This is a genomic window from Hymenobacter ginkgonis (genome assembly GCF_009755225.1).
Classification (GTDB): Bacteria; Bacteroidota; Bacteroidia; order Cytophagales; family Hymenobacteraceae; genus Hymenobacter; species Hymenobacter ginkgonis.
In genome coordinates this window covers 1-57,671 of sequence record NZ_WQKZ01000010.1, presented here as the reverse complement: position 1 = coordinate 57,671, position 57,671 = coordinate 1, and the positions used below count along the sequence as shown (strand labels likewise).

44 protein-coding genes, 1 tRNA gene and 1 pseudogene (1 of these 46 running past the window's edge) are annotated in these 57,671 nt (G+C 61.6%); 15 read left to right on the top strand and 31 right to left on the bottom strand.

Features of this window, described 5'->3' with window-relative positions; genetic code table 11:
• From sov to GO988_RS22780, 3 genes are all read left to right on the top strand, one after another.
• Positions 1–6,314, top strand: the 3' portion of a protein-coding gene (gene sov, locus GO988_RS22790; RefSeq protein ID WP_232341678.1) for a T9SS outer membrane translocon Sov/SprA. 1,351 nt of this gene lie to the left of the window's left edge; only the last 6,314 of its 7,665 coding nucleotides appear in the window; the start codon falls outside the window, past its left edge; it ends in the stop codon at positions 6,312–6,314.
• A gap of 87 nt (positions 6,315–6,401) precedes the next feature.
• Positions 6,402–6,782, top strand: a complete 381-nt coding sequence (gene gcvH, locus GO988_RS22785) for a glycine cleavage system protein GcvH (protein ID WP_157569939.1) — start codon at positions 6,402–6,404, stop codon at positions 6,780–6,782.
• Between the two features lie 98 nt (positions 6,783–6,880).
• The gene (locus GO988_RS22780; protein ID WP_157569936.1) at positions 6,881–8,596 is read left to right on the top strand and encodes a VanZ family protein; all 1,716 of its coding nucleotides are present in this window, start codon (positions 6,881–6,883) and stop codon (positions 8,594–8,596) included.
• A 236-nt stretch (positions 8,597–8,832) separates the two neighbouring features.
• Here GO988_RS22780 and GO988_RS22775 read toward each other — a convergent pair whose 3' ends face one another.
• Positions 8,833–9,375, bottom strand: coding sequence for a hypothetical protein (locus GO988_RS22775; protein WP_157569934.1), 543 nt, complete (start codon positions 9,373–9,375; stop codon positions 8,833–8,835).
• 321 nt (positions 9,376–9,696) lie between these two features.
• Complete coding sequence (locus tag GO988_RS22770) at positions 9,697–10,602, bottom strand: YicC/YloC family endoribonuclease (RefSeq protein ID WP_157569931.1); 906 nt, start codon at positions 10,600–10,602, stop codon at positions 9,697–9,699.
• A gap of 483 nt (positions 10,603–11,085) precedes the next feature.
• On the opposite strand from GO988_RS22770, the gene GO988_RS22765 reads away from it, so the two are divergent.
• The 6 genes from GO988_RS22765 (at position 11,086) to GO988_RS22740 (ending at position 19,005) form a co-directional block, all read left to right on the top strand.
• Complete coding sequence (locus GO988_RS22765; RefSeq protein WP_157569929.1) at positions 11,086–14,490, top strand: TonB-dependent receptor; 3,405 nt, start codon at positions 11,086–11,088, stop codon at positions 14,488–14,490.
• Between the two features lie 113 nt (positions 14,491–14,603).
• Entirely contained in the window at positions 14,604–15,812 is a 1,209-nt protein-coding gene (locus GO988_RS22760; RefSeq protein WP_198173013.1) for a glycosyltransferase, read from the top strand.
• Complete coding sequence (locus GO988_RS22755) at positions 15,809–16,405, top strand: hypothetical protein (RefSeq protein WP_157569925.1); 597 nt, start codon at positions 15,809–15,811, stop codon at positions 16,403–16,405. Before GO988_RS22760 ends, GO988_RS22755 begins: the two co-directional genes overlap by 4 nt.
• Before the next feature lie 108 nt (positions 16,406–16,513).
• Positions 16,514–17,332: an alpha/beta fold hydrolase gene (locus tag GO988_RS22750; RefSeq protein ID WP_157569923.1), complete on the top strand. Its 819-nt coding sequence runs from the start codon at positions 16,514–16,516 to the stop codon at positions 17,330–17,332.
• Positions 17,332–18,264 carry a hypothetical protein gene (locus GO988_RS22745; RefSeq protein ID WP_157569921.1) on the top strand — a complete coding sequence of 311 codons (933 nt, stop codon included), beginning with the start codon at positions 17,332–17,334 and terminating at the stop codon, positions 18,262–18,264. The genes GO988_RS22750 and GO988_RS22745 overlap by 1 nt, the downstream gene beginning before the upstream one ends.
• Positions 18,265–18,300: 36 nt before the next feature.
• A complete protein-coding gene (locus GO988_RS22740) occupies positions 18,301–19,005 on the top strand; it encodes an SAM-dependent methyltransferase (protein ID WP_157569918.1) in 705 nt (234 codons plus the stop codon).
• Positions 19,006–19,021: 16 nt separating this feature from the next.
• Here GO988_RS22740 and GO988_RS22735 read toward each other — a convergent pair whose 3' ends face one another.
• The 11 genes from GO988_RS22735 to GO988_RS22685 all read right to left on the bottom strand — a co-directional run bounded on the left by GO988_RS22735 (position 19,022) and on the right by GO988_RS22685 (position 31,807).
• Positions 19,022–20,362: a sensor histidine kinase gene (locus tag GO988_RS22735; protein WP_157569916.1), complete on the bottom strand. Its 1,341-nt coding sequence runs from the start codon at positions 20,360–20,362 to the stop codon at positions 19,022–19,024.
• Between the two features lie 28 nt (positions 20,363–20,390).
• Positions 20,391–21,767, bottom strand: a complete 1,377-nt coding sequence (locus tag GO988_RS22730; RefSeq protein WP_317164959.1) for a sigma-54-dependent transcriptional regulator — start codon at positions 21,765–21,767, stop codon at positions 20,391–20,393.
• Positions 21,768–22,060: 293 nt separating this feature from the next.
• On the bottom strand, positions 22,061–22,759 hold the full coding sequence (locus GO988_RS22725; RefSeq protein WP_157569914.1) for a head GIN domain-containing protein: 699 nt from the start codon (positions 22,757–22,759) through the stop codon (positions 22,061–22,063).
• Between the two features lie 124 nt (positions 22,760–22,883).
• A complete protein-coding gene (locus GO988_RS22720; RefSeq protein WP_157569912.1) occupies positions 22,884–23,552 on the bottom strand; it encodes a hypothetical protein in 669 nt (222 codons plus the stop codon).
• A gap of 134 nt (positions 23,553–23,686) precedes the next feature.
• The gene (locus GO988_RS22715; protein ID WP_157569910.1) at positions 23,687–24,889 is read right to left on the bottom strand and encodes an ABC transporter permease; all 1,203 of its coding nucleotides are present in this window, start codon (positions 24,887–24,889) and stop codon (positions 23,687–23,689) included.
• Entirely contained in the window at positions 24,886–26,139 is a 1,254-nt protein-coding gene (locus GO988_RS22710) for an ABC transporter permease (RefSeq protein WP_157569909.1), read from the bottom strand. The genes GO988_RS22715 and GO988_RS22710 overlap by 4 nt, the downstream gene beginning before the upstream one ends.
• A gap of 138 nt (positions 26,140–26,277) precedes the next feature.
• The gene (locus GO988_RS22705) at positions 26,278–27,018 is read right to left on the bottom strand and encodes an ABC transporter ATP-binding protein (RefSeq protein WP_157569907.1); all 741 of its coding nucleotides are present in this window, start codon (positions 27,016–27,018) and stop codon (positions 26,278–26,280) included.
• 29 nt (positions 27,019–27,047) lie between these two features.
• Complete coding sequence (locus GO988_RS22700) at positions 27,048–28,409, bottom strand: TolC family protein (RefSeq protein WP_198173012.1); 1,362 nt, start codon at positions 28,407–28,409, stop codon at positions 27,048–27,050.
• Positions 28,410–28,699: 290 nt separating this feature from the next.
• Positions 28,700–29,947 (bottom strand): efflux RND transporter periplasmic adaptor subunit, encoded by a 1,248-nt coding sequence (locus tag GO988_RS22695; RefSeq protein WP_157569903.1) that lies wholly within the window; start codon positions 29,945–29,947, stop codon positions 28,700–28,702.
• Positions 29,948–30,402: 455 nt separating this feature from the next.
• The gene (locus tag GO988_RS22690; RefSeq protein ID WP_317164958.1) at positions 30,403–31,044 is read right to left on the bottom strand and encodes a sugar transferase; all 642 of its coding nucleotides are present in this window, start codon (positions 31,042–31,044) and stop codon (positions 30,403–30,405) included.
• Entirely contained in the window at positions 31,016–31,807 is a 792-nt protein-coding gene (locus tag GO988_RS22685) for a TauD/TfdA family dioxygenase (protein ID WP_157569901.1), read from the bottom strand. Before GO988_RS22685 ends, GO988_RS22690 begins: the two co-directional genes overlap by 29 nt.
• Before the next feature lie 79 nt (positions 31,808–31,886).
• Between GO988_RS22685 and ispE the strand changes: the two genes are divergently transcribed.
• Positions 31,887–32,714 carry a 4-(cytidine 5'-diphospho)-2-C-methyl-D-erythritol kinase gene (gene ispE / locus GO988_RS22680; protein WP_317164957.1) on the top strand — a complete coding sequence of 276 codons (828 nt, stop codon included), beginning with the start codon at positions 31,887–31,889 and terminating at the stop codon, positions 32,712–32,714.
• A 129-nt stretch (positions 32,715–32,843) separates the two neighbouring features.
• Here the strand turns inward: ispE and GO988_RS22675 are convergent, their stop codons facing one another.
• The 5 genes from GO988_RS22675 to GO988_RS22655 all read right to left on the bottom strand — a co-directional run bounded on the left by GO988_RS22675 (position 32,844) and on the right by GO988_RS22655 (position 37,076).
• Positions 32,844–33,560: an OmpA family protein gene (locus GO988_RS22675; protein ID WP_157569899.1), complete on the bottom strand. Its 717-nt coding sequence runs from the start codon at positions 33,558–33,560 to the stop codon at positions 32,844–32,846.
• Between the two features lie 219 nt (positions 33,561–33,779).
• On the bottom strand, positions 33,780–34,058 hold the full coding sequence (locus GO988_RS22670) for a YMGG-like glycine zipper-containing protein (RefSeq protein ID WP_157569897.1): 279 nt from the start codon (positions 34,056–34,058) through the stop codon (positions 33,780–33,782).
• Between the two features lie 149 nt (positions 34,059–34,207).
• Positions 34,208–34,951 (bottom strand): OmpA family protein, encoded by a 744-nt coding sequence (locus tag GO988_RS22665; protein ID WP_232341677.1) that lies wholly within the window; start codon positions 34,949–34,951, stop codon positions 34,208–34,210.
• A gap of 120 nt (positions 34,952–35,071) precedes the next feature.
• Entirely contained in the window at positions 35,072–35,917 is an 846-nt protein-coding gene (accD, locus tag GO988_RS22660) for an acetyl-CoA carboxylase, carboxyltransferase subunit beta (RefSeq protein WP_157569895.1), read from the bottom strand.
• A gap of 112 nt (positions 35,918–36,029) precedes the next feature.
• Positions 36,030–37,076: a class I fructose-bisphosphate aldolase gene (locus GO988_RS22655; RefSeq protein ID WP_157569894.1), complete on the bottom strand. Its 1,047-nt coding sequence runs from the start codon at positions 37,074–37,076 to the stop codon at positions 36,030–36,032.
• A gap of 118 nt (positions 37,077–37,194) precedes the next feature.
• Here GO988_RS22655 and GO988_RS22650 point away from each other — a divergent pair, with 118 nt between their 5' ends.
• Complete coding sequence (locus GO988_RS22650; protein ID WP_317164956.1) at positions 37,195–38,196, top strand: OmpA family protein; 1,002 nt, start codon at positions 37,195–37,197, stop codon at positions 38,194–38,196.
• A gap of 91 nt (positions 38,197–38,287) precedes the next feature.
• On the top strand, positions 38,288–39,715 hold the full coding sequence (locus tag GO988_RS22645) for a hypothetical protein (RefSeq protein ID WP_157569892.1): 1,428 nt from the start codon (positions 38,288–38,290) through the stop codon (positions 39,713–39,715).
• A gap of 102 nt (positions 39,716–39,817) precedes the next feature.
• On the opposite strand, the gene GO988_RS22640 is transcribed toward GO988_RS22645, so the two are convergent.
• From GO988_RS22640 to GO988_RS22620, 5 genes are all read right to left on the bottom strand, one after another.
• On the bottom strand, positions 39,818–42,616 hold the full coding sequence (locus GO988_RS22640; protein WP_157569890.1) for a TonB-dependent receptor: 2,799 nt from the start codon (positions 42,614–42,616) through the stop codon (positions 39,818–39,820).
• A 387-nt stretch (positions 42,617–43,003) separates the two neighbouring features.
• A complete protein-coding gene (locus GO988_RS22635) occupies positions 43,004–43,993 on the bottom strand; it encodes an MBL fold metallo-hydrolase (RefSeq protein ID WP_157569888.1) in 990 nt (329 codons plus the stop codon).
• A 97-nt stretch (positions 43,994–44,090) separates the two neighbouring features.
• Positions 44,091–44,807: a hypothetical protein gene (locus GO988_RS22630; protein WP_157569887.1), complete on the bottom strand. Its 717-nt coding sequence runs from the start codon at positions 44,805–44,807 to the stop codon at positions 44,091–44,093.
• 95 nt (positions 44,808–44,902) lie between these two features.
• Positions 44,903–45,526 (bottom strand): SGNH/GDSL hydrolase family protein, encoded by a 624-nt coding sequence (locus GO988_RS22625; protein WP_232341676.1) that lies wholly within the window; start codon positions 45,524–45,526, stop codon positions 44,903–44,905.
• A 174-nt stretch (positions 45,527–45,700) separates the two neighbouring features.
• Positions 45,701–46,840, bottom strand: a complete 1,140-nt coding sequence (locus tag GO988_RS22620) for a cystathionine gamma-synthase (RefSeq protein ID WP_157569885.1) — start codon at positions 46,838–46,840, stop codon at positions 45,701–45,703.
• Positions 46,841–46,976: 136 nt separating this feature from the next.
• On the opposite strand from GO988_RS22620, the gene GO988_RS22615 reads away from it, so the two are divergent.
• The 3 genes from GO988_RS22615 (at position 46,977) to GO988_RS22605 (ending at position 48,883) form a co-directional block, all read left to right on the top strand.
• Positions 46,977–47,885, top strand: coding sequence for a DUF2167 domain-containing protein (locus GO988_RS22615; RefSeq protein WP_198173011.1), 909 nt, complete (start codon positions 46,977–46,979; stop codon positions 47,883–47,885).
• A gap of 87 nt (positions 47,886–47,972) precedes the next feature.
• Positions 47,973–48,686 carry a TVP38/TMEM64 family protein gene (locus GO988_RS22610; protein WP_157569882.1) on the top strand — a complete coding sequence of 238 codons (714 nt, stop codon included), beginning with the start codon at positions 47,973–47,975 and terminating at the stop codon, positions 48,684–48,686.
• 123 nt (positions 48,687–48,809) lie between these two features.
• A tRNA-Arg gene (locus GO988_RS22605) sits at positions 48,810–48,883 on the top strand.
• Positions 48,884–48,950: 67 nt separating this feature from the next.
• Here the strand turns inward: GO988_RS22605 and GO988_RS22600 are convergent.
• The 8 genes and pseudogenes from GO988_RS22600 to GO988_RS23890 all read right to left on the bottom strand — a co-directional run.
• On the bottom strand, positions 48,951–52,934 hold the full coding sequence (locus GO988_RS22600; protein WP_157569880.1) for a hypothetical protein: 3,984 nt from the start codon (positions 52,932–52,934) through the stop codon (positions 48,951–48,953).
• Position 52,935: 1 nt separating this feature from the next.
• On the bottom strand, positions 52,936–53,469 hold the full coding sequence (locus GO988_RS22595) for a hypothetical protein (protein WP_157569878.1): 534 nt from the start codon (positions 53,467–53,469) through the stop codon (positions 52,936–52,938).
• An 87-nt stretch (positions 53,470–53,556) separates the two neighbouring features.
• Complete coding sequence (locus GO988_RS22590) at positions 53,557–54,135, bottom strand: hypothetical protein (RefSeq protein WP_157569876.1); 579 nt, start codon at positions 54,133–54,135, stop codon at positions 53,557–53,559.
• Between the two features lies 1 nt (position 54,136).
• A complete protein-coding gene (locus GO988_RS23900) occupies positions 54,137–54,601 on the bottom strand; it encodes a lysozyme (RefSeq protein WP_198173010.1) in 465 nt (154 codons plus the stop codon).
• Between the two features lie 4 nt (positions 54,602–54,605).
• Positions 54,606–55,418, bottom strand: coding sequence for a hypothetical protein (locus GO988_RS23895; RefSeq protein WP_198173009.1), 813 nt, complete (start codon positions 55,416–55,418; stop codon positions 54,606–54,608).
• Positions 55,419–55,898 carry a hypothetical protein gene (locus GO988_RS22580; RefSeq protein WP_157569874.1) on the bottom strand — a complete coding sequence of 160 codons (480 nt, stop codon included), beginning with the start codon at positions 55,896–55,898 and terminating at the stop codon, positions 55,419–55,421.
• Position 55,899: 1 nt separating this feature from the next.
• On the bottom strand, positions 55,900–56,844 hold the full coding sequence (locus tag GO988_RS22575; protein WP_157569872.1) for a DUF6712 family protein: 945 nt from the start codon (positions 56,842–56,844) through the stop codon (positions 55,900–55,902).
• 4 nt (positions 56,845–56,848) lie between these two features.
• A pseudogene (locus tag GO988_RS23890) lies at positions 56,849–57,671 on the bottom strand (hypothetical protein); the annotation flags it as partial.

Below are 57,671 nucleotides of genomic sequence, written 5' to 3'. Positions count from 1 at the left end.
GCAGCCGCGACAACCTGCAAGTAGAAGGCTACCTAACCAATAGCCTCGCCCTGAGCCGCACCGTGGACTACGAGCGCATTCGGGCCCGCAAGCTCGACCCGCGCGAGTACACCTTCAACGCGCAGCTCGGCTACGTGAACCTAAACACGGCCCTGCTGCCCGACCAGGTGCTGGCCGTGAGCTACTCCTACATCTACAACGGCAAGACGTACACGGTGGGCGAAACCGTGAACGAGTACGGCAGCAACGCCGACCAGAACCAGGTCATCTTCCTGAAGATGCTGAAGGCTACGAACCCGGGGGTAGGGATAGCTGACCCGGCCGTGAACCCAGCCAACCCCAACCTGCTGACGCGCAACACGCCTACCTGGGATTTGATGATGAAAAACATCTATCCCTTGAACACGTCGCAGGTGAACCGCGACAACTTCAACCTCCAGATTATTTACAAAGACGATATCACGGGGGTGGACCTGATTTCGCTGAAGGAAGGCCAGCGGGTGCAAAATATTCCGCTGATTCAGGTGCTGGGGCTAGACCGGGTGAATGCTAACAACGACCGCAACGCCGACGGCAACTTCGACTTTTTCCCCGGCGTTACCATCGACCCCGAGTTGGGTAAAATTATTTTCCCGAGCGTGCAGCCGTTTGGCTCGTACCTGAAGGCGCAATTCGACACCACGAACACCGCCGAGCTGGCGCTGGCGCAGAAATACGTTTACCAAGCGCTGTATAACCAAACGCAGAGCGACGCCCAGCAGCAGCAAACCAAAGATAAATTTTACCTGCGTGGGCGCTTCCAGGGCGTAACGACCGACGAAATCACGCTGCCCGGCATTGGGGTGGCGCAGGGCTCAGTGAAAGTGTACGCGGGTAGCACGCTGCTGACGGAGGGGGTAGACTACCAGGTGTTTTACGACCAGGCCAAGGTTAAAATTCTGAACGCGGCCTACCTCAACTCGGCCAACGAGCTGCGGGTGGACTTCGAGAAAAACGCTTTGGTGCAGGTGCAGCCCCGCAAGCTATTGGGTACGCGCCTCGACTACGCTCTTAATAAAGATATTACACTGGGCGGTACGGCCATGCACATCCTGGAAAACCAGGCGCCGGGCATCAACCGCGTGGCCATCGGCGACGAGCCCGCCAACAATACAATTTTGGGGGCCGACATCAGCCTGCGCAAAGACAGCCGGGTGCTCACCAAGCTCGTGGACCGCCTGCCGTTCCTGGCCACCAAGGAAGTTTCGACGGTAGCCTTCACCGGTGAAGTGGCCAAACTCATTGCAGGGCAGTCGCAGCTGGGCCGGGGCGAAAACGGCGTAAGCTACCTCGACGACTTTGAGAACGCACGCACGCCCTACACGCTGGGCGGGCTGGCGGCCATTCCGGCCTGGCGGCTGGCGTCCACGCCTGCCCCCATCGCGGGCAGCAACATCGACAACCTCATCAATGGCTACCGCCGTGCCAAGCTAGCCTGGTACACCGTCGACCAGACCTACTACACCGGCGGCCCCAGTGTGCCGGCCGGCATTGCGGCTAGTACGCTGAGCAACAACTACACGCGCGGCATCCCGCGCAACGAGATTTTCCCGAATAAAGACCTGGGCGCCACCGGCAATGGCTACGAGTACACCTTCGACATGGCATATTTCCCCGGCGAGCGGGGGCCGTACAACTACAACCCAGCCGTCGATACCGATGGCCGCCACTTTACGCAAGCTGCCGGCTTACCAGAAAGTAAGTTTGGCGGTATTTCGCGGGCCATCACGTTCGACACGGACTTTGACAATGCCAACGTCGAGTACTTGGAATTTTGGCTGCTCGACCCCTTCCTGCCCGGCACGAATGGCTTAGTTGATGGCCGCCAGGGCACAAATGACACCGACCCGCGCAACGCGCCTACTAACAATACCACGGGCGGCGACCTTTTCATCAACCTCGGCAACGTGAGCGAGGACGTGCTGCGCGACCAAAACCAGCACGAGTTTGAGAATGGCCTACCCGTACCCGGCGGAGCCAACAATACGACGCCCACAGTGTGGGGCAACGTCACGACCGAGCAGTTTCTGACTGATGCGTTTAATGCTACGGCCGGCGCCCGCGCCAGCCAGGATATCGGCCTCGATGGCCTGAATGACGTCGCCGAGCAAGCTAAATTCAACAGTGCCCTCCCCGACCCCTCGGGCGACAACTTCCTGCACCACCTCGACCCGACCTACGACCAGAACAACACCCAGATTCTGGGCCGCTACAAGAACTACGACAACTACGAGGGCAACTCACCCGAAAACTCGCAGCTCAGCTCCACGGCCTACCCCGATAAGGAAGACCTGAACCGCGATAACGTGGTGCAAAACACGGAGCAGTATTACGAATACCCCATTCACCTGGCGCCGGGCCAGCTGCAAGTAGGCCAGAACTACATCATCGACAAGGTAAACGCCATTCCGCCGAATGGCACCGCCGCCGATGCCGTAACGTGGTACCAGTTCCGCATTCCCATTCGCGAGTATCAGCGCATTGAAGGCAATGGCAACCAGGACTTTGGCTTTAAAAACATCCGCTTTATGCGCATGTACATGTCGAACTGGCGGCAGCCGGTGGTGCTGCGCATGGTGCAGCCGCAGTTTGTGGCCAACCAGTGGCGCCGCTACCTCAGCCGCATCGTGGACCCGAACGCGCAGCCGGGGGTAGGGATTGCGACTGATGCCGACGCCTTTAGCATTTCGACGGTGAGCGTGGAGGAAAACGGCATTTCGTCCGCGGCCCTCACCGGTGCCATTCCGTACGTGACGCCGCCCAATATCACCCGCGACGTGGAGTATGGCTCGACGGCCGTTTCGCGGCAGCAAAACGAGCAGAGCTTGCGGCTGAGCGTTACGAACCTACGCGATGGCTACGCTAAAGCGGCTTATAAAAACCTCTCGACCAACCTACTGCGCTACAAGCGTCTGCGCATGTACTTGCACGGCGACTCGCAGGACCCCAACCTGCGCGACGGCGACGTGCGGGCCTTCGTGCGCATCGGCACCGACTATAGCCAGAACTACTACGAGTACTCGCTACCGCTGACTATTACCAAAGCCGGCGCTACTGACCAGAGCCAAATTTGGCCCGAAGTCAACAACATCGACCTGACGCTCCAAGATTTTATCGACGCCAAAGCGGCCCGCAACCTGGACATCACCAACGGCGTGCCGGGCGTCAGCTACGTGCTGCCCTACACGTATAAAAAGCCGCTGCCCAATGGCGGTGTGGTCGTGATTATCGGCAACCCCGACCTCTCGCAGGTGCAGGGCTGCATGATTGGTATCCTGAACCCGGCCACTGCCCCGCTTGATGCCGGCGACAAGTCGGTGAACCTGTGGGCCGATGAGTTCCGGGTATTCGATTTCGACAACCAAGGTGGCTGGGCCGCCAACGCCCGCCTAAACGTGAAGCTGGCCGACCTGGCTAACATCACGGCTACGGGCTCCTTCATCGGGGTAGGCTTTGGGGGCTTGCAGGACAAAGCCCAGCAGCGCTCGACCGCCGACGTACTGCGCGGTGACCTGAACGCCACCGTAGCCGCCGAAAAATTCCTACCCTCCCAGTTGCACCTCAAGGTGCCGGTGCTGGTGCAGGTGGGCCGCCAAACCATTACGCCGCAGTACGACCCCCTCGACCCCGATACCAAGCTTGACCAAAGCGTGCAGAAGTTTAAGGATGCTGGCTCGGCCGCGGCCTACCGCGACTTGGTGGTGGACCGCACTACCACGCGCAGCATCTCGCTGCTGAACGTGCGCAAGGAGCGCAGCCCCACCCAAACCAAGCAGCACCCCTGGGATATTGAGAACGTGGCCGTGAGCTACGCCATTACCGAGCGCAAGCACACCGACATCAACACGGCCAGCGACTACACGCGCTCGTTTACGGCGGCCCTGGCCTACGTGTACCAAACCACGCCGCGCAACTTCACGCCGTTTGCCAACTTCAAGGCGTTGGACAATCCCTACCTCAAGATTTTCAAGGAGGTAAACTTCACGCCGCTGCCCTCGCGTTTCTCGTTCCGCACTGACCTGGACCGGCGCTACAACGAGCGGTTTTTGCAGCGTGTAACCGAGCCCGGCACCCTACCCACCACCGCTGGCATCGACGGCGTGTATTATAAATCCTTCTACATCAACCGGATTTACGACCTGAAGTGGGACCTCACCAAGGCACTCATCTTCGACTACACCGCCACCAACCGCGGCGTGATTGACGAGGGGGTAGGCCGCAGCATCGGCGACAGTCCCGACGCCCAGCTTAATCAAAAGCTGCTGCGCGACAACCTAATGCGCGGCGGCCGTACCACCAACTTCAACCAAACGGCGGCCATCACCTACCGCCTACCCCTCGATAAATTCCCGCTCACCGACTGGCTTTCGGCCGATGCGCGCTACTCGGCGCACTACTCCTGGCAGGCGGCTTCAACGGCCTTGCGGGCTACTTCTAACACCCCGCGCCTGCTAGCCGATGGCACGGTAGACCCCACCGATACTACCACGTACCGCCTCAACTTGGGCAATACGATTCAGAACAACGCCGAACTGAGCGCCAATGGCAAAATTGACTTGGTAAAGCTTTATAATAAGGTCAAGTTCTTAAATATCATCAATAACGCGCCGCCACCCGTAGTAACCCGGCGGCCAGCGCTCGACCCCAATAACCCGAACCCTACCCCCAACTTGCCGCCGCGGCCTACTGCTCCTGACACGGCACGCAAAGACCCCTTGCGCTTCGTAAAGTCTGTCCTCCGGGCCGTGATGACGGCACGCAGCATCAACTTCACTTATGCCCGCTCGAATGGCACGTTGCTACCTGGCTACTTGCCCACCACCCAGTTCTTTGGCTTGCAGCGCGGGTCGCTGGCACCGGGTGTGCCATTTATTTTGGGCCAGCAGTATTCTACCGATGAGCTCTATAACCTGGCTAACTCGCGCGGCTGGTACACCGACCAAAGCCAGTACCTAAATACGCCGCTCTCCAATATTCTGACCGAAAACCTCACGGCCCGCACCACACTGGAGCCGTTCCGGGGCTTCAATGTGCAGCTCGATTTACGGCGGCAGTTGGTGCGCAACAATGAGGCCTATTACCGCCGTGGCATTGACACGCTGACCGCTGCCTACCAGCAGCTCGGCACTCTTACCCCCTTCGCCGATGGCCGCCTCGCGCCCTTGCAGGCGCTGGGCACGGGCTCGTTCAGCGTGAGCACCATCACGATTCAGACGCTTTTTGGCGACCTGAGTGCCAACGGCGAGATGAGTAAGGCTTTCAACCGCTTTGTGCAAAACCGGCAGTACGTGCAGCAAAAGCTGCAACAGGCCAACCCATTTACGACCCTCACCGATGCCAACGGCACGACCCGCACGGTGCAGGGCCTATACAGCTACAACTCGCAGGAAGTACTTATCCAAAGCTTCCTCGATGCGTACCACGGCAAGTCGTCGGCGGGCTACGAGCCCGAGAAGTTTAATCCCTTTAAGGAATTCCCGCTGCCCAACTGGCGCCTCGATTACAACGGCTTTGCCGACTTGCCGGGTGTGCGCAACATCTTCCGCTCGTTCACACTCAACCACGCCTACTCGTCCATCTACAACCTGGGCGGCTACACCACCACCACGCAGTACCCGAGCGCGCCCGATTTCTTCAATGGCACCACGCCCGCGGCCGTTCCCTACGCCCTCAATTCGACGGGCCAGTACGTGCCGTATTATGTGATTGGGCAGATTAGCCTCATCGAAAGCCTGGCCCCGCTCATTGGCGTTAACTTCCAGACGGTGAACAGCGTGACGGGCCGCATCCAGTACAACTCGAGCCGCGCCCTGGCCCTGAACACCACCAACGCCCAGGTAACCGAACTGCACACCACCGAGCTCATTATTGGCCTGGGCTACGCGGCCACTGGCTTCAAACTGCCCTTCCGGGTGGGCGGCGAGCAGCGCACGCTCAAGAACAACCTCACGGCCCGCCTCGACATGAGCATCCGCGATAACAGCACCATTCAGCGCAGTATCATCAACTCGATTGACCCCATTCCGGCGGTGCCCGGCACCCCCACCAACCCCGCCGGCACGCCGGCCGTGGTGGGCGACCCCGGCGTGGCCAGCAGCCAGATTACCAACGGCTCGCTGCAAGTGCAGCTACGCCCCACCATCGACTACCTGCTCAACGCGCGGCTGAACTTGCAGTTCTACTTCACCCAAACCATTACCCAGCCCCGCGTGAGCAACGCCTTCCGCAATGCTACCACCGAAGGCGGCCTGCAATTGCGCTACAGCTTGCAATAAGGGGTAGGGTGCGGGAGGAAGCCCCGCCCCCTACGTACTTTTGCCTCACGCACGCATTTGCTTTCTCACTACCTCATTCCTTGCCCAATGAATCTTCCAGCTAACCTGCACTACACCAAAGACCACGAATGGATTAGCGTGGACGGCGATACGGCCACCATCGGCATCACCGACCACGCGCAGCGCGAGCTGGGCGACATTGTGTATGTGGATATTGATACCCTTGATAAAGACATTGCGCAGCACGACGTATTTGGCACGGTAGAGGCCGTGAAGACGGTTTCGGACCTGTTCAGCCCCATCAGCGGCACGGTGCTGGAAGTGAATGCCAAGCTCGCCGACGCCCCCGAAACTGTGAACTCGGACCCCTACGGCGACGGCTGGATTGTGAAAATGTCGGTGAAAGACGCCAGCGAGCTCGCCGACCTGCTCACCGCCGAAACCTACGGCGAGCTTATTGGCGCCTAATTCGACCCTTACCCCCTTGCTTTTTCTGAGCGCCATGCCTTGAACCATTATCCGTTCGGCGTGGCGCTCTTTTGTGTCCTACCCCCCTTTTTACGCTGATGACCCCACTGCCAACTCGCAAGCCGTACGCGGCCCTACCCCTGCTTTGGGTGGTGGTGATGCTGGTGCTCACCCTTACGCCGGCCCAAGAAATGCCCCGCACGCCCGAGTGGGAATTGCTGTCGTTCGACACGGCGGCGCACGCCGGGGTGTTTGCCGTGCTGGCTGCGCTGAGTTGGTTTTCGCTGCGGCGGCAGGGGCGTTGGCCCGTGTTGGCGCGCTACGCAGCGGCCCCGGTACTGCTGAGCTGCGTGCTGTTTGGCGCCCTCATCGAGGTACTGCAATACGTGATGAACGTCGGCCGCCACGCCGAATGGTCAGACCTGCTTGGCGATAGCCTGGGGGCGGCGCTGGCCCTGCTGCTTGTGAGCGGCGGCTGGCGCTGGTGGCACCGAAGCCGCTTGGCCGCGCCGCTACTTGTGCTGCTACTCTTGGGTAGCAGCCTTTTTTTTGCCCATACGGGCCGGGCGCAGGGCGTGGAGTTGGTTCGCGCCCGCCGCACCATTGAAGCACTAGCTGCCCCCAATATGCATGGGCGCGGCTACGTGCAGCAGGGTGAGCACCGCGCTGCCGCCTACCTGCGTGGCCGACTGCGCCAACTAGGCTTGCAGCCGTTGGCGCCGGATTTTACCCAGCCATTTACGTTGGATGTGAACACGTTTCCGGGTAAACTAAAACTTGAGGTCAGTGACAAGCCGCTATTCCAACCGGGCCAACCTACTTTGCAACCTGGCCGCGATTATATCGCAGCGCCTAACTCTGCTGCTACCCGTGCCACTTTTGCCAAGCCCTTACAGCTCGATTCGCTCCTTTTTTCGAACGCTGATACGGCCCAAATTTGGCTGCGTCGCGAGGTCAAATTTCACACATTGCTGCTTACCGGCAAGCAACAGGCGCGCTTGAGCACCTTGCCCATAGCACTGCAACAACACCTGGATTCTGCTTTCGCCTGGGTTACCCTCGTACCTAAGCTTACGGCCTCGCTGGCGGCCACCCAAGCCTACCAGCCTCGCCTGGAGGTTTTGGCGGCGCGCTGGCACAATGGACGCTTGGTTCACATGCGGGTCGATGCGGACCTCAAACGCGCCTACCCTACCCAAAACCTGGCAGCCATAGTGCGGGGCAGCGCGCAGCCCGATAGCTTCTTGGTAGTGTCGGCGCACTACGACCACCTCGGCATGATGGGCAAGAACGTCTATTTTCCCGGTGCCAACGACAATGCCAGCGGCGTAGCGCTGCTGCTAGAACTGGCCGCCTACTACGCCTGCCCCGAAAACCGGCCGGCCTGCTCGGTCGTGTTTCTGCTATTTGGGGCCGAAGAAGCGGGGCTGGTGGGCTCCACCTACTTTGTGCAACACCCGCTGGTACCGCTTTCCAACATAAAGTTCTTGGTCAACCTCGACCTACTCGGCACTGGCGAGGAAGGCGCTACTGTTGTCAACGGCCGGCTACTGCCGACCGCCTTTCAGCGCCTCACCGCTCTCAACGACGCCCACCGTTACCTACCCCGCCTCACGGCGCGGGGCGCGGCCGCCAACTCCGACCACTATCCTTTCTCGCAGGTGGGTGTGCCAGCTTTTTTCTTGTACACCCGCGGCGGCAGTTTGGCCTATCACGATATCAATGACCGGCCGGCGGCGTTGTCGCTGGCCGGTTTTGCGGGGGCTTATGGATTGGTGCGCGATTTTCTGAATGCCTCGGGGGCGCGGCCGTAGCCTTGCTGCTTTTCCCTACCCCCTGGCCCAATAAAAAGCCCCGACCGATAACCGGCCGGGGCTCACCCTTCACTAGTAATACGACTTAGCTAATAATTAATCTCCTACATCAAACACTGGGATAGATAAAATAGCTTAACATAGCATAATATAACATAAAATAATTTCTTATAACTATAAATAGCACTTACTTAACGCGTAATTATAAAAGTCACTAGGATAGTTATAGTAGCACCTTACCCGTTAGCTTTCAGCGAATTCAGAATCTTTTTAGCCAACGGCTCCCACTCCGGCTTCTGGCGGTCGGCGCAGTTGAAGGTGCAGATGAGCAGCTTACCCTGCACGTCGGTGAAGAACACCAGCGTGTAGACTTCGTGACCCATTTCGGGCTTCATATATTCCAAAAATCCTACTTTGCGGCCGCCTACTTCTTTCACGCCTTCGCCAAACCAGGTGGTCTTTTGATATTGCTTGTGGTAGGTTTTGGCAAACGTGGTTTCGTATACCGGTATCATGTCTTGGTCAGCCTCGTTGTCCGAGTAGTTGAAGGACAAGCTCACCAAGTTGTTATTGGTGAATACGACGCTGGGGCGGCTGCTGGCGTGGGCGTACGTAAAGTCCATCTGCTGCTCAGTCATTACCTCGAAGCCTTTGGGAATCAGCACTTCGACGCGCTCGCTTAGCACCCGCTTCTTTATCAACTCTATTTCGGAAGCAGGACGAGCTGCCATCAGCATGCTCGTACAAGAAGTAAGAACAAGGAGTACAAGTGCTTTCATGATATAAGGTTTAATAAATGGATGATTAATCGCTACTACCTCGTTTGTGGAATCTAAGTTACACATAAAATGCAAGTTGAGTTCTTTTGTGAATCATGCGCCAAAGTAGGCTGATACCAACTAAGCTACATACAGTAGACTATGTATAACTTGCTGCAAAACAAGTTTTTGACTAGTTAATTTTAAAGAAAAGGCTATTGTTTAAATTAGGTAAACCCAACATTAAACAAGCTTAATTTTCTTTAAAAATTATAACTTAAAACCAGAAAGGTGCAGAGCTTTTTTTGCCTCACTTACGTCACCACTGAAAAAGCGGGCCGGTTATAAGATGTTGTTGAGCTGTTCCTTTATTTTCTCCAGCTCTTCCTTCATGCCTACCACCAAGTGTTGCACAGTAGCGTCGTTGGCCTTCGAACCGATGGTATTGATTTCGCGGCCGATTTCTTGGGCCAGGAAGCCCAGCTTTTTACCTACGGCCTCATCTGGCTGCTGGATTGCTAACTCGAAATAATTCAAGTGGGCGGCTAAGCGCACCTTTTCTTCGGCGATGTCCAGCTTCTCGATGTAATACAGTACTTCCTGTTCGAAGCGGGTAGCGTTGAACTGCTCGTGTTGAGTAAGCTCGGCGAGGTGGGTCGCTAGGCGCTGCCGCACATGCAGGATGCGCTGCGGGTCGTGCAGCTCGATGGCGGCGAGCTGCTGCCGGATGGTTGCGATATAGCCTAGTATCTCCTGCTCAAGGGTTTGGCCTTCGTCGTGGCGAAACTGCTGCATGGCGGCCAGGGCTTCGATAAGCAGCGGCTGCAACTCGGCCCAGGTGGGCTCGTCGGCGGCTGGCTCGGCCTGGGCGGCCTCGAAGGCCGTAGGAATAACGCCGGGTAGGCGCAGGGCGGCGAGCAGGGTTTCTTCGCTAGCCACCACGCCCAAGCTTTGGGCCACGGCTTGCAGCTCGTGGAAAGCGGCTACCAGCACCTCTCGGTTGAGGACGGGGGCCGTGGTAGCAGCCGCCGTGGCGGGCCGGGTGAAATCGAAGTTAAAATTGACCTTGCCGCGCAGCAGGGCTTTGGTGATTTGCTGGCGAATTTCTAGTTCGTGAGGTTGTAGAAAACGCGGTAGGCGCAGCGTTAGGTCGAGGGTTTTGGAATTGAGCGAGCGCAGCTCTGCGGTAGCGGTGTAGCGTTCGGTTTCGCGGTGGGCCTGGCCAAAGCCGGTCATGGATAACAACATACTAGAAAGCGGAAGGCCGGGCGATTAGAGTGAGACAAAGGAATGCAGGTACGAGCGGCGGGCGGAGCTTCTTAGCCCAGCACGTGTGGCTACTCGTTGAACCCCAGGTTTTACCCTGTGTAAAGCGGGGCAGTTGTACCGGCCGGCTGCCAGTGCAACTGTTGCTGTAAGCAGTGGGGGTAGGGATTTGTTGGGGTAGTGCTCGCCCATTGGCTACCCAATTGCCGTGCGCAAAGCAGCGCATCCTTGCGCGGTGCGCGGTGAGAATCAACTTATAAGCAGGCCTAACGGCGGCAATATTGCCGCCGACGCTGGGCCAAAAAAGCTGGGGTAGCCCCTACCCCACCACACCTGCGCAAGGCAGACAAGTTACCTCAGTGTTATGCAGCAGGCTTATTATCAACAATTTGATAAACACTCGCTGCATTTATGCGGCGAGTACTTGGGGGAACTTTGCGTTCGCATTGGCCTAACCCCCTTTTTATGCGCACTCTTACTTTAGGCCAGCCCGCATTGCGGCTGGTTGCGTTATTCTTCCTGTTGCTGCTGGCCCGTATAGGGTCGGCGCAGGTCACCACTTCCGCGATAAGCGGCAAGGTGGTTTCTGATAAAAACGAAGAGCTGATTGGCGTGACGGTGGTCGCTACCAACCTGCCCACTGGCACCAAGCGCGGCACGGGCACCGAGCCCGACGGCCGCTTCAGCATCCCGAACCTGGCCCCCGGCGGGCCTTACGAGGTAACCGTAACCTACGTAGGCTTTAAGCCCCAAACGGTCAGCAATGTATTCCTGACGCTGGGCAACACGACCCGCCTCAACTTTACGCTGGCGGCGGAGGCCCAGGCGCTAAACGAAGTAGTGATAACTGGCAATACCCAAGCTACCAAAACCGGCGCCGGCACCAACGTGGGCCGCGAGGCTTTGCAACAGCTGCCTACCATCACGCGCAGCATCCAGGACTTTACGCGCCTCGACCCGCGCAACTCGAACAACTCGTTTGCGGGCACGTCGTTCCGCTACAACAACATCACCCTCGATGGCGCCGTGAACAACGACGCCATTGGTTTTTCGCCCTCGCTGGGTGGCACCAGCGGCACCAGCGGCCTCCCCGGCTCGTCGGCCCGCGCCAACCCGATTTCGCTCGACGCCATTCAGGAGATTCAGGCGCAGGTAGCGCCATTTGATGTGACGCTGGGCAACTTCACCGGGGGCTCGATTAACGCCGTGACGCGCTCGGGCACTAACGACTTTCACGGCTCGGTGTACGGCTTTGGCCGCACCCAAGGCATTACGGGCAAAAGCATCGACGGCACCGAATCTAAAATCGGCACCAGCTACCACGACTACCAGACGGGCTTCCGCCTGGGCGGGCCAATTGTGCAGAACAAGCTGTTTTTCTTCGTAAACGCCGAGCTGGCTCGCCGCCAAGAGCCGCAGTTTTACGGCGCGGGCACGCTGGGCTCGCCGGTGTCTACGGACCTGGCCCAGCTCATTGCCCAGAAGCTGCAAACCACCTACGGCTACGATGTGGGTGCCTACGGCGACTATAACATTCACGCCAATAGCGACAAATTGTTTGGCCGCATCGACTTCAACCTCGACGACAAAACCAGCATTGCCCTCCGCCACAACTACGTGAAGTCGGACGCCACCAACCTGGAGCGCTCTAGCAGCTTGTTTAAGTTTGGCTCGCAAGACTTCAACCAGAACAACCTGCAAAACTCGACAGTGCTGGAAGTGAAGTCGAACTTCACCAACAAGCTGGCCAACAACCTGATTCTGGGCTACACCAACATCCACGACTACCGCTCGCTGCTGGGCGGCCAGAGCAGCCTGTTTCCGGCGGTGCAGATTAACAACGTGGGCCCCGCGGCCGGCAACCCTGCTAGCCCCACCACCTACTACGCCGGCTCGAACCAGATATTGCTGGGCTCGGACCGCGAGGCGAGCATCTTCAATACCCGCACCAAGACGTTCGAGATTACTGACAACGTAACCTACTTTGCCGGCAACCACACCCTGACCTTGGGCACGCACAACGAGCTGTATAAGATTGACTACGGCTTTATTAACTCCTGGAACGGCCGCATTGAGTACAACAACGTGGCGCAGTTCTTGGCCGACCAGCCGAACCGCATCCGGGGTACTTCTAACATCAGCGACAACAGCTACGACTACAACTACAATAATCCGTCGGCCTCGTTCAATATCAACCTCTACTCGGCGTACTTGCAGGACCAATGGTCGATAGGCGACCGCCTGAAAATCACGCCCGGTATTCGCTTCGACCTCACGTCCCTACCCACCGCGCCGGTGCTGAACTCGGCCCTGGTGAACAACCCGCAGAACGACGCCCGCACCCTAAACCAGACTTATCAGCACGTGGCCTGGTCGGGCTTCAACAACGAGCTGTTTGGCAAGGTGCAATTCTCGCCGCGCCTGGGCTTCAACTGGGATGTGCTCGGCGACCAGCGCGTGGTGGTACGCGGCGGCTCGGGCTTGTTTACGGGTCGCATCCCGTTTGCCTGGCTGGGCTACGCCTTCTACAACAACGGCGTGAATTACAGTTCGGTGGATTATAACAACATCCAGCCCAGCGCTGGCTCTACTACGGGGCCCCAGATTTTACTGAGCCAGACCCCGAACCAGATTTACCAAAATGCGGCTCAGAAACTGCCTAACGTAGTGCAGAACACGACCGAGGTTAACCTCATCGACCCCAACTTCAAGATGCCCCAGGTGTGGCGCTCGTCGCTGGCCTTCGACTTTAAGCTGCCCAGCGGCTTCCGGGCTTCGGTAGAGGGCTTGTACACGAAAGTGATTCAGGATGTGCAGTTTGAGAATATCAACCTGACCGACAACGTAACGTACTTCACTCAAGGCCCAACCCAGACGCCGCGCTACTCGGCCCCAACGGGCGGCAACGCCAAGGTGAACACGGCTTTCTCGAACGCCTTCTTGCTGACCAACACCAACCAGGGCTACCGCTACCAGCTCACGGGCTCGCTGGGCAAGGGCTTCGGCAACTTCCTCGACCTAACGGCTGCCTACACCTACGGCCAGAGCAAGGACATCAGCAACGGTATCCGCAACTCGTTTCAGAGCAACTGGGAGCTGAACCCGGCCCAGAACGTGAACAACCCCGGCCTGGCGTATTCCAACTTTGACCTGCGCCACCGGGTAGTAGCCTCGATTAACTTCCACAAGAACTTCGCTCAGCGCTTCACAGGCTACTTCACCTCGGTGCTGACCTACGCCAGCGGCTCGCCCTACACCTGGGTGTATAACAACAACTTCTTCGGCAACGGCCAGCAGGCGGTATCGCAGGCCTACATTCCGGCCAATGCCGCCGACATCACGCTGGTATCGCGCGGTGCTTCGCCCGTCACCACGGCCAACCCCAACGGCTACGGCCTCGATGCCAGCGGCACCCAGTACGCCGCCCTCAGCAGCTTCGTTGATGGCGACAGCTACCTCAAAAACCGCCGCGGCCAGTATGCCGAGCGCAACGCCGCCCGCACCCCTTGGAACAACCAGGCCGACGTGCGCTTCATGATTGAGGCCAAGCTCGGCAACCTCACCCCCAACGAGGCGGGGGTAGTGAGCGGCGGCCACGCCATCCAGATTTCGTTCGACATCCAGAACGTGGGCAACTTCCTCAACAACAAGTGGGGCCGCCAGTACTTCGTGCCCAACACCTTCAACTCGACGCTGGGCACCGGCCTCTCGCAGGTGGCCTTTGCCGACGCGGCGGGCAACATCTCGTCCACGTACAGCGCTACCCAATTCAACCGGCCGGCCTTCACCTTCAGCTCGCCGGCTACCTATTCTATCGACCAGCTGGCCTCGCGCTGGCAGGGGCAGTTGGGCGTGCGCTACCTGTTTTAGTAGGTAGCAACCCGTTGCTTGTAGAAAGCCTACCCCACCTGGGGTAGGCTTTTTTGTGAGGTAGGGTGGCCGCGCCGGGCGTTACTTTGCCTGGCCAATCGCTCCCTACCCCCTTGAAAATCCTGCATCTACCCAAGTGGTACCCGCACCGCTACGACGACCAGGACGGCGACTTTGTGGCGCGGCACGTGGCGGCCATTGCGGCGCACGGGGGGGTAGGCGGCGGGCCGGTGCAGTCGGCCGTGGTGTTTGCCACCGTGGCGCGCGGGCCGCTGCCCACGCTCATCGAGGCCGAGGTTGACCTGAGCGGGCCGGTACCTACCTGGCGTTACTACTACCGCGCCCGGCCCACCGGCCTACCCCCCCTCGACAAGCTGCTGAAGCTGGGCTTGTGGCTGGTGTGCCAGCAGCGCGGGCGGCGCGCCGTGCGCCAGCACTGGGGCGGCGCGCCGCCCAGCCTAGTGCATGCCCACGTGCTGGTGCGGCCCGCCGTGGTGGCGTGGTGGCTGCGCCGGCGCCACGGCACGCCCTACGTGCTCACCGAGCACCAAACCGCCCTGTTGCCTGCCAATGCGGGGCGGCTAAGCTGGTGGCGGCGGGCACTCGTGGGCTACTTGGTGCGGCAAGCCGCCGCCAGCACGCCGGTATCGGCTGACCTGCGGCGGGCGCTGGCGGCGCTGGGCGGCACCAACCCGCACACCACCGTAGTACCGAACGTGGTCGATACCGAGCTTTTTTACCCCTCCCCTACCCCCCTGGCGCGGCGCGGGCTGCTGCACGTGGCCGCCTTCAACGAGCAGGCCAAAAACCTGAGCGGTTTGCTGCGCACTGTGGCTCGGCTGCGCCGGGCGCAGCCGCCGCTACCGGGCTTGCATCTGCGCATTGCCGGCTACGGGCCAGCCGAGGCAGCGATGCGCCAACTGGCCACCGAACTAGGGCTGCTGGCCGATGGCACGGTGGAATTTTTGGGCAAGTTGGCGCCGGCCCAAGTGGCAGCCGAAATGCGCCAAGCCACCGCCTTTGTGCTGTTTTCTACCTATGAAAACCTGCCTTGCGTGCTCATCGAGGCGCAGGCGAGCGGGCTGCCGGCCGTGGCTACCCGCGTGGGCGGCGTGCCCGAGCTGCTCCCTACCCCCGACCTCGGCCTGCTGGTGCCCCCGGCCGATGAGGCGGCGCTGGGCGCGGCTATTGCGGCGGTGCTCACGGCCCCGGCGGGGCGTTTTGCGGTGGGCCAGCTGCGGGCACGAGCGGTAGCTTTGTTCAGCTACCCGGCGGTGGGGCGGGCCTTCGGCGCGGTCTATGCCCGTATTTTGGGGCAATGAAAGTTCTCCGCTCGCTCCTTGAGTTTGCCGTGGCGCTGGTGGTAGCGCTGGGGCTGGCGCGCTGGGTGCTCAGTTTTTTTAGTAAGAAAACCACCGTTTACCGCCCTACCCCCACTCGCCAGGCGGCGCTGCTGGCGTGGCCGCTGCTGGCGGTGGGCGCCGGCCTGGCCGCCGCCGGACCGGGCATCGTGGCGCCCACTAGTGCCGAGCGCTGGCTAGGCTGGGGCTTGCTGGGGGCGGTGCTGGCGCTGGCCGCCCCGGCGCTGGTGTTGCACTTGCGCTACTACACCCTCAACGCGGCCACTACCCTATTTTTTGACCCGCTCGAAGGCCGCCTGCAAGTGGCCCTCGACGAGGTGCTGGCCTACGACCCCGCCCGCCAAGGCTGGCCGGGCCCCGCGCCCGTCGAGTGGCACCGCTGCCGCTGGCCCGGCGTGTTTTGGCGGCGCTACGAGTACTTGCGCCTCCCCTTGCCGCAGGGCGACATCATCCTCACCTCGCTGGTGCTGGCCGATATGGCGCCGCTGGTGCGCTACCTACGCTACTTCGGCGTGGCGGTGGTGGAGCGCCGCCGCGGCTGGGCGTGGGCTTAGTTAATGGTTGATTTTTTAAGGGTTGATATCATCCTGCTTAATCGAGCGACATTAACCCTTGCCCCTTGACTCATTAACCATTAATTAAACCTGCCCGACCTTTGCCGCATGGCTGATACTTCTGTTGCTACTGCCCCGCTGCTGCATTTTCTGGACCAAGGCGACCCGACGGCGCGGCCGCTCGTCATTTTGCACGGGCTTTTTGGGACGCTCGATAACTGGCAAACGCTGGCCCGCCGCTGGGCCGACGAGGCCGGCTTGCGCGTGATAAGTGTGGATTTGCGTAACCACGGGCGCTCGTTTCACTCGCCCGCCCACAGCTACGCCCTCATGGCGCAGGATGTGCTGGCCTTGTTCGACCACTTGGCCCTCGACCCTACCCGCCTCACCCTCATGGGCCACAGCATGGGCGGCAAAGTGAGCATGCAGCTCGCCCTCACGCACCCCGCGCGCTTGGCCCAGCTCATTGTGGTTGATATCGCACCGCGTTTTTCTAACATGGAGCACCAGGACGATATTGTGGCCGGCCTGCAAGCCGTGGACCTTACCACCATTCAGAACCGCCAGCAGGCCGAAGCGGCGCTGGCCCAGCACATTCCGCAGCTGGGCGTGCGGCAGTTTTTGCTCAAAAACCTGTATCGCCGCGAGGATAACTCCTTCGCCTGGCGCATCAATTTGCCGGTGCTGACCGCCAACCTGGCCTTGGTGGGCGAGAAAATAGGAGCGGCCCAGCCGTTTCATAAGCCCACGCTGTTTATCCGGGGCGGCAAATCGGACTACATCACCGCCGACGATAAGCTGCACGGCATTCCGGCCTTGTTTCCCAACTCGCAGGTAGCCACCGTGCCCGACGCCGGCCACTGGGTACACGCCGAAAAGCCCGACGAGATTTTTGGGCTGGTGCAAAACTTCGTGGGCCAGCTCTGATGCTAGCGGCGGCTGGGGCCTTTCTGGCTGCCTGGGGCCGCACACTGCCGGGACGGTGGCGCGGCCTAGTCGTGCCCTACCTGCGGGCGCTGGCCGTTTTTATGGTCGGCTACGCGGGGGCCACGGCGCTTTTCCAGCCTTGGGCGCTGGGCAGGTGGTGGCAAATTGGGGCGTCGGCCGCGGGCGGGCTGGCCGCGTGCTGGTGGCTGTGGCGGCCCTGGGCCCTGCTAGCCACCAATTCGCGGGGCGAGTCTCGGCGGGTGCCCCTCTTATTCTGCTGGATAGTATTGGCGCTAGCGGGCTGGGCCACCCGCGACTACCTGCGCTACCGCTTGGGCGAGATGCGCAACCTGCGCGGCGCGCAGGAGCTAGCCCAGCCTGGCAATGCCATATTTTTTCGGCTGCGCGGGCCTTTTTACATCGACCAGCCGCACCTAGGGCGCTACGCCGCTCTGCACGCCAACCGGCAAAAGGGGGGTAGGGTAGACTACTTTGCCACCTGCGACTACGCCTGTCCGCTCTTGGTGGCCGCGGCCGATACCAGCGTTTTTCGCCTGACGCCCCCCGGCTGGCTCAGCTACTCTTACCGAGCCGACCTGGGCACCGACCTGCCACCCGGCGAGCGCAGCTGGCGCTACCAAAACTTCGTGGCGCGCACCAATGCCCGGTTCGACTCCCTGCACCTGGCCGATTTCGCGTACTTGCTGCGGGTCGAAAACGCGTCTCCCGGCCAGTACCGAGCCGTGCGCGCTAGCCACTTGGCCCCGTATTATGGCTCGCCGCTGCTGCTGGCGCCCGTGCGCGCTTCCTTTGCCCTGCGTGGCGGCCGCACGCTGCACCGCGGGCTGTGGGCGCTGGGGGCGGGTAGCGCGTTCGTTATTTTTTTACTGCTGATTATGCCTTTACGCCCAGCCGCGGAAGCGGGCTACTAGCCAGCCTTTTCTTGCTCATTCCTAAGTAGTTATTCCTTGCTTTACCTTATTCCTACCCCCCTAGCCGACGGCACCGCGCCGCACGTGCTGCCGCCGCAGGTGGTGGCGGCCGTGGCCCGGCTGCCTTACTTTCTGGTCGAAAACCTGCGCACAGCCCGCCGCTTTGTGAAGGAGGTAGCGCCGCACCGCGTCATCGAAGAAATTCGGTTTGTGCTCATTGATAAAGACAGCACGCCGGCCCAGGTGAAGGCCGCGCTGGAGCCGCTGCTGAAGGAAAAAATCGAGGCCGGCGTGCTTTCCGAGGCGGGCTGCCCCGGCATTGCCGACCCCGGCGCGGCCTTGGCTCAGGAGGCCCACCGACTGGGGCTGCCGGTGCAGCCGCTGGTGGGGCCGTCATCGATTTTGCTGGCGCTCATGGGCTCGGGGCTCAATGGGCAGCGGTTTGCGTTTCACGGGTATTTGCCCATCGAGAAAGCGGCCCGCATCGCAGCCATTAAGGCCTTGGAGAAGGAAAGCACGCAGCGCGACCAATCGCAGCTGTGCATTGAAACGCCCTACCGCAACGACCAATTGCTGGCCGACTTGCTGCTGCACTTGGCGCCCGCCACCCGCCTCTGCGTGGCCGCCGACCTTACCGCCCCCACTGAATACCTACGCACCCTAACCGTGGCCGACTGGCGCCGCCAGCCCGAGCTGCCCAAGCTGCACAAGCGCCCCGCCGTGTTTGCCTGGGGCAAGTAAGCGTAGGGACTCGTTGCTAACCAGCCGCTTCCCTACCCCCTACTCCCGGCGTTAGCTGCACGCTGAATACCGTGCGCCCACTGCTTTCGGTGGCGAGCCGAAAGGCAAAGCCGTGGGCCAGCAAAATATCGCGCACCAGCACCAACCCAATACCTTGCCCGCCGGGTTTGGTACTGAAAAACGGCGTGAATAGCCGCTGGCTCACCTCGGGGCTCAACGGCGGGCCGTCGTTCTCGATGGTGAGGGTAGGCGGCTGGGCCGCGGTGCGCACCCACACGTTGCCCCCGGCCGGGCCAAGGGCTTCGAGGGCGTTTTTGGCGATATTGAGCAGGGCCTGGGCCAGCTGCTGCGAGTCGGCGAGTACTACCAGGGGCTCCTCGTGGGCCAGTTGCCAGTGCCAGGCCACGCCCTGGGCGGCGCTTTGCGGGGCCAGCAGGCGGCCAAGGTCGCGTAGCAAGGCGTGCACATCGGTGGGGTGCGGGGCGGGCGGGGGTAGGCGTACCAGCCGGGCATAGCTGCCAATAAACTCGGCCAGCTGGGTATTGCGGGCGATGCTCACGGCCAGGGCCTGGGTAAAATCATCTTGGTCGGCGGCGACCAACTGCGAGGCGTAGTGCCGGAAACTGTCCAGTAGCGAATTCACGGCCCCAATGGAGTTATTTACCTCGTGCGACATCAGCCGGATGAGCTGCTCGTAGGCCTGTTTTTCGCGCTGGCGCAGCTCCTGGGTCAGCTCCTCCAGCACCACAAAGCGCCGCTGAAAACCCCGGTCGAGGAAGTGCGCGGCAGCGGCGCGGTAAGTTTGGCCGCTGGGTAGGCGCACAGTTTGGGGCTGGCTGGCAGCCAGCGTAGCCAGCATGGGGCCCCACGGCGGGGGTAGGGCCGCCACTGCCTGGCCTACCAGGCGGGGCTCGGCTGGTGCGCCCAGCGCGCGCACCGCCGCGGCGTTGGCACTGGCAATGTGGCCGTCGAAGTCCAGAATGAGAATGCCGGCCGGCGAGGCGCGCACCAACCGCTCAAGCAGCACGCTTTGCTCGTGCTGGCTCACGCGCTCTTGGCGCAGGGCGTCGAGCATCTGGTTATAAACGCCGATGAGGTGGTCGAGCTCGGGCTGGCCCACGGGCGTAAATTTCAAGCTAAAGTCTTGGGCCTGGAGCGCGGCCGTGCCCGCCTCAATAAGCTGCACCGGCCGCACAAACCCCAGGTAGAGCTGCCCGGCCAGCACCAGGCTGCCCAGCAGCACCACTTCGCAGGCAATAAAAAGCGGCGCATTGGTGGTGCGCACCTGCGCCGCCAGCGTCAGCAGCACGGCGTAGAGCGGCAAAAGAAAGAGCAGAAGCTTGAGGCGAAGGGACATGGGTGCAAGTACGTTCTGGCGGCCCGCCCTACCCCTCGCTGTACGGAATCCCAAACTTGTCCAGGCGTCGGTACAGCGCGCCGCGGCTGAGGCCCAGCGCCCGGGCCACCTTGCTGAGGTTGCCCTGGTAGTGGGCCACGCTCTGGCGAATCATCTGCTCTTCGAGGGCTTCGAGGGTGATGGTGCCGGGCGCGGGCAGCGCGGCGCTTGCGGGCGGGGGCACCACGACACCAAACTCGCGGGCCTGAAAATCGGCGGGCTCCAGTTCGTCGTGGGGGGTAGTGAGCACGGCGCGCTCCACCAAGTTTTTAAGTTCGCGGATGTTGCCGGGCAGGGCCTGCTCTTGCAGCCAGTGGGCGGCGGCGGGGCCCAGGCGCAGGCCGGGCCGTTGGTACGTGCGTTGCAGCTGCGCCACAAAGTGGCGGGCCAGCAGCGGAATATCCTGGGCGCGCTCGCGCAAGGCGGGTAGGCGCAGCGTGATGAGGTTGAGGCGGTAGAACAGGTCTTCGCGGAAGCGGCCTTGGGCCACTAGCTCAGCCAGGTTTTTATTGGTAGCGGCCACCACCCGAATATCGAGCCGGCGGGGCTTGCTGTCGCCGAGCACCTCGTAGGTACGGTCTTGCAGCACGCGCAGCAGCTTTACCTGGCTGGCTAGCTCCAGCTCGCCAATTTCATCCAGGAAAATGGTGCCGCCGTTGGCTAGCTCGAAGCGGCCCACCCGGTCGGCGCGCGCGTCAGTAAAAGCCCCGCGGCGGTGGCCAAACATCTCGCTCTCAAACAACGAAGACGAGATGCCGCCCAAGTTCACCTTCACAAACGGCTGGTGGCGGCGCGGGCTATTGTGGTGCAGCGCCTCGGCAATAAGCTCCTTGCCGGTGCCGCTGTCGCCTTCTATCAGCACCGAGGCATCGGTGGCGGCTACCTGGCCCACTTGCCGCAGCACGGCCAGCAGGCGGGCATCTTCGCCCACAATATTGCCCAGGGCAAACTGCTGGTCGAGGGCTCGGCGGCCGGCCGGGGGGGTAGGGCCGGCGGGTGTTTGCAGCTGCAAAATGGTGGCGATGGTTTGGAGCAGCGCCTCGTTTTGCCAGGGCTTGGTGACGAACTCGGCCGCGCCAGCCTTCATGCCCGCCACTGCCAGCGCAATGCTACCCCACCCCGTGAGCAGCACCACCGGCACTTGCGGCGCCAGCGCCTTGAGCTGCGCCAGCAGGGCCAGGCCATCGGCGCCGGTAGTGGCGGCCGAAAAATTCATGTCGAGCAGCACGAGCTGGGGCACGGCTTCGCGCACCACGGCCAGGGCTTCGGCCGGGCCGGCCACCGCCCGCGTAGCGTAGCCGGCTTGCTTGAGCAGCAGCTGCAACGACACGCGCACGGCCAAGTCATCATCGACTACCAGGACCACGGATTCACGGGTATTTTAGCGGATATCACAGATTTTGTGGACGATTAAGCTGGTGGGCGAAGGTAGCCAAAGCTTGGGTTTGCGTGGTGGGGTAGCGGATTGAGGTTTGAAATGAGTAAATTTTTGCGCTTGTCGGCCGCCAATCATCTACCACTTTTCACCGGCAATTTTGCTTCAGGGAAGAGTTTGTGGGGAAATCCGCTAGGGCGCAGCGCAAGCCCCGCGCCCTACCCCTCAGGTTAACCGTCCACAAAATCCGTGAAATTCGCTAATATCCCCATCAACCCGTAGCCTTAGTGGCCGCTTACGCCGCCGCCGCTGCTGGTGTGCTTGGTGAGCTGCGGCGAGCCCTTGTAGCTGATGCTGCCGCCGCTGCTGGCCTGGGCCACGAGGTCTTCTTTCACGGCCACAATAATGGAGCTGCCGCTGCTGGCTTCGGCGCGGCAATGGTCGGTGAGCAGGTTGTCGGCATCGAAGGAGGCGCCGCTGCTGCTTTGGATGTCGAGGCTGGTGGCGCGGCCGCGCACGTCGGCGGTGCTGCCGCTGCTCTGGCGCACGGTGAGGGCGCGGGTGTCGAGGCCGGCCTTCACGGCCGCGCCCGACGACACATCGAGCCGAAACTCGGCGGCGTCAAAATCGCCCGAGGTGCGTACCGACGAGCCGCTGCTGGCCGTGAGGGCAGTGAGGTCGTCGGCCGTCACGGCCACGTGCAGGCGCTTGTTGGTGCGGTCGCGACTGAAGCGGTCGTCGGGGTTTTTATAGCGCAGCGTCAGCACGCCGTCGCTCACGCTGGTTTCGATGCGGTCGCGGTATTCAGGGGTAGCCGCGCTCACTTCCACCCGCTGGTTGTGGCCGGCAGTGAGGTCGAGCTCGATGCCCGTGCCCACGCTGATGGCGTGGAAAGTGGGCACTGTGCGCGTTTGGGCGCTTTGGGCGCAAGCAGGAGCCAAAGCGGCGAGCGAAAGCAGGGTGGGTAGCAGCAGGTTTTTCATGAGAAGAAAGAGAAAAAAGGAGCGTGAAAAGCGGGTCAAAATAGAAGTGAACTTGCCTGGGCTACCGGCCCACGTGGCGGTTCGTTACAACGCGGGCCGAAAAAAGCAAACTGCGGCAGTTAGCTCAGGCCAGCCTCAGAGTTGGGGCCCCGGCTGGCTGCCCGAGCGTGAATAATTGACGGTAAGTTAAAGCCAAGAGAACACGCACAAAAATAGTCCGACACGTAACCAACAGGGGCGAACCCAACACGCCATAAGTAGTCAGAAAACCACTGGCCAGCAGCGAGTTCAGCGCCCCAGCACTACGGTGAAGGCCAGCACTGCTGGCAGCAGCAAACAGGCCAGAAGTACCCAGAGGCGGCACCGCAGCTAGCAGCACCAGCGCCGCCCCTAGTTCCCAGGCCGAGGGGTAGGGCAAAAACTTGCTCAGGGCGTACACCTCGTCGTTGCCACCCAGGAAAACTGCCCCCAAAATGCGGGCAAAAGGCAGGTTAGCAAACACCAATGCAAAGCCCAATGACCGGCGCGCTAGGGGCAGGCGCGCATCGAGCAAAAAGTAGCCCCACCGCATGCCGGCGAACGTAAAAACAGGCCCCGCATAGGTGGCTACCAATTGTCGGTACTGGTGTTTTTCGCAGGCCGCGCACAGGCTCCAGACGTTGAAATCGCGGGTGCCCCGGCAGCCGCACATGGCCCTACCCAGGCCGGTGTGCACCAGCGCGTGCGCCTCGCCCAGCGCAAACAGGAGCGCCCCGAAAGCCAGAAGCGAATGCCAGGTAAGGGAAAGGCGCATAGCGAAAACGGAGGGGGTAGGAAGCCGCCAGCACTTTTGGGGCGAGCGGAAGCAAAAGTGCCCGCCGCGGCCCTAGTGGGCAAAAATATTATCCCAACCGCCCCGAACTTTACACCAACCTGCGCCCTACCCCCTCACTCCTCGCGCAGGGCCACCGCCGGCTGAATGCCCGCCGCCAGCCGGCTGGGGTAGAGGGCGCAGCCCGCCGCCAGCAGGTAGAGGCCCGCCGCGGCGATGGCCATCGCCGTGAGGTACACGCTGGCCTTGACGTTGAAGACGCCCAGCAGCGGAAACTGCGCCGCGATGAGCAGCCCCAGCACCAGCCCAAACGTAGTGAGCACCAGTATCTCGCCCAGCACCTGCCGGCTCACGGCGGCGGCGGTGGCGCCCAGCGCCCGGCGCACGCCCAGCTCGGCCCGCCGCTGGTTGATGTTGAGCCACAGCACGCCGAAAAGGCCCAGCATCACGTTCACTATCAAGAACAAACACACTACCCCCAAGATGACGGGTAGCGATAAATTAACCTTGAGCTGCGAGAGACGCTGCTCGTCCAGGGTGTTGATGGTGCCGCGCCAGCCGGCCCCGAGCGTGCGGATATCGTCGGTGATTTTCTTTTCCAGCACCGCGCCTGCCCCCGGCGCCACCCGCACCAGCAAGCCATTGAGCGCGTGCACGGTGTCTTGCGCGCTGGCGTATAAAAACACGCCCGGTACGGGCTCGTGCAGGGCGCCATCGGGGCGGTAAGGGCCGCTTACGCCCACCACGCGCCAGGTTTCGTGCCAGTCCTTGGGGCCTTGGATAGTTTGGCCCAGCGGCGACTGGCCGGGTGCAAACAGCGCGTCGCGCAGGTCGGTTGTAATCACGACGGGGCGGTAGTTGGCGGCTTCGTCGCGGCGGTCGAACCAGCGGCCCTCCTGCATGTGCAGGCCCAACAATTCGCGCAGTTCGGGGCCGGTATCGAGGTAGTTCACGGGCTCGACCACGCGCCGGTCGGGGCCCGTGCCGGTCGAGACGTCGCCGGTATTATTGGCATTGGCAAAGGGCGTGTTGCCGGCGTGGCGCGTCACGCACAGCACGCCCGGCGTGGCGCGCAAGTGCTGGCCGATGCGCTGCAAGGCTTCCGTGCGCGGCGCGCGGCCCGCCAGGCCGGGCGTGCTAATGTCGATGGCCCACACTTGCTGGTAGGCGAAGCCCAGCGGGGTACGGTAGTTGCCCCACAAACTCACGCCCAGGCTGCTCACGGCAAAGAGCACCACGAAGGCCAGTAGCACTTCCAGCATCAGCAAGCTGTTGGCGCGCTTGCGGTTCCACATCAGGGTAAATAAGTGGCGTATCATACGGCAAGGTCTCCTTTTAAGGCTTTTACAGCTTGTAACCGCGATAATTTGTAAGCCGGGTACGCACCCGACAGCACCCCAAAAACCAGCACTAACCCCAGCGCCATTGCAAACACCCGCCCGTTGAGGGCAAACTCGGAGTACGGAATGAAATGGCTGCTATTGAGCAGCGCCAGCACGCCCGCCGCCAGGGCCAGCCCCAGCACGCCGCCCAGCAGCGTTAGAAACACGTTTTCGAGCAAGAACTGGCCGGCCAGCCGCCCGGCCGTGGCTCCAAAAGCCTTACGCACCCCAATCTCGCCCGAGCGCTCCAGGGTGCGGCTCACGTTGATGTTGACCAGGTTGAGGGCGGGCAGCAGCATAAACAGCAGGGCTAGCCCCAGCAGCAGCTGCACGTAGGTGTTGCCGACGCCCGTGCGCGGCTCGTCGCCGCTGTGGCGCGCCGTGAGGTCGGCCAGCAGCGGCAGCGCGTACGATTCTATCCGGGAAAAAGTCTTGGGGTCGGGCACCGGCTGGCGGGCCATTAGCTGCTTGTACTCGGCCTGCACCCGGGGCACATCGGCCGGGCTGTGGGCCAAGATGATGGCTTGGTAAGGCCCTTGTAAATCCGACTTCAGCAGGTCGTCGGTGGTGGTGGTAATGGGCACCCACACGTCGGCGTAGGATTGCAGGCGCAGGATGGGCACGTCGCGCACTACCCCCACCACTTGGTAGCGCACGGCATCGACCTCGATGGTGCGGCCCACCGCATTGGCATCGGGGCCGAAGTAGCGCCGGCTAGTGGTGGCGTTGAGGACGGCCACGTGGGCCGCATCGCGCACTTCGCGCTGGTTGAAGGGTCGGCCGGCCACAAAGTCGAAGTCGAGCACCCGCCAAAACTCGGCGTCGGTGCGGCGCTGGTCGAGCTTGAGCGTTTGCTGGCCCGCGTAAGCCACGGCGGTGTTGGTGTTAGACTCGCTCACCGATACCAGCTCGGGCGTGCGCAGCTGGCGCACGCCTTGGTCTACAAAGCGGTAGCCCATGCTCCAGTTGTTTTGCCCACCGGCCTTGTAGCGCAGGCGCATGCGCGTGGCAAACAGCAGCCGGTCGGTGCGCAGCTCGGGCCGGTGCGGGCCCACGGTGTAATCCACAAACGAATACACCACTAGCAAAATCATCAGCGTGAAACTGATGCCAAATAGGCTGATGGCGGTGAAGAACTTGCGCCGCAGCAAGACCTTCCAGGCGATTTTTAAGTAGGAAAGAAGCATGATTTTTATAGTAAAAAGTCGTTTGTCATGCTGAGCTTGCCGAAGCATCTCTACCGCTTCTTTTACGCTGTTCAACGACGTGGTGGAGATGCTTCGACAAGCTCAGCATGACGTGCTTTTGGTGCGTTCCGGTAGGAGCTAGGCCACCTGGCGGCCGTCGAAAAACCGGATGAGTCGTTGCGTTTTCAGCGCCTGCTGCTCGTCGTGGGTCACCATCACGAGGGTCGTGCCCTGGTCGCGGTTCAGGCCCAGCAGCAGGTCCATTATTTCCTCGCCCATCACCGAGTCGAGGTTGCCGGTGGGCTCGTCGGCCAAAATAATTTCGGGGTCGCCGGCCAGGGCGCGGGCAATGGCTACGCGCTGCCGCTGCCCCCCCGAAAGCTGCGCCGGAAAGTGCCCCGTGCGCGCGTTGAGGCCCACTTTGTCGAGCGCGGCCAGCGCCCGGCGGCGGCGCTCGGTGTTGCCTACCCCCTTCCGGTAGAGCAAGGGCAGCTCCACATTGTCGAGCACCGAGAGGTCATTGATGAGGTGGTAGCTCTGGAAAACGAAGCCAATCTTGTGGTTACGCAGCCCCGCCAGCCCCTTGTCAGAATACGAGGCGACGGGCCGGCCGTCAATCTCGATGGTGCCGCCGCTGGGTTCGTCGAGCAAGCCCATGAGGCTGAGCAACGTCGATTTGCCGCAGCCGCTGGGCCCCATCACCGACACAAACTCGCCCCGGCCAATGCTGAGGTTGACCTGGCTGAGAGCCACGGTTTCGATGGTTTTGGTTTGGTAGATTTTTTCGATGTTGCGCAGCTGAATGACGGGCACTGCGGAGCTAGCGGCCTGGGAAAAGCTGCGCGGCTGCGCAGTGGGCGAAGGAGGGGTAGTTGCCATGGGAAGAGAAAGAAGTAAAAGTGAACTGGCTACTCGGCCGCTAGCGGCTGCTGGGTTTCAAAATCAAATAAAGTCAAGCCGCGCAGGCGGTAGTAGCCCACCCAGCCCGCCCGCAGCGCCAGGATGTAGCTGCGCCGCGCCAAGTCTTTGGCCGCCGAAGCCAGCGTGAGGTCGGTGAGGCTGAGCCGGCCGGCCTCGTAGGTAGCGCGGGTGATGGCGTAGCGGCGCTGGGCTAGGGTGTCGGCGCGAGCGGCCAGGCGCACCTGCCCAGCCAGCGCAGGCACCTGCCCAGCCTGGGTGAGCACCGTTTGCTCAAAGCTGCGCACCTCCTGGCTCACGGCGGCCTGGGTTTGGTCGCGGGCCAGCTCGGCAGTGCGCACGATGGCCCGGCGCTTGCCCCAGTCCAGCAGGGGTAGGGAAAAAGCCAGTGCCACTTGCTGCTGGTTTTGCAACGCGGTGTAGCTATCGAGCAGGTAGGGTGCCTGGTTCACGTAGCCGAGGTTGGCCGTGAGGGTGGCCAGCAGGCCAGTAGTGCCGCGGGCCTGGGCTACATCGCGGGCCGCTTGCAGCTGCCGCCGCTGGAAAGCCAGCGTGGCGGCGCGGTGCTGCTGGGCCTGGGCTAGTGCCTCGGCGGGCACCACAGCGAGGCGCGGGGCGGGGGCAGGCACGGCCAGCAAAGGGGCCTCGGTGCCGGCGTCGGGGGTAGGCAAGGCGCAGTAGGTGCGCAGGCTCACGGCGGCGGTTTCGGCGTCGAGGCGGGCTTGGGTTTGGGCCTGCTGGGCATCGAGCAGGTTGAGTTCGAGCTGCAACAAGTCACTTTGCGAGAGACGACCCAAGGCATATTTTTCGCGGCCCACGCGCAGCAGCTCGGCGGTGGCTTGGGCGTTTTGGCCGGCCACCGCGGCGTTCACCTGTTGCAACAGCACGTCGAAATACAGCTCCGTTACGCGCTGGGCAATGGCCTCACGGTCTTCGAGGTACTGGCGCTGGTTTTCTTGGTAAAGCAGCGGCTCGATGCGGCGGGCCCACTTCAGGCCGTTGAAATAGCCCAGCGGCTGCGTCAGGCCCAGGTTGAAGGGCTGGTTGTTGTAGCGCCGCTCTTCGCGGTTAAAATCATCGAAGCGCTGCACCTGCGAGCCCACCACCACTTGCGCGCCGGTGAGGCCGATGTTCTGGGTTAGCGTCAGGCCCAGGTTAGAATTATTGATGCGCACTGCCTGGAAGGCTGTGGTGCCATCGGGCTGCACCACCGGCGTGATGGCGCGGCTAAAATTGGGCACCGTGCCCGCCAGGGCCAGCTGCGGGCGGTAAGTGGCCTGGTAGGTGCGGTAGCTCCAGTAGCCGCCCTCACGCGCCGCACGCGCCTGGATGCCGGCCGCCGAAGTGGCCAAAGTTTGCTGAATAAGGGCGGGCAGGGTGAGGGTTTGGGCGGAGGCTTTTAGGGTGATTACTAGCAGAATGGCTAACCAACCTGACGTACCGCCCCACCCCCCTACCCCCTCCCCTGCGGGGGAAGGGAAGCCTGACGACCGCGAGGCGTTCAGCTTACAAACAAGGGGTTTTCTGGAAAAAAACACGGCTAACATTCGTTAAATGGTAGTCAATTGGCACATAAGCAGTCGTTGGGCTCCCCCCTTCCTCGCAGGGGCGGGGGTAGGGGGTGGGGCGGCACGGGTCAGGGCTATTCCACTCGCAGCTCGGGGGTATCCACGAAGGTTTTAGTGTCAGATACGATGATTTCCTCGCCCGCCCGCAAGCCGCTCAGCACCTGAACGTAGTCGGGGTTGCTGTCGCCGAGGCGCGCCAGGCGGCGCACTGCCCTACCCCCCGCCAGCACGAACACGGGCTGCTCCTGCCCACCCTGGTAGAAGGGGCCATTCTTGACGCGCAGCACGCCGCGGTGGGCACGCGTCACCACGAATACATCGGCCCGCAGGTTGGCGCGCAGGGCCGGGTGGTGGTCTTGCTGCAAGGTGGCGTAGAAGGTCACTACCCCCTTATCCACCGCTGGGCTGATGCTGGCCACGGTGCCCCGCAAATCGGTGCCGGGGCCGAGGCGCACGAGCACGGCATCGCCGGGGTGCAGCTGGTCGGCGTAGGCATCGGAGATGGTGGCGCGCACCCGAAAGCGGCTGAGGTCGGCCACGCGGGCCAGGGCATCACCGGCTTGCACGGTGCTACCCAAGTTGTCGTTTACCCACGTCAGCACGCCGGGCTGCTGGGTGCTGATGTCGGCCTGCCGCAGCTTGGTAGCCAGCTCGGCGATGCTGCGCTGCTGCATCGACACGGTGTAGCCGAGCTCGCGGCGGTCGGCGCGGCTGGCCAGGCGCTGGTTGGCCAGTTGGCGACGCAGGCGAGCGGCTTCCAGGCTGGCCACGTGCAGGTTTAGTTCGGCCTGGCGCACAGCTTCGGCGGTGCCACCCCCAATTTCGAGCAGGTGCTGCTCATCGCGCAGCGTCGATTGCAGGCTACTGACTTTCAGTGCCTGGGCCTGCTGCAAAGCCTCCAAATCGGTGAGGCTACGCTCGAGGGTTAGTTGCAGCTGCGAGTTTTTGTTTTGGTTCCGCAACTGCTCATCGCTCAGCTTGGCCAGCGACGAAGCCGCCAGCTCCTTATCCAGCTCCAAAATGGTTTGGCCCGGCTGCACCCGTGCGCCCACCGCCAGCGCCACCCGCCGAATGGTACTTTGGATGGGACTGGTAATGACTGCTTCGCGGCCCGGAATGATGGTGCCAGCCGCCGTGAGGGAAGCATCTACGTCACCGGTTTCGACCGGCGCCGTGAGCAAGTCCACGCGCTGTAGGCTGGGCTGCACTACGCGGCGCAGCCCAAAGCCCGCGGCCAGCAGCGCGGCCAGCACGCCGAAACCGAGGAGCCAGCGGCGCACTTGGCGGCGGCGTTGCGTAGTAGGAGAAATGACTCTGTCCATGGGTGGGCAGGAAAGCAAGTGGTTCTTACTACCTCAGCCAAGGCCCGTGCCATTCCAATAACTGCTTTTTTATCAGTCATTTACCATTAATACCACTTAGCACAGCAATGCAAAAAGCGTCCGCTAGTGGACAGGCCGCCCACTAGCGGACAGCCGGCCACTACGAAACAACCAAGTATTTCTACCTAGCATGTTTATGCGATTGTGCAGTAGCACTTTGCTGCCAGATATTTGCACTATCCTTTCTGGGCTATGAGCCAGTTTCCCGCTGAGTATCACCGCTGAGCTTATTGAGCATCGCGGGCCCAGCAGTACCCCTCCACTAGTAACGAAGCGCGGCCGACTAGTGGAGCCGCGGCCTCCACCGCAGCCCTACCCCCAGCAGGACGCCTGGCCAGCCAGCTTATTTCACCGATTGCCCCTGCTTATCTCCCATGAATAGCGAGCATTTTTACTTACTCTTTACCCAGTGCAGCTTTACTGCCCCGAAACGGCGCCGTAGTAGCGTGCCCGGCCGCCGAAACAGCGTGGCCGCTCAGCACCCGTCCCAGGGTGCGCCAGAGGATGCGCAGGTCGAGAGCCAGGCTTTGATTGGCCACGTACCAACTATCTAACGCAAATTTTTCTTCCCAGCTAAGGGCGTTGCGGCCGTTCACTTGGGCCCAACCCGTGAGGCCGGGCCGCACCCGGAACCGCACCCGCTGCGCCTCCGAATACAGCGGCAAATAGCTGTGAATAAACGGGCGCGGACCTACCAGGCTCAGTTCGCCCCGCAGCACGTTCCAGAGCTGCGGCAGCTCGTCGAGGCTGGTGCGGCGTAGCCATTCGCCCAAGGGCGTGAGGCGCTCGGCATCGGGTAGCAACGTACCAACCGCATTGGTGCGCTGGGTCATGGTCCGAAATTTAAGTACCTGAAACGGCTGCTCGCGGTAGCCCGTGCGCCACTGCCAAAACAGCACCGGCCGCAGCCCACCCAGCCAGGCAGCTACGGCCACGGCTAGCAGCAGCGGCGCCAGCAGCAGCAGGCCCGCCGCCGCCGCGCAGTAGTCAAACAGCCGTTTGCCCCAGCTATACATCGGCCGGGAGCCGGAAGCCACTTTTGAGCAAGAACCGGTCGTTGGTAGCCACTGCCCGAAAGGCGCGGCGGCCGTGCAGTACCTGGTCGTCCCACCAGGCCACGGCCTCGCCGGGCGCGAGTTGAATGGCTACTTCGGCATGCGTACCCGCTATATGGTCGAGTAAAAACTGCCGAAATTCCTGCGCCAGCGCGTGGTTTTCGGCGGTTTCGGCCGGGTCTACGCAGTGGTAGTTCCAGTTGAGGCGAAGGCCAGCCGGCGTTTGGGCAATGATGGGCAGCGTGCGCGCATCGTCGGCTTTGGCAAACCGAACGGGCCGGTTGAGCAGCCGGGCGGCCAGCCCTGGGGCGTGCTGCTGCACCTGTTGCCACAGCACGTCGGCATCCACAAAGGTGGTTTCGCCGCCGGCCGGGGCCTGCACCAAGCAGTGCATGAACATCACCTCGGCCGGGTCGCTGAGGTACGATTCGTCGGTGTGCAGCGGCTGCGCATTTTTGCTAAATCGGTACGCCGCATCATCCGGAATAGCCGCGTCGTAGCGCACTTCTATCCACTTCTGGCCGGTGCGCCTATTGCCCTGGGCAAAATTTTCATCGAGGTGCAAGCACTGGCCAGTTTCCTCCGTTAGCTGGTCGTAGTAGGCAGGCCATTCGGCGGTGGGGTAGGCGGCCGCGAGGCCCCGCAGGTGCACTACTTTTGCCGCGCCCAGGGCCGCGCGCAAAGCGGCCGCTACGTCGGCTACTGCTTGGCCAGGCAAGATGGAAAGCGTGGTGATAAAAGACATATCTTAACTTATATAAAGTAGGTATCCGCTAGCAAATGCGGGACCAGCTTCAGGCTAAAGTTCAAATTTACTACCCCCCGTGCTAACCTTCCCCAACGCCAAGCTCAACCTCGGCCTCCACATCATCGCCAAGCGGCCCGACGGCTACCACGAGTTAGAAACCTCCTTCGTGCCCCTGCCTTGGGCCGATGCCCTGGAAGTGCTGCCTACCCCCAATGCGGCGCCAGACACTACGCTGGCCCTCACGGGCCGCCCCGTGCCGGGTGCGCTGGCTACCAATCTCTGTCTCAAGGCCTACGCGCTTTTGAAGGCTGATTTCCCGGCGCTACCAGCCGCCCAGCTGCACCTGCACAAAGTGGTGCCCATTGGGGCGGGGCTGGGCGGCGGCTCGGCCGATGCGGCGTTTGCGTTGCGTAGCTTCAACGACATATTTGGCTTGCAGCTGGCGCCCGCGCAACTGGCGACCTATGCGCGCCGCTTGGGCGCCGACTGCGCTTTTTTCCTGGAAAATACGCCCGTGCTGGCCACTGGCAAGGGCGACGAATTTGAGCCCCTACCCCTCGATTTGCGCGGCACGCCCTACGTGGTGGTATGGCCCGGCGTAGGCATCAGCACGGCCGAAGCCTACCGCCGGGTGCGCCCACAGGCCCCGCAACATTCGCTGCGCCAGGTGCTGGCCGAGCCGCTGGCCACTTGGCGCGGCCGCGTAGTCAACGATTTTGAGGAAGCGCTGGCCCCCGCCTACCCCGTACTGGCCGAGGTAAAGCAGCAGCTTTACGCCGCCGGGGCAGCTTTTGCCAGCCTATCCGGCTCGGGCTCGGCCGTGTTTGGGTTGTGGGAGCGCGGCGCTACCCTACCCCCCCTAAGCTGGCCCAGCCCCTATGCCGTGTGGCAAGGGCTCCTCTAATCACAGATTAGCGCGATTTTCGTGGACGATTATCAATCGTTATAAAAGCAAAAAGGCTTGCCGTTTGGCAAGCCTTTTTTATTAATTGCGCCGGCCACAAAATCCGTGGAATCCGGGCTAATCCGTGGTCTAGAGTTGGCCTCTCTTGGCGGCTTTCTGCATCTTCTCGTTGGCGAAGATGGCTACTTCCACGCGGCGGTTGGCAGCTTTGCCAGCGGCAGTGGCGTTGTCGCCCACGGGCTGGGTCGAGCCGTAGCCCGTGGCCGTGATGCGGCTGGTATCTACACCTTTAGCAGTCAGCTCATTGGCTACGGCCTGGGCGCGGCGCTGGCTCAAGGGCTGGTTGATGGCGTCGGAACCCGACGAATCGGTGTGGCCGTCAATCGTGACGTTGGTGTCGGCGTACTTCTGGAGGGTAGTAGCCAGTTCGTCGATGTTGCCAGCGGCGGCCGGCGTCAGGCTAGAAGAGTTGCTGGCGAACAGAATGCCCGAAGCGAACGTGATTTTGATGCCCTCGCCAATGCGCTCTACTTTGGCCCCTTCGAGGTCGCGGCGCAGTTCGGCGGCCTGCTTATCCATTTTGCGGCCGATGAGCGCGCCACCCGCGCCGCCCACCACAGCGCCCAAAATGGCGCCCTTAGCTGTGCCCGACTTGCCGCCAATAACGCGACCCAGAATAGCGCCGCCGGCCGCGCCGCCCAAGCCACCAATAATACCGCCTTTCGCGGTTTTGCTCATGCCCGCAGGCTTGTCAGTAGTAACGGTGGTCGACTGGGCTTGGGCAAAATGACCCACTAGCAGCAGCAGCGACAGCAACGAAGTAAAGGAGAAACGAATAGCTTTCATGGAGGAATAAATTGAAAAAAAGAAACTGCCGGCTACCCCCCTGGGCAGCAATGAGCCGGCAAGTACGGCATAGTACAACCACCTTGCCAAACCCCGACGGGTAGGGCTCCTTTTTCTGGACCAACATTTTTGGCTCTTGGCTAGGCATAAAAAAGCCCGACTAAGGCCGGGCTTTTCTTCATTGAGCAATGCTGCCTAGCAAAAAGGCCAGAGCGCCTGCTATTTCTTGTTGCGGTAGTTATTGTAGCGAACTGGGTCTTTCTTTTTATCCTGGTTGCGGCCTACCAGGCCACCACCTACCACACCCGCGCCAGCGCCAATGAGGGCGCCTTTGCCGCCGCCTAGCAGGCCGCCTACTACGGCCCCACCGCCGCCGCCAATGGCGGCACCTTTAGCCTTGCGGCTCCAGCCCTTGGGCTTATCCTGGGCTTGGGCAACTGTGCTGCCTAATACAAAAAAGGTCAGCAGTAAAACGAATATTCTTGAGAAGATTTTCATGTCTAAAGAATGTACGGAAGAAAAGAGGAGCGGCAGAACCGCCAGTTGGTTTTTAACGCAGGGGTAGGCAGCGGGGTTACCGGTAAGCCCCCAAAAAAGCCCGAGGCGACAGGCGCCCCGGGCTCTCATAGCTAGCTAATTAGCTAGGGCTATAGCGTGCCAGCTTCGGCAGCTTTCTTCATTTTTTCGTTGGCGTAGATGGCTACCTCCACGCGGCGGTTGGCCTGCTTGCCTTCCACAGTCGAGTTGTCGGCCACGGGCTGGGTCGAGCCATAGCCTTTGGTGCTGATGCGGCTGGTGGCAACGCCTTGTGCAGTAAGGCTACTGGCCACCGACTGCGCGCGGTTTTCGCTCAGCGGCTGGTTAATAGCGTCGGTGCCGGTGTTGTCGGTGTGGCCTTCTACGAGCACGTTGGTGTCGGGGTATTTTTGGAGGGTAGCGGCCAGCTTCGAGATGTCGGACTGCGAGGTGGCGCGCAATGCGGCGCTGTTGGTGTCAAACAAAATGCCCGAGTCGAAGGTGATTTTGATGCCCTCCCCCACGCGCTCTACCTTGGCGTTGGCCATATCGCGCTGCAGTTCCTGCGCCTGCTTATCCATTTTGCGGCCGATGAGGGCACCCGCGCCGCCGCCCACGGCCGCACCCAGAATAGCGCCCGCAGCCGTGCCGCCCTTGCCGCCAATGAGGCGGCCCAGCACGGCGCCAGCTACGGCGCCACCGCCAGCACCCAGCAGGCCGCCTTTGGTCGTTTTATTCATGCCGTCTTTGCGCTGGCCGGTGCCGTTGTTGCTCGACAGGTCGGGCTGCGTGGTGGTTTGGCGCGATGAAGCGCACGAGCCCAGCAGCATCACAAAGGCCAGCAGCACAGCCAGAAAAGATTTGGAAGTAGTCATTTTATTCTGAAGAATTGGTGAAATAGGTGGCAACGCCAACGGGACCTTATACGCAAAAGCCCGTTCCGGTTGTCAGAACGGGCTTTCCCAAAGTCGTGCCAAGTGGCGTTTTCCCTACCCCTACTTTTGGAGCATGCCCAGCAAGTCGGCCAGGCGCTGCTTGAGTTCTCGGCGGTCGACGATGAAATCGAGGAAGCCGTGCTCAAGCACAAACTCAGCGCTTTGGAAGCCCTTGGGCAAGTCTTTGCCGATGGTTTCTTTGATGACGCGCGGGCCGGCAAAGCCAATGAGCGCGCCCGGCTCGGCAATGTTAAAATCGCCGAGCATGGCAAACGACGCCGTGACGCCGCCCGTGGTGGGGTCGGTCAGCAGGCTCACGTAGGGCACGCCGGCTTCGGCGAGCAGCGCCAGCTTGGCCGAGGTTTTAGCCATTTGCATCAGCGAGTAGCCGGCCTCCATCATGCGGGCGCCGCCCGAGCGCGAAATCATCAGAAACGGCACGCGGTTTTGGCGGGCATAGTCGATGGCGCGGGCTATTTTTTCGCCCACCACCGAGCCCATCGAGCCGCCAATAAACTTGAAGTCCATGGCCGCCACTACCAGCGGCTGGCCGGCGCTCAGGCCGTGGGCCGTGCGCACGGCGTCTTTCAGGCCGGTGCTTTTTTCGGTGGCCGCCACGCGCTGGGGGTAGGCCTTGGTATCGGTGAAGTGCAGCGGGTCGCCGGAGGTAAGGTTGGCGTCGAGCTCCTCAAATTTACCCTCGTCGAACAACACGTCGAAATACGTGGCCGCGTCGATGCGGTCGTGGTGGCCACAGTTGCCGCACACGTAGTGCAGGCGTTTGTGCTCGGCCATCGTCACCACCGTTTTACACTCGGGGCACTTGTACCAGAGGCCATCCGGAGTTTCTTTTTTCTGTTCGGTGGGCGTGTTAATGCCCTTTTCTTCGCGCCGGAACCAAGCCATTAGGATGAAGCTGCAAGCTGCTGGCTACGAGCCGCACGCTTTATTGATGAGTAGAATTGGACGACAAAAATAAGCGGTAGCCGGCAAGCAGCCGTGCCCTACCCCCTACTTCTTACGCGAGGCCCACGGCGGCATCCAGGTACACGTCCTGAATAGCGTGCAACAGGGCCACACCCTCGGCCATGGGCCGCTGAAATGACTTGCGCCCCACGATGAGCCCCTGCCCGCCGGCGCGTTTGTTGATGATGGCCGCGCGCACCACGGCATCGAGGTCGCCGGCGCCCAGGCTTTCGCCGCCCGAGTTGAGCAGGCCCACGCGCCCGGCGTAGCAGTTGAGCACCTGGTAGCGCACCATATCAATGGGGTGGTCGCTGCTGAGCTGCTCGTACATGGCCGGGCTGGTTTTGCCGAAGTGCAGGGCCGGAAAGCCGCCGTTGTTTTCGGGCATTTTTTGCTTGATGATGTCCGCCCCGATGGTGACGCCCAAGTGGTTGGCTTGGCCCGTGAGGTCGGCGGCTAGGTGGTAGTCGGCGGCGCTGGTTTTGAAGGCGTTGTTGCGCAGGTAGCACCACAGCACGGTGGCCATGCCCAGGCGGTGCGCCTCTTCGAAAGCCGCCGCAATCTCGACGAGTTGGCGGTCGCCTTCTTCCGAGCCGAAGTAGATGGTGGCGCCCACGGCCGTAGCGCCCAGGTCCCAGGCCTGGCGCACCGAGCCAAAGAGAACCTGGTCGAAGGTATTGGGGTAAGTCAGCAACTCGTTGTGGTTGATTTTCACCACAAACGGAATTTTATGGGCGTAGCGCCGCGCCACCGCCTCAAACGTACCGAAGGTGGTAGCGACGGCGTTGCAGCCGCCTTCTACGGCCAGCTTCAGGATATTTTCGGGGTCGAAATACTGTGGATTAGCCCCGAAAGACGCGCCCGCCGTGTGCTCGATGCCCTGGTCGACGGGCAGGATGCTGAGGTAGCCAGTGCCAGCTAGCCGGCCGTGGCCATACAGTGCCCCCAACGCCCGCAGCACTTGCGGCGAGCGGCTACCCGGCACAAAGCAGCGGTCGATAAAGTCGGGGCCCGGCAAGTGCAGTATTTCCTGGCCAATAGTGCGGCACTGGTAATGCAGCAGGGCTTCGGTTTCGGCAGTGAGGGGGTAGGCGGCCATAAGCGAAGGAAGTAGGTGGGGACTGGGCAAAGGTAAGGCCAGGGCTGTTTGGCGGCTGGAAGGCTCGGCCGTAACTTGGCCCGTTCAATTATACGGCCGGGTTTATCGGTTATTTTCTGTGAAACGTACTATTCGCTCCTACCCCTCTTTGCTGAGCCTAGCCTTGCTGGTGGCCCCCGTGGCCCTCACTAGCTGCGTGACAGCCAAGCGCTACGACGACCTCCAAGCTCGCCAGCAGACGGAAGCCCAGGCCCGCACCGCCGCCGAAGCGCAAACCCGCCAAGCCAAGGCCGACCTGCAAAAAGCCAACGACGCCCTCGCCGAACTGCGCCTCGACCAGAAGCGCCTCATCAACGACTCGACCCAGACGGGCAACGCCCTGCGCCGCACCCGCGTGCTTTATACCCAGCTCACCGACAGCTACGATAAGCTGCTCAAAAACAGTGACCGCGCCCTCGCCGACCGCAACAACGACTACGGCAAGCTGGCCAAAGACCTCGCTACCCGCGAGGCCGAACTAGGCGCGCTCGACGTGAGCCTGCAAAAATCTAAGGCCGAGCTGGCCACCCGCGAGGCTAAGCTTACGGAGCTTACCCAGGCGCTGGCCGATAAGGACAAGGCCGTGAACGACCTCAAGGCCCGCGTGAGCAAGGCGCTGCTCAGCTTCAATTCGAGCGACTTGCAGGTGAAGCTCAAGGACGGCAAAGTATACGTGTCGCTCTCCGAGCAATTGCTCTTCAAATCGGGCTCTACCAAAGTGGACCCCAAAGGCCAGGAAGCCCTCAAAAAGCTGGCTACCGTGCTGCAAGAGCAGAAAGATGTGAACGTAGTAGTGGAGGGCCACACCGACAACGTGCCCATGCGCCCCACCGGCGGCATCCAGGACAACTGGGACCTGAGCGCGCTGCGCGCTACCGATATTGCCCGTCTGCTCACCTCGGCGGGCGTCGAGCCGAGCCGCATTACGGCCTCGGGCCGCTCGCAGTACGTGCCCGTAGCCGCCAACGACACACCTCAAAACAAGGCAATCAACCGCCGCACCGAGATTATTCTCACGCCGAAGCTCGACGAGCTTTTCCAGATTTTGGACGGCAACAGCGGCGCCAAGAACGGCAAGTAGCAGGCGGGGGGTAGGGTTTGCGCTAGTATACTTACACTAGTATATTAGCTACTTAGTAGTCAAGCACTAACTTCTGCTTTCCCTACCCCTTATGCGCCCACTTATATATTTTCGCAGCTTAGCCATTTTGTTGCTCTGGCTGGGCACGCTGCTCGCCGCCCACGCCTCGCACGTGGTAGGGCAGGAGCTGACTTACACGCCCATCGCCTCCACTACGCCGGGCGTGCCGCGCTACCGCGTAAAAGTCATTCTTTACCGGGATATTAATGGAGTTGACCAGTTTGAAATACTCTTGACGTGCGCCCCCAATGGCTGTGCCACCACGGGCGCCTTCACGCGCACCGTTCTTCGCAACCAGGCTACGTCGCTCTACTCGCTAGGCTGCCCTACCGCGCCGGCCTACGCGTATAATGTGTACACCTTCGAAACCGATGTGGACTTGCCCCGCGGCCAATGGACGCTGAGCGTGAACAGCGAAAACCGGGCGGCCAACATCCGCAACCTCGTTAACTCCGTCAACACCAGCGCCTACGTGAGCGCCTTCTTGGATAACTCGCTGGTAGCGCAAAACTCGTCTCCTAAATTTTTATCGACGCTCCTACCCTACCTCTGCGGTAGCCAAGCGCAGCGCTACAGCTTTAGTGCATTCGACGTTGAGGGAGACTCGCTGGTGTACAGCTTCGTGTATCCGCAGCAGGGTATTCAGCCGGCCAATCAGTGCGGCGCGCCCATTCCTGGCGCGCTGCTATCCCCTCATTTCCAACTGAATGCGGCTACGGGTGCACTCGTAGCGCAGGCGGGCTCGGTGCAGCAGGGACGCTACGCCATGGCCGCCCGCGTGAGCGAGTACCGGCAAGTGAATGGCCGCTGGCAGCAAGTCGGCTACGTCACCCGCGACATTACGTACTTGGCCTTCGACGCAGCCAATGCTAACCCGCATTTTACCAGCCTCACGCTCAACGCCGCTACTACCCCCCAGCCGGTGGAGCAGCTGCTTCGGGTGCAGCCGGGCCAAACGGTGACCTTGAAACTGAGCGCTACCGACCCCGATGCCGGCCAAACGTTGCGCTTTGCCAGCCAGGCGCCCGATGTTATTCCGGGCTTCAGCCTGGCCACAACCGGCGCCAACCAGGCCCAGCTAACCTGGCAGGTGCCCGCTACTCTGCCGCTGGGCCGCTACACCGCTACCGTGGCCGTGCTGGACAATGGCTGCCCCGTAGCCAGCGAGGAGCAAACTATTTCCTTCCTGGTAACGACGCAGGTACTGGCCACCCTACCCCCCTTCTCGGCCGCAACAGCCGCGTTCCCGATGCCTTTCCACGAGCAGGTGCAGTTTCAGGCAATTGGCTCACAGGCTATTACCATCTGTGATGAATTGGGCCGGGTGGTAGCGCGGTTCAATTGCCCCGCCGATGGCCACGTGGTGTGGGCGCCGGCCCCTACCCTGCCGGCGGGCCTGTACGTGGCTCGCGGCGCCGACGGCCGGCTGCTGGCCCGCCTGTTGCGCGCTGCCAATTAGCACCGCCCTACCCCCGCTGAAAATGAAAAGCCCGCCCCGAATAATTCGGGACGGGCTTTTTGCGGAAAGGAAGGCTTAGGGGGTTATCTAACTTTTAACAGCTTACAGCGTGATGTTCAGGCGCGTGAAGTAGTAGGCGCCGTTGAAACCAAACTGGTTGGCGTTGTAGAGGAAGCGGCCACGGTTCGAGTTATCGAGGCTGGAGCTGTAGCTCAGGTTGGGGTCGACCGAGAAGTTGTTGGCGTTGTTGCGGGGGTCCACATAAATCTTGTCCGGATACACGTTGAAGATGTTGTTGGCGCCCACCGTTAGGCCTAACTGCTTAGTGAACTGCGCGCTGATAGTCAAGTCCGAAATCCACTTGGCCGAGAAAGTCTGGTCGAGGTTGGCGCGGGCCGGGTCGGCGTCGGCCGTTTTCACTTCGCCAAAGCGCACCGAGCGGGCTTCGATGCTGAAGATGCCGTAGGTGTAGGCCGCCGCGAGGTTAATTTTGCTGCGGGGGTTGCCGCTTTCGAGGCGGGTACGCTGGGCGCGGTCGAAGAGCGTGTTTTGCAGGTTGCTGGTGCCGGCCGTCTGGTCACCGTTCACGGTGCTCGACGAGCTGTTGAAGCTGCGCACCTCCGTTTTGTTGAAGTTAGCGGCGGCCGTCAGCAACAGGCGGCTTTTCTCGCCCAGCGGAATGCGCTCGTTGGCCACGATGTCGATGCCCTGGGTGCGCGTGTTCACGGCGTTGGCGAAGAACTGCACGCGGCTCACGGGCAGCGTACCCAGAATGGTATTTACCAGTGGGTTGGTGCGCGTAAACTGCGCCGACAGCACAATACGGTCGCGGATGTCAATCTGGTAGGCATCAACCGTGAGCGTGAACTGCCGCCCGGCGCTGGCCGTGAGGCCAATGCTGTAGTTGGCCGACTTCTCCTGCTTCAGGGGCTCTACCCCAAAGCCACGCTGGCCAGTGGCGTCGTACGAGTTGCGCACGATGGGATTGTCGTTGTTCACGGTGAGCACCTGGTTGGCGACACCGCTCACAAACTGCGTGCTGGTATTGGTGAAGTAGCGCTGCTGCAAGGAAGGCGCCCGGAAACCGTTGCCAATAGAGCCCCGCAGCGCTAGCGCATCAATAATGCTGAAACGGGCGCCCAGTTGGCCGCTTACGTTGCCGCCAAAGTCGCTGTAGCGCTCGGCTCGGCCCGCAGCGTGCACAAGGAGCTTTTCGGTGAGGTCACTTTCGAGGTCAACGTAGCCGGCTAAGTTGGTGCGCGACTTATTCACCTCATCCTGTGGCTGGTAGCCAGGGAACACTTGCGAGCCTGAGGCCGTAGGTGCCCCGTTGTACAGGCGCCCGCCGTTGATGTACGAGGCGTATTCGCCGCGGCCAATCTGGAAGTTATCTACCCGAAATTCACCGCCGAAGGCTACGTTTAGTGTGGCTAGCGGCCCGAGGTCGGTAAAGCGGCGCGAGAAGCCCAGGTTGGTGGTGTTTTGCAAAAAGGCCAGGCGCCCTGCGTAGAAGCTGGTAGGGTTGAGCGGGTTCGTCGGCAGCGAGGCATTGACGGAGCCATCTACGTTGTAAGCCAGCTCGTTGCGGCCAAACGTATTGCTGAGGTCGGCCGCGAAGCCACCAAAGCTTTTGCGCAAGCCCAAAATGGCCGACTGGTCGTAGATGGTGGTGTTGATGAAGGGCAAAAAGCCGTTGCCAAAAAGCTGCAAATCGCTCTGCGTCGGCTGGCTGGGTAGGCGGTTGAAGCCCGAGCCGCGGCCCGTCCGGTAAGAGGCACCACCCGACAGGTACACTTCGTAGCCCATACCCAGACGGTAGCCGGCGTTGAGGTAGCCGCCATAGTTGCGCGAGGCCGACTGCCCCACGCGCAAGTCGTTGCGGTCGAAGCCGTTGGCTGCCACCAGGGCATCGTCTTGGGCGCGCAGGTCGCGGCGGCTTTGCTCGGTAGTGGCGGTGGCGGGGTAGTTGCCGCCATTGGCCCCGAGGTACACGAGGGGGGTAGTGTCGGTGAAGGCGCGGTTGGTGTAACCGCGGTTGATAAACTGGCCGCTCAAATCCAGGAAGCCGCGCTTGTTCAGGCCGATACCGATGTTGATGTCGGCCTGCTCGGTTTTGCCATCGCTTTGGGTGGTTTGGCCGTAGTAGCCGGTGCTGGTGACGCCGGTCGAGTCGTCTTTGAGCTGAATGTTGATAACGCCCGCAATGGCATCGGAGCCGTAGAGGGCCGCCGCGCCATCGCGCAGCACCTCAATGCGCTTGATGCTGGCCGTCGGAATCACGTTCAAGTCGGTGCCCACCGAGCCGCGGCCCACCGTGCCGTTGATGTTGACCAGCGACGACGTGTGGCGGCGCTTGCCGTTCACGAGCACCAGCACCTGGTCGGGGCCCAGGCCACGTAGGCTGGCCGGGTCCACAAAGTCGGTACCATCCGAAATAGACTGGCGCGACGACTGAAACGAGGGCGCCGCGTACGTTAGCACCTGGCTCACGTCGGTTTGGGCAAAAGCCTTGATTTCGCGGGCCGAAATAACGTCGACCGGTGCGGTAGTCAGGATGTTGGAACGGCCTTCGGCGGCGCGCGAGCCCGTTACTACCACGTCGCCAATGTCGGTGGCCGAAGCAGCCAAGCGCACTTCAATGCGGGTGCGGCTGCCTACCGCAATTTGCTGGGTAGCAAAGCCGATGGCCGAAATCGTGAGGGTAGCGCCGGGCGTCACGGCTAGGGTAAAGTCCCCGTCGGCGCTGGTAGCCGTGCCGTTGGTAGTGCCGCGCTCCAGCACGGTGGCGCCCGGCTGGGCCTCGCCGGTGGTGCTCAGCACCCGGCCCGTAACCGTTATTTTTTGTGCGTGCGCAGCCAGGGCCGCAACCACGAACAAAGGAGTAAGTAGCGTTTTTCTCATGTAAAAATGGTGAAATAAAAATTGCGTGTATAAAATTTAAGGTCGGCAAATTACACAGCTTTTGTGCTTGTACAAGAAGGAGTATAAAATAATTGCCACATCTAACGAGCGTTAGTTTAAGCTAAGCAGTCAGAAAATTTCCCTTTATAAAGAAAACGAAGTAGCCTAAGCGGGCCGAACGGCGCGCGAGCTTTCCTGATTTCCTTGCCTGGATAGGCAATTGGCAAACGCCAGAGCGAGCAGCGGAGCGGCGTGGCGCCGCGTGCCGGGGTAGGAATAGTGGCTCAACTAACCAGGGCAGTTTTTGTTTGGGGCACGCTGCCCGAGCGTGGGCTTCTCTGCCTGGCCTACCCCCTAGCTAAGCCAGGGGCTAAGCTAGGGGGTAGCTTATTGCCACCATTGCGAATTCATGGGGCCGGCGGCCACCTCTACGCGCTGGCCAGGGGCGGGCAGCAACAGCGGCACGGTGGGCGCAGCAGCTTCGAGCAGGCGCTGCACAGGCTGGCGCCAGGCGTGAAATGCCAGGTTGAACGTGCCCCAGTGTAGGGGCAGCAGCGGGCCGCCACCCAGCAACTGGTGCGCAGCCAGGGCATTATCGGGACCCAGGTGGATGTCGGCCCACTCGGGGTCGGAGGCCCCGATTTCGAGCATCACCAAATCGAAGGGCCCGTACGCGGCGCCAATCTGCTGAAAAGCATCGTCGAAGGGCCCCGAGTCGCCGCCGAAGAACACCTTGTGTTGCGGCCCGCGCAGCACCCACGAGGCCCAAAGTGTGCTGTCGCGATTGAGCAAGCCACGGCCCGAAAAATGGCGAGCAGGCGTGGCAATTAACTTAAAATCAGGGGCTAGCTCAATTTCGTCCCACCACGTAGCTTCGGTGATATTGGCGGCGGGCACGCCCCAGCGGCGCAGGTGCGCCCCTACCCCCAAGGCGCAGAAGAAGCGCTCGCCGCGCTGGGCCAGCACCCGAATGGCGGCCGCATCGAGGTGGTCGTAGTGGTCGTGCGAGAGGATGATGCCATCGAGGGGCGGCACGTCGGCCAGGGCCAGCGGCGGGGCAAAAAACCGTTTGGGCCCCACCAGTTGCGAGGGCGACGCCCGCTCGGCCCACACCGGGTCGGTGAGGAAGCGGCGGCCATCAATTTCCAATAATACCGTGCTGTGGCCTAGCCAAGTAACGCGCAGCGCAGCGGTGGGCACAGGGGCGGCCAGCGCCGCCGCAGCGGCCCGAAAAGGGCCGAGCGGCTGGCTGGGCTCGCGCTCGGCTTTCTCAAAAATGTAGCGGCTCAGCAGTTTGCCGTAGCCCGAAGGCGGGCTTACACTGGTGGGCAGCACGTTGTAGTATTTGCGGCCGTGGCGGCGGGGCTGGAGGAGCATGGGAAGAGGCTAGATAAAGCGCCGCTGGGGCAGACGCAGCCCTACCCCCAATATTTTTGCGTAGCGTGCCCAACAGCTCCTACCTCCCGCTCAGCGGCTATTTCAACCGGTAAGCCAAGCCTACTCGAATGAGCCCCACATTGGCCTGGGGCGAGGAAATAGCGGATGTGCTGGGCTCGTAGTTGGTGAAGCCGTAGGCGTAGCTTGCGGCCAGGCCCACGCGCTTGCGCCACACCGTGAGGTCGCCGCGCAGCCGGAAGTCGAGCGAATTGGCCGCCGAGTGCTTGGCGTCGGTGCTCCATTCGCCGGTGGTGGTGACGCCGCTGCTCGTTTCGCGAGCTGTGAGGAGGTAGGCCAGTTCGGGGCCCACCAGGGCGTCCAGCTCCAGGGCTTTGCCACGCAGGCGCCAGCCGGCGCCGGCAAATGCGCTGATGGTTTGCGTGTAGAGGTGGGTGGTGGCTGAGGTAGTGCGGTTGTAGCCGGCCACCGTGTTGTTGTAATTAACCGACGTGATAGTGGTGCGGGCCTGCATAAAATCGTAGCCCAGGTCGAAGGCCGTCAGTAGGCCGGCTTTGCCCACGCGCTGCACCCGGCCGCTGGCCCCGAAGCCGGCGCCCAGGTGCTTGCCGTAGGGGTTGAAGGTGCTGCTACTACCCAGGTCAGCTGTGTTGTAGTTGACGACGCTGCTGGTGGTGGCGTTGGTACCCCGAAAGTTGGAAAAGCTCGCGTTGGCACGGCCGGAATATTCAATTTGCTGCCCAAAAGCCTGAGTGGCGAGCAGCGTAGCGGGAAGAGCAAGCAGCAGGTATTTCATAAAATGCGGAGAGCTAAGCGCCGCCGCTCAAGCCCGGGCAAAGTAGCTTGCCGGGGTAGCAGGAACGGGACATTAGGACGCCGCAAATCTCCGAATTATTGCAGTTTTTGCTGCACCACGGGCAAGGCCAGCTCGGCCCAGCGCCGCATCTGCAAACCCGTATAGTGCAGACCATCAGGGGTAAACTGCTGGGCCTCGCCGGCGGCGGCGCGGGTAAGCGGCGTGATGGAAACGAAGGCTACGTCGGCGTGCTGGCACTCCTCGTGCGCCACAGTGTTGAATTGGTCGATTTCCTGGCCAATGCGGGCCGGGTCGCGGTTTTCGGCGGCCGCAAAGGGCGTTTGGCCCCAGTCGGGGATGCTCAACACCACTACCCTACCCCCCTGCCCGCCGGCAAAGTGCCGCGCTGTGGCCAGCAGCGCCCGAAATTCGGTGCGGTACAGCGCCACCGATTGGCCGCGGTATTGGTTGTTTACGCCAATGAGCAGCGACACCAGGCCGTAGTCGGTGCGGTGGTTGCCGCTGGCCGCGATGGCGGCTTGTAATTCGGCGGTGGTCCAGCCGGTGCGGGCAATAATATCGGGGTTGGCCAGCCTACCCCCCTGCTGGCGCACGAGGCCGGCCAGCTGCACCGGCCAGCGGTCGGCTTGGGGGGCGCCCTCGCCAATGGTGTAGGAATCGCCGAGGGCAAGGTAAGGAATGGCAGCAGCAGTAGGCATGGGAACAACGGCGCCGGCTACCGGCGCACCAGCCCGCGGGGCTGCGCAAGCAGCCAGGGCAAACAATGAAACTAAAAAAACACGCATAGGAGCCAAGCCGCCAGCGAAGCGGGCCCCAACCTACGGCGTGGCGGCCGGCTTGGGTTGGAGCCTGCTTCGGGCTATGCCCTACCCCTACCCAATGGCCTGGGCCAGGTCGTCAATCAAATCTTCGGCGTCTTCGATGCCCACGCTCAAGCGAATGAGCGAGTCCGAAAGGCCCGCCTTGCGGCGCTGCTCGGCCGGAATGCTGGCGTGCGTCATGGTGGCGGGGTGGCCGCTCAGGCTCTCGACGCCGCCCAGGCTTTCGGCCAGCGTGAAGAGCTGAAATTTCTCCAGCACCGCGATGGCATCTTCCTGTTTATCACCCTCCAGCACAAACGAAATCATGCCCCCGAAGTCGCGCATCTGCTTGGCGGCTACGGCGTGGTTGGGGTGGTTTTCGAAGCCCGGCCAGTACACTTTTTCTACCTTGGGGTGCTGGCGCAGGTACTCGGCCACGGCGCGGCCGTTTTCGCAGTGGCGCTGCATGCGCAGGTGTAAGGTTTTGAGGCCGCGCAGCACCAAGAAGCAGTCTTGGGGGCCGGGCGTGCCGCCGCAGGAATTTTGGTAAAAGCTGAGGTCTTTTAGCAGCTGGTCGCCGTTGAAAACCAGGGCGCCCATCACCACATCGGAGTGGCCGCCCATGTACTTGGTGAGCGAGTACACCACGATGTCGGCGCCCAGTTCGAGCGGCGTCTGCAAGTAGGGGGTAGAGAACGTGTTATCGACAGCCAGCAGCGCGCCGGCTTCTTTGGCTATCGCCGCCGCGGCGGCAATGTCAATGATATTGAGCAGCGGATTGGTAGGCGTTTCAACCCAAATCAGCTTGGTATTGGGCGTCACTTTTTCGCGCACGGCATCCATATTTCCCATCGGCACGAAGTGGAATTTGATGCCCAGCGGGGCGTACACCTTGGTCATGATGCGGTAGCTGCCGCCGTAGAGGTCGTCGGTCGAGATGACTTCGTCGCCGGGCTTCAGCAGGTGCAGCACGCAGTCGATGGCGGCCATGCCCGAGGCAAACGCCAGGCCGTGCTGGCCATTGTCGAGGGCGGCCAGTGCGTCTTGCAGCTGGGTGCGGGTGGGGTTGTGGGTGCGCGAGTATTCGTAGCCCTTGTTGTCGCCCGGCGAGCGCTGGGCGTAGGTCGAAGTCTGGTAGATGGGCGTCATTATGGCCCCCGTGGTGGGGTCGGGGTGCACGCCGGCGTGGATGGCTTTGGTGGCAAATTTCATAGGCCCGCAAAGATACCGGCGCGGGCGTGGGCACGAGGCAGGCGCCTTTTATGCTGCCCAGCCGCGCCCGCAAGGCGGCGGCAATTCCTACCCCCTCCTATATTCGCAGCTTACCTATTTACTCTTTTTTCACTTTATGAAAAAACCTTTATTCAAGTTGTTTTTACTGCTGTTTGCGGCGGGTACGGCCGTGGCGGCACCGCGCCCCAAGCCGGCACTCAAGCCAGTAGCTGTCGATTCGGCAGCGCTGTACCGCGCTTATGCCGATTCCGTCAATGGTACTTTTCATTACCAGCAGGGCCACATCACCTTGCCTGGTGCAGTGGGGGAGCTGACGGTACCGCGCGGCTTTCGCTACCTCGACTCGACGCAGAGTGGCTATGTGCTGCACAAGCTCTGGCACAACCCACCCCAGGAAAACCTGGGCATGCTTTTTCCCGAAAACGTGGGGCCACTGAGTGAGGCTAACTGGGCATACATCGTTCACTACGACCCCATGGGCTATGTGAAGGATGATGACGCCGACGACATCAACTACGAGGAGTTGATGGAAGGTATGCAGAAGGAAACGGAGGAAGAAAACCCCGAGCGCACAGCCGCCGGCTACGAGGCCATGCACCTACTGGGCTGGGGCGCTAAGCCCTACTACGACAAGCAGCAGCATACCCTGCACTGGGCCAAGCTGTTGCGCTTTGGCAGCAGCCTCGACGAAACCCTTAACTACAACGTGCGCATCTTGGGCCGCAAGGGGGTGCTCATTTTCAACGCCGTGGGCGAGCCTACCCTCCTCCCCCAGATGAAGGCGAGCATCCCCGGCCTATTGGCCAATGTAACGTTTACCAAAGGCCAGCAATACAGCGACTACAGCCCCGACATTGACGAGGTAGCCGCCTACTCCATTGGCGGCCTGGTGGCGGGCAAAGTGCTGGCTAAAGTAGGTTTTTTTGCCATCATCCTCAAGTTTTGGAAGTTGGGGTTGCTGGCACTGGGCGGGGCCTGGGCGGCAATTAAGCGGTTCTTCGGTTTCGGAGCCAAAGAGTCGTAGCGGGCCGCTACCGGCCCCGGGCCGTACGTAAGCGGGAAAGGCTGGCCCGGTGGGTACTGGGCCAGCTTTCCCGCTTACTTTGTGGCAATGGCATTCCTACGCGAGCTTTTTCAAAAGAATTTTTCTACCCTGCTCACCATGTTGCTGCTGGTGGCGGTGCCGTTGCTGGGCTCGTCGTCGCTGGTGCTCATCCTCTACGAAAACCAAGCGTTGCTGCAGCACCTCACTACGCTGCAAATGCTGGGCTACTTCGTGCTAATGGGCATTACGATGTCCATTGCCCTCACCAACAGCACATTTGTAGTCATCATTACCGGGTACTTCCTGGGCTGGTCGGGCCTGCCGGGCATGGTGGCCTCCTACGCCTTGGCTGCCGCCCTTGGCTACGAGCTGGCCCGCCGCCTCGACCACGGCAAGCTGCGCAGCTTCCTGCACCACTTCCCCAAGGCCGAGGCCGTGCTGGGCGAATTGCAACACCAAAGCTTTTCGCTCATCCTGCTCACTCGGCTCTCGCCGGTGCTGCCGTTTGCACTCATGACGTTTGTGCTGGCCATTGTGGGTGTGCCGCGGGGGCGCTTTCTGGCCGCCTCGGTGCTGGGAATGCTGCCGCGCAGCCTGTTCTTTTACTGGCTTGGCACCAAAGCCTCCGATGTGCTAGCGCTGCTGCGCAACCCCGACGAAGGCACCCTCAGCAAGCTGGTGCTGCTGGGGCTGGTGGTAGCGTCGCTGCTGGGGCTATACGTGGTGTTCAACCGGGCCTTGCAGCGAGTGCTGCGCCGCAATGCGCCGCCCACGGCGTAATATTTATTGCCTGATTATTACCGGCTTGCTTCCGCAGCAGCTGTTTTCCAGGTAAAAAATGTGCTGCGTATTTGCACAGGGAAAAAATTCCTGCCTACCTTTGCAGTCCCAACACGGGAAAACGGTTGTATAGCTCAATTGGATAGAGCATCTGACTACGAATCAGAAGGTTTAAGGTTCGACTCCTTATACGACCACAGAAAAGGCCTCTAGCACATTGCTAGAGGCCTTTTTTATTTACTGGGGTCGGTTTAGGGGTCGGTTTTAGCGAACTGCCCCCGCGTTACGGTCGTCGGCGCGTTCAGCCAGCGCATCTTCTACGTTGGCCGTATCATCCTGCCCCCAGGCGATGCGTTGCCGGCTCGGCAGGGCCAGTACCGCATCGCGGGTTTCGCGTACCACCTGCACCAGCTCCTGACTAGCCGCGGTGCCGCCAGCCGGCGCGGCCGGGAGTGCGCCACCCGAAACCCCGCCATCCTCGAAGTAGCCGGGCCGCGGACGCACCGGGGCCCCGCCCCGGTAGAGACTGGTATCAATTAGCTCATCGACCAGGTGCTTGTTGTTGGCGTAGGTGTCGCGGCTCAGAATCATGTAGGGCTCGCCCTTTTCCCATTCGCCCAGGTGCTCGCCGGTGGCTCCATCGACCATCCGAATGCCACCGCCCGAGTGACGCTGGCCAACACCGGCTACACCAGCTGTAGCGTTAATGCGCCCGCCCGCCGCATAGTGCTTCACCCCATGCCACGCCTGGCTTGCACCGCGCTGCACCGCCCGGCTAGTGCGGCCGAAGAAACCGCCCTTCTCAAATTCAGGTATGGGCGTGGCAATAATTTTAGCGACAGCGGCTACAGAAGCAATTGCCGTTAATGCGCCAGTGGGAGTAAAGGGGCCACCCGCCTTCAGCACTGCTAAAACGCCTGCAATAACGGCCTGTGCAATATTCGCTACCTTCTCTTTCTCGGCAGCTTCCTTTTTAACTGCTCGCGTCTTCTCGTCGTAACTCGTCTCGATTGACGACTTCTGAGCCTCGTAGGCATCCTTGCTAATCGTACCAGCCTTGTATTCAGCATCTAGCTTCGCCAAACGTTGCTTCTTGTCCTTGTCGAGTTTGGCTAGTTCTTTATCGCTGGCAATTTTCTGAAAATCGGCCACCGTTTGCAGAGCGGTTGCCTGAATCTCTAGGCCCATAGATACCCCCGCTGTATAGCGCTCCTGGCTCCGGTCGGCAAACTCATTCTCCAGGTTTTCCTTATCCTGCAAATACTGCCGCATGATGGCCAGCTTCTGCTCCGTATTCAGTCCTTGCTGAAAGAAATCCTCCGCATACTGCCGGTCGAGAGCCGCCTTGCGCACGGCCTGCTCGTCGGCATCGGCCTTGGCCCGCTCCAGGCTGAAGTCCGCTGACTGCTGCCGGCGCCGGCTGATGCGAGCCAGGGCAATGTTGTCGTCGATAGCGGCGATGCGCTCGGCAATTTCCTGCTGCTGGGCCACCCGGTCGCGCTCCAGGGCCACCAGGTCCTGCTGGAGCTTGGCCTGGATGAGCCGGCGCTTCTCAGCTGCCCGGGTATCGGTGTCGAGGATTTTGAGTGACTCGCTAGCGGCCGACGTGCGCAGTTCGGCCGCCCGGCGCTCCCACTCGTCTTTAATGAGCGCGTTGTTACGCTTCTCTATATCAAGGGCTTCCTCGCCCTGTTTGAGCGCCAGCTTCTGGCGCTCCGCCGCCACATCCACCGCCAGCTTCTGCTCGATGAGCTTGCGCTGCTCGGCAATTTGCTCGGCCGTGCCCTTGGCCGTAGCCTTCTCCTTTTCAGCGGCCGCTTCGAGCTGCTGAATCTTTTTCTCAGTTTCGTCGGTGAGCAGCCCGGCTTTGAGGTCGGCAATCTTTTTCTCTACCTCAGCCTGCTCCTTCGCCCGTTTGTCAGCGGCATCCTTAGTCTTTTTATCGTACTCGTCTTGCAGCTGGCGCAAGTCGCGCAGGGCTTCGGCCCGAATGACCTTTTTATCCCCCTCGGTTTTTTTCTCCCCTAACAGGTCGATATCGCGCTTGGTGGTAATCTCCAGCTTTTTGAGGCGCAGTTCTTCAGCTGACCCGGCTGCCACCAGAGCTAGCGCCGCTTTGATATTGGCCTCCCGCGCTTTGAGCGCTTCAAGGTCGGCCGTGGCGGCCGCGGCAGCTTCCTGCTGTGCTTGTTTTTTAACGTCCTCTAACTTCTTCTGCTGCTGTGCTTTTTGCTTTTGCTGGGTAGCGGCTTGTTCCTGCTGCTCCCGCTCAGCATAACCCTGATTATAGGCCCCGGCTACCCCATTACCGAGCGCGGTGTACTGCTTTACTACACTCTCGCCCACCTTCGCCAGGCCCGCCTTGATTTTGGTGAGGTCGCCCGAAAAAATGCCGGTGACAATATCTGAGATTCCTCCTAACTGCAACAGGAAGTTTTCCTTGATATTCTTGCCTAATTGCGTAAACGCAGCCCCTAAGCCTGCTACTACCTCGCGCACCTTTGCACTGCGCTCGTAGAGCGTAATAAAAGCCCCGATGAGCAGGGCGGCCGCCGCTACTACGACGCCAATGGGGTTGGCAGCCAGGGTAATATTTAGCAGGCGTTGGGCCGCCGTCCACTTGCCGGTGGCGAACGCGGCCGCCTCGTCCCAGAGAATCTTGCCCTTGGTCACGGCCGTGTTGTAGAGGGTCGTGGCCGTGAGCTGAATTTGCGCCGCGTTCAGGGTGGCCACCGCCACCACTAGGCCGAGCAGCACCCCCCGGTTTTCATTCAGAAAGCCCGGTAAGGCTTTGAGCACGTTGATGAAAAAACCGAACGTTTGCAGGGCGTACAGGTAAACCGGAATCAGCTTTTCCCCTAATTCCTGCCGGGACTGGGCGAAGCCTTTTTCCGCTTTGGCCACCTCAGCGGCCGCGTTGGTGTTTTTCTTGGCAAATTCATCGAGCAGACTGGTGCCCTTTTCGTACTCGGTAGAAGCCAGCGCCTGCTTTGCGCGCACGGTATCGGTTTGGTTAGCTAGCAGGCTGATAACCTTAGTAGCCTCCTGCGACTTAATGCCCAGTTTGTCAAGCGTGCTGACGACATCCGTTTCACTGGCTCCTTTGAGCGAAGCAGCCAGGCGCAGGATTACCTCGTTTGGGTCAGAATTGATTAGATCCTTAAACTCCTTGCTGGTCAGACCAATCTGTTTGCCAAAACCGTCCGTATCCTTGGCAGCCGTGAGCAGGATATTGGAAAGACCCCCGGCTGAAATCTCAGCCGACAGGCCCAATTCCTGAAATGCGGCACCCAGGCCCAGGGTTTGGGTAATCTGCGGAGCTAGGTCGCCCAGCTGCCCGATGCGGGCCGCGAAATCAGCAATCACCGGGCCAGTGGCCGTGCCATCGGCCCCGAGCGCGTTGACCGCTGAGCCAATTTTAGTAATAGCTTCGGCCGGACTAACATTGGCCGTTTCCTTAAACAGCTTCTGCAAGCCGCCGAGCGACTTGTTGACGTCCTCGACCCCGCCCGAAAACTCGTCGCCTAGGGCAACTACTGCCTGGTCAACTGACTGTGTGAAGGCTACGGCCTCGTCTTTGGCAATGCCCAGCTGGCCAGCCGCCACCGCGATGCCTTCCAGATTCTGCTGGGAGGTGCGCGTGTCGATGCCTTCCAGCTGCGTGCGCAGGGCCTTGGCTTCGGCGGTGGTGAGGTTCAGCGACTTCTCCATATCGGAGATGGAATCGCTGCCCTTAATCGCCGCGTCGATGCTCTCGCTCCCCAGCTGCTTGAGGCTGCCGACAACGGCCTGCACCCCAATCTGGATGCCAGCGAAACCGGCGGCTTTCGTGATAAAGCCACTAATGCCGCTGCCGGCGTTGCCTAGCTCATCTTTCACCCCCTTAGCCTCGGCCCGCACCTGGGCCAGGCGCGCATCGACATTGGCCAGCTCCTGGGCTTTGTTCAGAAATGACTCGGTGTTGGGGGTCAGGTTGGCCAGCTCACGGTTAAGCTGGTTCGACATGGCCTTGAGCTGCGCGCTGGTGAGCGAGGTGAGCCCAATTTCTGCGCGCAGTTCCTCCATCCGGGCCTTCACCTGGCTCAGTTCCTTGTTCTGGTCGATGTACTCCTGCGAGCCCTTTTTGAGGCCCTTGAACCCGTCCTGCAAGACCTGGGCCTTGCGGGTGAGGTTGTCGAGTTCGGTGCGCGACTGCGACCCGTCAATTTCCAGCTTTATCTGGACGTTATCCTGTCTAACTTGTGCCATATCAGATTTTAATACTGGCCGCCATGTGCGTGCCGGTGGCTACCAGGTAGCGGGTCGTCACTGCGTCGATGAAGCTGTTGATGGATTGATAAAAAGTTTTGCTGAACCAGGACTTGGGCTTGACCTGGGCGTTATCACGCAGCTTGGCCCGGGCAATGCCCCAGGCGATGCGGTTGATAGCGCGGCTGCTCACGGGCGACACTTTCGAGCGGTCGGTGTAGCCGGGGATGTAATCGAAGTGACTCAGCCCCACCTTCTTGACGTAGGCCTCGATTTCCTCAATCGGAGGTGCTTTCATGCGATTGATGCCTTTCATGTCCTTGATGCGGCCGTACTGCTCGAAGAGCACGCCCATCACGGCCACGTGCTGCGCGGTGGCGCCCACGACCTCCGTGCGCAGGGAGTTGAGTAGCTCCTCCGTGAGCACCAGCCCCTTGGCCTGCACGGCCGCGGCCAGCAGCTGCAAGGCCCGGGCGGCGTAGCTGCCCACTTCCTCGTCGAGGATGCGCCTGAATTCGTCCTGGTAGTCTGCCATGTTCCCAAGATGGCAGAAGTAGGCAGGCAGGGGTAGGACGAAAAAGCCCCTACCCGAGGGGGTAGGGGCCTGCCTAAAACTTACCTTTTAAGTTAATTTTCGCCACTTCAGCAGCAAACGCAGGGGAGTAACCTGCGAGGTGAGCACCTCCCAGCCGACCGCGCCGGCGATAACGGCGACCAGGTACCACCACCACGACGCGCCGGCACTGGTGCTCGTGGCCACCGCCCCCGGCCCGACCGCTGCCGAGCCGCCCCGGGTGCCAGCCTTGCGCGCATCGGTGGCGGTACTGGCGCCGGTGGCCACCGTCGAGGCCGGCCGCGTGATGGCGACCGCGCCCGGGGCCGTGGCCACGCTGCTGTTTTTGATTTTGGCCGGCAGCACGCCGGCGCGGGCCAGGTTCTGGGTCTGGGCTTTCTGCCACTGCCGGCGCTGGCGCGGGGTCGAGCCGGCCGGGGCCGGCACCAGGTAAGGGGGTAGGGCGGCCAGCGAGTCGAGGGGCAGGAGCGAGCTGGCCACTGCGAGCGGTACCACCGGGTCGGGGCGCCCGACCGCGCAGCTGCTCAGCGTCAGAGCTACCGCCACGGCTACGAGCATGACGATAACGCCACTAATAAAACCTAGCCAACCGGCTAGCCAGCTGTCGAGTACATCATCTTCTTTCATCTTAGGAGAGGTAGAGCGCGGCTTCCCGAGCGCGGCGGGCAGTTAGGCCAGCGCTCACACGCTTCACCTTGGTTTGAGGGTCGGTTACTTTGTTCCAGAGCCCGAAGGCCGTTTTGATGACCGTCGGCGACGAAGCCCCGGCGTTGGCCAAGGCCAGCACGCTCGACTTGTCAAAGCCCCCCGTGCCGATGTTGTAGCAGAGCGACACCAGCGCATCGAATTGATGCTGGGTCACATCGCGGTGCACGCGGCTGGCCACGTGCGCCCCGTACTGCTTATCCACGTCCTGGCGCAGCAGGGTGCTGGCCTCCGCCTCCGAAATCTTGACGTTGTAGTAGCGCTCCTCCCCTTTTTGGATGACGTGGCCGTAGCCAATGGTGGGGCGGCCCGCCTCGCAGCGGTACCAGCTGGCGCGGAAGGCTTCTTCGCGCTTAATCAGGGCCAGGCCCGCTTCGGAAATTTTCATACGCTTATTGTCTCTCGGCTTCGCGCCGGTGGCGGGCCTGTTTGGCCAGGTTGAACAGTACCGTGTGCAGGGCCGTGTGGGCCACCTGGTCGTAGGTGCCGTAGAGGCCGCGCTCGGCCACGTCGGCCAGCAGCTGGAGCATCTCGGTGCCATCGCCCCGGGGCTTGGGGGGCGCGGCGGGGCCGGTCGGCGGCTCGACCTTCTTAAAGAGGTCTTTATAGGCGCGGTGGATGAAGCGCTGCGCGCCCAAAAAGTGGTGCAGCACCACGATTTTGACGCCCAGCGGCGCATCGAGCAGCTCCTGGGCCCGGCCCTCGGCCAGCTTGCCGTTGTAGCGCTCCCGGGTTTGCCCATCCCACAGCGGGTCTTCGCGCACCTTTTTGAAGTCGGCGCGCACGGGGCGGCAGAGCGTGGCCACGAGCTGGTCGAGGGCCAGCGGCTGCGGGCGCTGCGGGTTGGCAAACTGGTGAAAGAAGACGCTGGCCATCGCATATTCGATGGCCACGGCATCGAGCAGGTTGGGCTCAGGCAGGCGGTAAGTGCGTCCCCGGTGGGTAAACTCAGTTATTCCCTTCGTATCCAACTCCTTCGTCCAGGCCCAGCTAACCATCGTGCACAGGTCCCACAACTGGTCGGGGGTGAGCCGGCGTACTTCCTTGTCGCGCAGCCTGGGGCACCAGGCGCGCAGCACGGCCAGCCGGGCGGCTACCGAGTCGCTGGCCAGGTGAGGCGCGGCAGCAAAAAATTGGGCGGGCGTTAGCTCGTCCCAGCTGCCCGGAACCGGGTGCGGGCGGCCATCAAGGCGAAAGGTCAGCATCTAGGAAACGGCGGCTTCAGCGGTGGGAACAGGTTCTAGGGGAGCGGTCGGCTCCGGAGCGGCAGCAGGCTCCTCTTCCCGCTCGGCCTGGCGGGTCATGCGGCGCTGGAGCAAGTCGGCCACGTCGCTATCGACCAGGCCGAGTTTGCCGAAGGCGATGATGAGCCGGCGCAGGTGAATGAGCACGAAAGGGGCCAGCACCAATTGGGTCAGGAAAAACAGCCCCTTCTCGTGCTCGCCGAAGCCGTGGGCGAAGGCCAGGATGGCGGTGTAGCCCACCAGGCGCCAGGCCAGCTTCCTGGGCTTCAGGGGCAGCTTTTGCAGCAGGTTGCCCGTGAGCACGTCCAGCACCACCAGCACCAAGAGCAGATAGTAGGTGTAGGCCGGCGACCAGATGTGCGCCTCCACGAAGCCACTCACCCCTGCTACGCTAACGGCCACTAGTTCAATGGTTTGCACCGTGATGTAAAAACGCAGCATCTTAAACCCAGAAAGAAGGTTTACCTGCGTTGTCGTGCAGCTCGACCGAAACGGGCGGGGCCGAGGGGGTCAGGGCGTCGAGGTAAGTGGCTAGCTTCGCCTGGTATTTCGTGGCGGTCGCACTGGCCGTTTGGCTCAGCGCTGACAGGGCCTCGGCACTGGCGGCCTGGCGCTCGCGCACGGCCTCGTTGTCGGAAAGCAGGCGCAGACTGGTGCCCGTCAGGGCCACGCTCATCGTGAGCACACCCTGAGCGAGCGCCCGGTGGGCCAGCACCGGGCGCACCAGGCCCAGCAGCTGGCGCGTCTCGGCCGAGGGCGCTTCCCCGCTAGCCAGGCCCTCGCGCAGCTGCTCCAGCAAATCCTCGCCTAGCAAGTCGCTGATTTCAAAGTCTTCTACTTGGCGCAGCGTCGGCAGCAGGGCCAGGAAGAAGCGCCGGCTGCCGGCCGTGGCCACGTACTTACCTAGCTCCTCGGCCGAGGCAATGAGCAGGCGCTTGCGGCTGCGGTACTCGGGCGAGTCCAGCTCGTCGGCAAAGTCGGCCGCGTGGGCATCGAGCCAGGCCAAGGCCAGGTCGAGCAGCTTATCGCCGGCCGCAGCGGCGGCTTCTACGAAATTGTTATATACCCACTGGCGGCTGGGGGCGGCCTTGTCAGTGCTTTGCTCCGACATGCCGAGTTCCCCGAAGGCGATGCCAATAAACGGGGCCGCTTCGAGCACCACGTAGTACGCCAGCGCCCTGCGCAGGCGCAGACGTAGCTCGACCAAGTGCGCCGGTGCCGCGATGGCTGGCAAGTTGCCCAACTGCTCGACCAGGCCTTCGCCGAGCATCGGCACCAAGTGCACCTGCTCGGCATGACTGACAAAGCTGAACAGGGTTTTCACGTTCACATTGGCGTGCACCGTGCCCAGGCTCTCTTTAACTTCTTCTACTGTATTGAATAACATGGGCTTACATGGAGGAATTAGCCACTTTCTGCTTGCCCGTGGGATTATCGGCAATCGTGGTGATGTCGATGTCCTCGAAGCCGAAGAAGTGATTGGGGTTGAAGCCCATGATTTTGTGGGCCGCCTGGAAGGTTTTGAGCAGGATTTTGCGCTTGGTGGGTGTGCGCAGGGCCACGTGCAGCTGGTAGCTGATGCGCTTCTCGGAGCCACTACCGCCGAACTTGCCGCCCGTATCGATGCCAGCCAGTGAGGGGTCGATGCCGTGGCCGCTGGTGTGGGCAATGTTGGCCTGCTGATTCACCGAATCGTAGGCCTTGTCGCTCATCTTGTTCTCGATGGGCACGATTTCCCAGCCCGGCAACTGCTTGCCACTGGCGTCCACGGCGAACTTGCTCACGAAGACCTTGTCCGTATTATCGACGCCGGCCAGCATCTCGTTCATGTTGGCCATGAGGTCGAACTCGGCTTTTTTGCGGGCATCCAGGTCGCCAAACTGGTCGAAGTAGCCCATCGGGATCTTGATGTGGTACTTGACGTTGTAGCCGTTGTCGAGGCCCGAGGAATGAAAGCGCGGAATCTTGTTGCTGACCTCCGTCCACTTGCGCGTGCCCCAAAACGGGGGCACGTCGTAGTATTTCTGGCCCGGCGTCCAGTCGCGGCCATGCAGCACGAACTCGCCGTACTTACCCGGGTTTTTGGGGTCGAAGGCGGGCAGAATCTTGGCCTCGTCGGCGCGAAAGTTGCGCCAATCGTGGTGCAGCGCGTACTTCTCGGGCTTGGGCTTGGTCGTGACCAGGGCGCGGGCCACGGTGCAGTCGAAGCTTTGG

Bases quoted from the DNA above. Each gene is read 5' to 3' on its own strand.
- GO988_RS22655 (WP_157569894.1), bottom strand. From the start codon at position 37,076: ATGGCCGCCTACCCCCTCACTGCCGAAACCGAAGCCCTGCTGCATTAC.
- GO988_RS22775 (WP_157569934.1), bottom strand. From the start codon at position 9,375: ATGAAAGCACTTGTACTCCTTGTTCTTACTTCTTGTACGAGCATGCTG.
- GO988_RS22755 (WP_157569925.1), top strand. From the start codon at position 15,809: ATGAAAGTTCTCCGCTCGCTCCTTGAGTTTGCCGTGGCGCTGGTGGTA.
- GO988_RS22600 (WP_157569880.1), bottom strand. From the start codon at position 52,934: ATGGCACAAGTTAGACAGGATAACGTCCAGATAAAGCTGGAAATTGAC.
- GO988_RS22765 (WP_157569929.1), top strand. From the start codon at position 11,086: ATGCGCACTCTTACTTTAGGCCAGCCCGCATTGCGGCTGGTTGCGTTA.
- GO988_RS22745 (WP_157569921.1), top strand. From the start codon at position 17,332: ATGCTAGCGGCGGCTGGGGCCTTTCTGGCTGCCTGGGGCCGCACACTG.
- GO988_RS23895 (WP_198173009.1), bottom strand. From the start codon at position 55,418: ATGCTGACCTTTCGCCTTGATGGCCGCCCGCACCCGGTTCCGGGCAGC.
- accD (WP_157569895.1), bottom strand. From the start codon at position 35,917: ATGGCTTGGTTCCGGCGCGAAGAAAAGGGCATTAACACGCCCACCGAA.
- GO988_RS22705 (WP_157569907.1), bottom strand. From the start codon at position 27,018: ATGGCAACTACCCCTCCTTCGCCCACTGCGCAGCCGCGCAGCTTTTCC.
- GO988_RS22695 (WP_157569903.1), bottom strand. From the start codon at position 29,947: ATGGACAGAGTCATTTCTCCTACTACGCAACGCCGCCGCCAAGTGCGC.
- GO988_RS22615 (WP_198173011.1), top strand. From the start codon at position 46,977: ATGAAAAAACCTTTATTCAAGTTGTTTTTACTGCTGTTTGCGGCGGGT.
- GO988_RS23900 (WP_198173010.1), bottom strand. From the start codon at position 54,601: ATGAAAATTTCCGAAGCGGGCCTGGCCCTGATTAAGCGCGAAGAAGCC.
- GO988_RS22665 (WP_232341677.1), bottom strand. From the start codon at position 34,951: ATGACTACTTCCAAATCTTTTCTGGCTGTGCTGCTGGCCTTTGTGATG.
- GO988_RS22750 (WP_157569923.1), top strand. From the start codon at position 16,514: ATGGCTGATACTTCTGTTGCTACTGCCCCGCTGCTGCATTTTCTGGAC.
- GO988_RS22720 (WP_157569912.1), bottom strand. From the start codon at position 23,552: ATGCGCCTTTCCCTTACCTGGCATTCGCTTCTGGCTTTCGGGGCGCTC.
- GO988_RS22590 (WP_157569876.1), bottom strand. From the start codon at position 54,135: ATGAAAGAAGATGATGTACTCGACAGCTGGCTAGCCGGTTGGCTAGGT.
- GO988_RS22610 (WP_157569882.1), top strand. From the start codon at position 47,973: ATGGCATTCCTACGCGAGCTTTTTCAAAAGAATTTTTCTACCCTGCTC.
- GO988_RS22580 (WP_157569874.1), bottom strand. From the start codon at position 55,898: ATGCTGCGTTTTTACATCACGGTGCAAACCATTGAACTAGTGGCCGTT.
- GO988_RS22780 (WP_157569936.1), top strand. From the start codon at position 6,881: ATGACCCCACTGCCAACTCGCAAGCCGTACGCGGCCCTACCCCTGCTT.
- GO988_RS22770 (WP_157569931.1), bottom strand. From the start codon at position 10,602: ATGTTGTTATCCATGACCGGCTTTGGCCAGGCCCACCGCGAAACCGAA.
- GO988_RS22710 (WP_157569909.1), bottom strand. From the start codon at position 26,139: ATGCTTCTTTCCTACTTAAAAATCGCCTGGAAGGTCTTGCTGCGGCGC.
- GO988_RS22670 (WP_157569897.1), bottom strand. From the start codon at position 34,058: ATGAAAATCTTCTCAAGAATATTCGTTTTACTGCTGACCTTTTTTGTA.
- GO988_RS22715 (WP_157569910.1), bottom strand. From the start codon at position 24,889: ATGATACGCCACTTATTTACCCTGATGTGGAACCGCAAGCGCGCCAAC.
- GO988_RS22640 (WP_157569890.1), bottom strand. From the start codon at position 42,616: ATGAGAAAAACGCTACTTACTCCTTTGTTCGTGGTTGCGGCCCTGGCT.
- GO988_RS22645 (WP_157569892.1), top strand. From the start codon at position 38,288: ATGCGCCCACTTATATATTTTCGCAGCTTAGCCATTTTGTTGCTCTGG.
- GO988_RS22595 (WP_157569878.1), bottom strand. From the start codon at position 53,469: ATGGCAGACTACCAGGACGAATTCAGGCGCATCCTCGACGAGGAAGTG.
- GO988_RS22725 (WP_157569914.1), bottom strand. From the start codon at position 22,759: ATGAAAAACCTGCTGCTACCCACCCTGCTTTCGCTCGCCGCTTTGGCT.
- gcvH (WP_157569939.1), top strand. From the start codon at position 6,402: ATGAATCTTCCAGCTAACCTGCACTACACCAAAGACCACGAATGGATT.
- GO988_RS22630 (WP_157569887.1), bottom strand. From the start codon at position 44,807: ATGAAATACCTGCTGCTTGCTCTTCCCGCTACGCTGCTCGCCACTCAG.
- GO988_RS22625 (WP_232341676.1), bottom strand. From the start codon at position 45,526: ATGCCTACTGCTGCTGCCATTCCTTACCTTGCCCTCGGCGATTCCTAC.
- GO988_RS22575 (WP_157569872.1), bottom strand. From the start codon at position 56,844: ATGTTATTCAATACAGTAGAAGAAGTTAAAGAGAGCCTGGGCACGGTG.
- GO988_RS22735 (WP_157569916.1), bottom strand. From the start codon at position 20,362: ATGTCCCTTCGCCTCAAGCTTCTGCTCTTTCTTTTGCCGCTCTACGCC.
- GO988_RS22620 (WP_157569885.1), bottom strand. From the start codon at position 46,840: ATGAAATTTGCCACCAAAGCCATCCACGCCGGCGTGCACCCCGACCCC.
- GO988_RS22675 (WP_157569899.1), bottom strand. From the start codon at position 33,560: ATGAAAGCTATTCGTTTCTCCTTTACTTCGTTGCTGTCGCTGCTGCTG.
- GO988_RS22635 (WP_157569888.1), bottom strand. From the start codon at position 43,993: ATGCTCCTCCAGCCCCGCCGCCACGGCCGCAAATACTACAACGTGCTG.
- GO988_RS22685 (WP_157569901.1), bottom strand. From the start codon at position 31,807: ATGTCTTTTATCACCACGCTTTCCATCTTGCCTGGCCAAGCAGTAGCC.